Genomic DNA, 55,279 nt, shown 5'->3' with positions numbered 1-55,279 from the left:
CCGACCTGGTCGACGAGCTCGACGGGACGGTCGTCGTCACCGCCGACCACGGGGAGGCCTTCGGCGAGGAGGGCGTCTGGGAGCACCACATCGAGACGCACATCCCGCCGCTGATGGAGGTGCCGTGGCTCGAAGTGCAGTGACCGCCGGACCATGAAGGTCAGCCACTACTTCGAGTTCGAGTCGCGGGTCACCGGGGGGATCCGCGAGTCCGTCGTCCACCAGCGGAAGATGCTCGACCGACTCGGGATCGAGTACACGACCGAGCCGACGCTCGAGGCCGACGTGTTCCACTGTAACCTGCTCGGACCCCGATCGGCGTGGTACGCGCGACGCGCGACCCGCCGAGGGGTGCCGGTCGTCGCGAACACCCACGTCACCGCGGAGGACTTCGGGGACAGCTTCCGCTTTACGAACGCGCTCGCGAAGCCGCTCCGACCGTACCTCGAGCGGGTGTACGGGCTCGCGGACGCGCTGGTCTGCCCCTCCGAGTACAACCGCGGCGTGATCGAGTCGTACACCGACGTGCCGACGACGGTGATATCGAACGGCGTCGACCGCGAGAAGCTCGCGGGCTTCGAGGAGCTGGAGGCGACCTACCGCGATCGGTACGACCTCGAGGAGCCGGTCGTCTTCCTCGTCGGCCACGTGATCAAACGCAAGGGCCTCGAGACGTTCGTCGAGACGGCCCGCCGGATGCCCGACGTCGACTTCGCGTGGTTCGGCCCGCTCGACCTCTCGTTGAAGGGTCGGGAGACGACGGCGCTGATCGAGGAGTCGCCGGAGAACTGTACGTTCACCGGCTACGTCGACGATATTCGGGGGGCATACGCCGCCGGCGACGTCTTCTGTTTCCCGACCCACGAGGAGAACGAGGGGATCGCCCTGCTCGAGGCGATGACGGCCGGGAAGCCCGCCGTCGTCCGCGACATCGAGACGTTCTCGTGGCTCGAGGACGGCCGGGAGTGTCTGAAGACCCCGGCCGACGCCGGCGTCGACGCCTTCGTCGAGGCGATAGAGCGGCTCGCGGACCCCGACCTCCGCGAGCGACTCGGAACGAACGCGGCGGAGCGGAGCGGGGAGTTCGCGCTCGAGACGGTCGCGGAGCGATACCGGTCGCTGTACGAGGAGGTGGTCTGAGTGCGGATCGGCTTCTTCACCGACAGCTACTTCCCCGGGATCGACGGCGTCACCTACACCATCGACCTCTGGCGCGAGGAGCTCGAGGCGCGGGGCCACGAGGTGTACGTGATCTATCCGGACGGCGACTACGAGCCCGACGAGCGGGAGATCCCGGTCAGGTCCCTACCGAACCCGTTCTATAAGGGATACCGCATCCCGACGTACCGCCGCCTCTCGACGCTGCCGGAGCTCGACGTGGTCCACTGTCACGGCCCCGCCCCGGTCGGGATGCTCGGACGGTACTACGCCCGGAAACACGACCTCCCGTCGATATACACCCACCACACGCCGCTCGAGGAGTACTTCCACCAGAGCGTCGGCGTTGCGTCGGTCGCGGCGGCCCTCTCGCGGCTGTACGTCCCGTTCGAGAACGCCTTCCTCCGGACGTTCGACGTCGTGACCGCCTCGACGAAGCGGATCGACCGAGACGTCGAACACGTCCCGCTCCCGGTCGGGATCGACATGGACTTCTTCGAACCGACCGCCGAGGACTGGTATCCCGACCGGACCGTGATCGGCTACAGCGGCCGGCTCAGCATGGAGAAGAACGTCGAGGAGGTACTCCGGGCCGCCCGGAAGCTCCCCGAGTACCGGTTCGTCATCGTCGGCGAGGGACCACGCCGCGAGGCGCTCGAGCGCGACGCGCCGGAGAACGCGGAGCTCCGCGATTTCCTCCCCCGGGAGGACCTCCCGACCTTCTACTCCTCCATCGACGCGTTCGTCACGGCCTCGACCGGCGACACGCTGGGGCTGTCCACGCTCGAGGCGAACGCCTGCGGAACCCCGGTCGCCGCCGCCGACGTTCCGCCGTTCGACCAGACGATCGCCCCCGACAACGGCGAGCGATTCGAACGCGGCGACCTCGCGGGGATGATCGAGGCGATCGAGGCGTGTCTCTCGACCGACCGCGACACGCGCGGCGCGGTCGAGCGGTTCGACGTCGACCGCACGCTGGAGAACCTCGAGCACCTCTACCGGAACGCGCGGACGCCGACCGACCGGGTCGCGGCGGTCGACGACGACTGGCCGCTCTCGGACGACCCCGTCGAATGAATCGACGGGAGCGACGACGCGGGCGGATCGGACGGGTCAGATCCGCCGAAAGTCCCCGAGTCGCGTTCCGTCGAGGAGGTACGCGTCCCCGGCGGCGAGCCCTTTCGGGAGGAACGGCGCGAGGAACGATCCTTCCTCGACGTTGATCCACGTTCCTCCGGAGCGCTCGTTGAACGCCGGGAACACGACGAGTTCGGGGGTCGAATCCACGGATCTCCGTTCGTCGCCGTCCGAGTCTCTTTCGTCGCAGAAGACGGACGGTTTCAACGGGCCGCGAAGCCACGCGCGCTCGGTTCTGGATCCGCCGACGGCGTCCTCGAGTCTGACCTGCGGGTGTTCGTGGCCCATACAGATCACGTCCGCGGACCGGAGCGTCGGGTCGGGCCTGGTGTGACCGTGGAGGACGGCGAGGTCGGACGTGCCGGCGTTCGAACCGGTTCCCTCCCTCAGGAGGCCGCCCTCGGACGCGACCACGTCGATCTCGTCGGCGAACGCCTCCGCGACGCCCGCGTCGTGGTTCCCCTCGACCAGCGTTAGCGGAACGCGGTCCGTGACCGCCGACACGAGCGTCTCCAGCTCCTCGCGCTCGTCGCCCTCCGGCGCGCCGATCCGGTGTGCGAGATCGCCGAGGACCACGAGCCGGTCGGCGTCGGTTCCGTCGATCAGCGAGCACAGCCGGTCGCGGCGCTCGTCGGCGTGGCTCTCGAGTTCCACGCCGCGCTCGTAGCGGAGGCCGGCCTCGATGCCGGCATGGACGTCCGCGACGAGCAGCGCCCGCTCCGTTCCGAGGTCGGCGACGGCCGCCGGCTCGTCGACGACCGGCTCGACCGTGGCCATCAGATCGCCTTGAGCAACCCGTCGCCCGGCTCGTAACACTTGCCGCCCATCAGCGCGTCCTGGACGGCGTCCTCGACTGCCTCGGGGTCGACGCCGTGTTCGGACGCGACCGCCTCGACGACCGCCTCGCGGTCCGCGCCGTCGCCGTCGTCGAGCGCCTCCATCGTCTCGACGGCCGCGGCCTCGAGGTCGACGTCCTCGCTTCCGGCCGCGTCGTCCCCGCTTCCTCCGTCGTCGTCGCCCACGGATCCCGATCCGTCGTCGTCGCTGGTGGCCGCGGTCCCGTCCCCTTCGTCGACTTCGACGCCCTCGGGCGAGTCCTCGGGCCCGGGGACGTCGATGTCGGCCTCCCCCGGATCGTCGACCTCGGATCCGGTCGCGAAGTCGGTCCCGAACTCCGACTCGATCTCCTCGCGCTCCGCATCGTCGAGTTCGTACATCTCGTCTGCGGCATCGGGAGCCGTCGTCTCCGGATCCGCATCGTCGTCGGTTCCGCCGTCGTCGACCTCGCCGCCGTCGACCCCACCGCCGCCGATCCCGTCGTCATCGAAGTCCCCGAGGCCGGTTTCGTCGTCGGTGTCGGCCGGATCGTCGGGATCGTCGAGCGCACCGGACCCGACGGAATCGCCGAGGTCGCCGATCTCGTCGCCGGCATCGCCAGCATCGCCGGCATCGTCAGCGCCGCCAGCACCGACGGCGTCGCCCTCCGTTCCGTCGTCGAGCGGTTCGGTCGCCGTGGATGCGTCGGGTACGGATCCGTCCGATCCTGCGTCGTCGATCGTCGGATCGTCCGATACGTCGACCGAGCCGGCCGGATCGGCAGCCCCCTCGTCCCGCGTTTCCGTCGGTTCCGCGTCGTCGCTCGTCGACTCGGTCGCCGGCTCGCTCGTTTCGTGAGTCGCCGGCGGTTCGATCCGCACGTCGGTGTCCGGCAAGGGACCGATCGTCGCGTCGCCGTCGCCGTCGGGAGCGATCTCGGGCGCGCGGACGTCGTCTCGTTCCCCGGCGATCAGCTCCAGGGCGTCGACCGCGAGCCGCCGGATCGCCTCGACGTACGCGGGGGACGTGTCGTAGTGGGCGATCGCCTTCGGGATCCCCGCCGCCAGCGACGCGGACGCGCCGCCGGCCTCGAGCGCGCGCCGAAGGTCGTCGCCGCGGAGGTCCGACGCGAGCGCCCGCTCGAGGACGGCGAGCCGGTCGAGGGTTCGCTCGGCCGCGGAGACCACCCACCGGTCGCGAACGTCGGCGTCGACCTCGTTGAGGCTCTCGGGGCGGACGGAGGTGAACACCCGGTCGGAGTCCTCCGGCTCGAACGTCCGGGCCTTGCCCGTCAGCGCGACGAACGCGGGGGTCTCGGCGCGCTCGAGGAACGCCTGCGCGTCGGGTTGGTACTGGCCGGCGTACGTCACGAACGCGCCCGACGGGTCGACCACTCGACCGCGGCTCGTCCGGTCGTTGACGCGCTCGACCTCGGTGAGCACGCCCGCGACGAACAGCCGGTTGACCCGCGCGCCCGTCGGCGTCACGACGTAGTTCGGGGCTCGCTCCTCGTCGCTCTCGGAGTACGACAGCGAGGCGTCGTCGAACTCCGCGGCGAACAGCCGGTGGGCGACCTCGCGGGTGCCCGGCCCGTCGTCGCTCATCGGCCCACCTCCGCGAGGGCCGCGCGGGCGGACTCCGCGGGGTCGTCGTCGGCCTCCTCGAAGGCGGTCGCGTCGAGCGTCGCGCCGTACTCGTCGACCGAGAGGCTCCCGCGGATGCGATAGGCACCGCCCACGAGCGTGTCCGCGATCGACTCCGCGACCACGTCCTTGTCCATGGCGTCCTTCGCGGCCGCGAGCGCCTCGTCGAGCCCGCCGCCGTACACCTCGGCCGTGAGATCGTCGTCGAGCACGACCGTGACGGTGTCGGTGCCGTCGTCGAGGATCGCCTTCACGCGGAGGTCGTCCTCGCCGTCGACCTCGCCGTGGCTCCGACACTGGCCGTTCTGGGTCACCCGACCGCACTCCGGGCAGCGCTCGATGAGTCCCGAGCCGTCGCGCACCTCGAGGACGTTCCCGACGAGCTTGACGTCGAACATGCCGCCGGAGGCGACCGCCTCCGCGACCGAGAGCCGCGGCGCGCTCTCGGCGACCGAAACGGGCTCCGAGAGCGGCGTCACCGTCGTGAACTCGGTGAGGTTGATCGACGGAACTCCGCGGAACTCGCGAGCGTACACGTCCTCGATCCGGAGGTCCGCGTCCGGCTCGATCTCCGGGCGCGGGTCCCAGTCGGTGAAGGGGAGCTTCGCGGTCTCGTCGCCGACGATGCCCTCGCGGATCTCCGTCTCGCCGTCGCGTCCGGAGATCGTCTTTTCCTCGACCTCCAGGACGCGGACTTCCACGTTGCGGCCGCGGTCGCCCGCGGCGATCTCGACGAGGTCGCGGTCGCCGCCGACCTCGTGGTCCACCGCGACCGGGTCCTCGGCGATCGCGACCGTCGTCGACTCGTTGAGGTTGAGTTCGGGCTCGCCGTCCCACTCGCGGACGCCCGCGTTGCCGATCGTCAGCGAGTCGCCCGGCTCGAACCCGAAGTCCTGCCAGGCGGTGTAGGAGATCGTTCCGGTTCCGTCGGCGAGCTCGCCCTCCCGTATCGTGAGGTCGTCGCCCTGGTATCGGATCGTTCTGGTGCCGCGAGTGAGCACCCGGACGGTGACCGTGACGTTGCCGTGGTCGGTCGTGATCTCGGCGAGATCGACCGACTCGGGCGTCGGACTCGATCCGCCGCCCCCGCCGCCGTGCTTCCGGCGGACGCTCTGTTTGGCCTCGTCTATCGGGACGCTGTACTCGAGTAGGTTCTCCAGGTCCGCTTTGACCTCCGCCTTGTCTACGCCGAGGTCGGAGGCGAGCTCCTCGGCATGGCTGTTGACGTCCATCGGTCGCGAGTTCGACGCGACCGCACAAAAGGGTTCACCCGGGGGTCCCGATCCGCGATCGAGCGGAGCGTCCGCACGTCCGGCACAGCTAAACCGTTCCCGTCCGCAGGGGGGCACATGGCCGACATCGAGACGAGCGAGGTCGGGATCGACACTCGCGTCACGGCGGAGCGGACCGTCATCGAGGTGACCGGGACGCGTGACGTGGCCGTCGTCGTCCGATCGCCGGGCGGTGAACGGATCTACCTCCCGCCGGAGGACTTCGACGAGCCGGTCTCGGAGTCGTCGTACGCCTCACCGTACACCTCGCCGTACCAGGGCGCGGCGGCCCGCGAGGACGACGGTACCCCGTATCGTGGAGCGGTCGAGAGCACCCGCGGGGTGATCGAGACGGCGGACGGCTTCCGGGTTCGGCATCCGGAGCCGGTGACCGAGATCGACGTGTTCCGGGAGGAGTAGGAGGGTCGCCGGTCGACCCGTTCAGGCCACGTCCTCGTAGACCGCGAGCGTGTCCTCGGCGACCGCCGACCAGTCGCGGCGCTCGTACTCCGGCGGCGACTCCCGGTCGAGCGCGGCCGCCAGCCCGTCGACGATCGACTCCGAGTCCGGGGTGACCTCGATCAGACACCCATCGGGGAGGATCTCCGCCGCGCCACATCGCGTCGAGACGACCTGCGTGCCCGCCTCGAGCGCCTCCGTGATCGTGATCCCGAACGGCTCGGCGAAGGAGGGGGAGACGAACGCGTCGCTCGCGGCGTAGTAGTCGCCCAGTTCCGCCTCGGGGACGTAGCCCACGAACTCCACCTTCTCCTCGATGCCCACCAGCTCGACGAACCGCTTCAGCTGTTCCGTCTGGTGGCCGGAGCCGCCCACGACGAGCGTGACGTCGCGTCCGCGGAGCTTCTTCATCGCGTACAGCAGGTGTGAGATCCCCTTCTGGTCGGTGTGTCGCCCGACGAAGAACAGCATCTCGCCGTCGATCCCGAGGTCCTCGCGGACGTCCTTCCCGGAGAACTTCGGCGTCGAGAAGCCGTTGTAGACGACGCGGGAGTCGGCCCCGTACAGCTCCCGGATGTCCTCGCGGACTATCTCGCTCACGGCGATGTTCGTGTCCGCGGCGTTCGCGAGCCGGCGCTCCGTCTCGACCTCGCGCGTGGGCGGGTCGATGTTCCGGTCGCTCGCCAGCGAGTGGAACGAGGACACCCACGTCGCGTCCGAGGCTCGCGACGCCTCCCGTCCCGGCCCGTACCCGAACCAGTCGTGGGTGTGGATCACGTCGTAGTCCGGCGCGAGTTCGACGAAGCGGTCGCTGAGACGCCCCACTCGGGTCGCGACGTCGCCCTCGCCGGTCTCGACGCCCTCCAGTCCCGGCTCGTCTTCGGGCGCCAGCTCCGCCGGCAACACCAGCTTGGCGTCGACGTCGAACTCGTCTCGCAGTCCGGAGAACAGCTCCCCGACGTGGACGTCCAACCCGCCGGTGACGTTCGGCGGATACCCCCATCCTAACATGAGTACGCTCGGCGGCATACCTCCACGATCGGTGACTCGCTACTTAGCTATGGCCCCTCGGGGCTCGCGGCCGATCGGCCGAAACGAGAGTCGATAGAACGTGGGAGATCGGGGAGAACGGGGCGACCGACGCGTTCAGGCCGCCGTGACGGCGTCGCGAAGCGCGGTCGTCCGGTCCGTGATCGCCGTCGCCGCCTCCTCGACGGCATCGAGGGGGTCTCCGGACTCGGATTTCACCGTGAGTACGGGGTCGGTCTGGCCGCCGGACTGCTCGGGGTTCACGTCGTAGGTCGCGGCGGCGACGTCCTCGGTCTCCAACAGCGCGCCCTTCAGCACGTTCATGAACGTGTGGTCCTCGCCGGCGATCTCGATGCGGAGTTCCGTGTCGGTCTTCTCGATTACCCGCAGTTCCATACCCGTGATTCGCCCGAACGGCGTTTCAACGTTTCGTCTCCCGGATCTCGTCGTTCGCCTCCGATCGCCGTCGAGCGTCGCCGTTCACGACCTCATTAATATAGTAATTCTGATCATATATGCTTACTACCAATATAATTGTATATCCTATGGTCCGTCAATTTCGAACGAATAGGGATATAAACCCGTTAAATGTACGATAGGAACGATATCTAGTCGGCATCAACGATATCTCGAATCTCTGGAAAGCGGACTTCAAAACTGCTTATAGTACTTTAGGTGTACTCTATTCACGCTACTTGAATAATTATATTTCAAATCATATATTTTCTCCATATATAATGTTATTCCGATGTTTCTTCCCCGAGCGTTCCCGCCCGCCGTTCCGGACCGGCAACCCATATATACGCGCCGGTCGGACGGTACGCACATGCACGTTCGCGACGAGGACGCCGTCAGACACGTCACGTTCGATCGCCCCGACTCGAAGAACGCGCTCACCGCCGACGTCGCCCGTGAACTGGCGGGCGTGCTCGAGGATCTCGACCCCGATTCGCTCGACGCCGTCGTGATAACCGGCACGGGCGACGCGTTCAGTGCGGGCGGGGACATTCAGGCGATGGCCGAGCGGGAGGAGAGCGCCCGGGAGGCGTACGATCGGGTCCGAGGGACGCTCGGCCGGGTCGCCGAGGCGATCCTCTCCGCGCCGCTGCCCGTGGTGGCGAAGGTGAACGGCGACGCGGTCGGCGCGGGGCTCTCGCTCGTCGCGGCCGCGGACTTCGCGTACGCCGCCTCCGACGCGCGGTTCGACGCGTCGTTCATCAACGTCGGCCTCGTCCCCGACCTCGGCGGAACCGTGACGCTCCCCCGACTCGTCGGGCTCAGAACCGCCAAGGAGCTCGCCTTTACCGGCGAGCTGATCGACGCCGAACGCGCCGCGGCGCTCGATCTGATAAACGAGGTCGCGCCCGACGGCGAACTCGAGGCGACCGTCGACGACCTACTCGAGACGCTCGCCGCCCGCCCGACCGAGAACCTCGCGTTGGCGAAGGAGGCCATCCACGAGAACCTCGGACGGTCGATCGACGACGGGCTCCGGCGCGAGGCCCACTTTCAGACGCTCGCGTACGACACCGACGCCCACCGCGAGGGCGTCGAGGCGTTCCTCGAGGGACGCCGCCCCGACTTCGACTGACGCGCGGCGGCGACCGGTCCGTCCGTTCTCGGTCCTAGTCGGTCCGACCCTCGATCGGCTTCGGGTCGCCTTCGGCTCGGCTCTCCGCGTGTTCTCGACAGACGTACCCGCGGTCGACGGCCTCGCGGAACGGGGTTCGGACGTGACAGACGGGACAGGTCAACTGGACGTCGACGTCGACCTCGGCGGTCTCGCCGTCCACCAGTTCCCCCTTCGACGCCAGCGACCCGACCGCCTTCTCGGCCTTCTCCGCGGCGCGGTCGGCGGCGATCCGAACGCTCTCGAGTTCCCACTCCGACGTCGCCGTCTCCGTCGGCTTCGCTCCGTCGAGACAGTCCTTCAGGTGGTGTCGCATCGTGCTCCACGAGGGCATGCTCGCGGTCAGCGCCTCGACGTCGATGCCCTCTCCCCGGAGGTCGTCGGCGACCTCCCGGCGGACGAGGTCGTCGTCGGACCGCAACGCCTCGTACTCGCCGTCGAGCCGAACCCCGGTCGCCGCGCGGTTGTGGTCGTCGTACACCCGCTTGAGCAGCCGCTTGTTGAACCAGTCGGTGAGCGTCCGGTAGCCGTCGGCCGGCCGACCGTCGTCGCCCCGCCACCGTCGGAGCAGGTAGTCGTCGACGTCGTCGTATTCCGGCTGGGCGACGTCGACCCCGTACTCCTCGATCGCGGCGTCGATCTTACAACTCATGCGGTGAGCGCTCGTCCCGCCGGGCGTGTCGCTTCGTTTCCGGGAACCGGACGCCCGTCCGCCCGGTCGATCCGCCGTACTCGTGCCATCGCTTGCCCGACCGTCGGGTTCCGGAGTAGTAAAACTTAACGCGACCCCTACGAAGGGCCGCTATGGGTTGGGATCTCACGATCGAGAACGTCGCCGGCATCCGTCGGGGATCCGCGAGGATCGATCCGGGGAACAACGTGGTGCGCGCCACGAACTGGCAGGGGAAATCGAGCTTCCTCCAGGCGATCGAGACGGCCATGGGGACGGCGACCCCCCTTACAGAGGGGGCCGACGCGGGACGGGTCGAACTCGAGACTCCCGACGACGCTTACACGGTCGAACTCGAGCGACGTGACGGAACCGTCGTCACTCGCGGATCCGGACTGCTCGAGGACGAGTACGACCGGATCCGGGCGGACCTGTACGCGTTTCTCGACGAGGACAACGCGATCCGGGACGCGGTCCGGCGCGGCGACGACCTCGCGGACCTCCTGACCAAACCGCTGGAGTTCGAGAACATCGAGGAACGGATCGCGGAGCTCCGGTCCGAGCGCTCGAGCGTCGACGCCGAGCTGTCGAACGCCGAGGACGCAGCGAGCCGGCTTCCGTCGGTTCAAGAGGAGGTGACCCGGCTCGACGACCGGTTCGCGGAGCTGACCGAGCGCCGGAACTCCCTCGCGGATGCCGACGACGGGGACGGCGAGGAGGCCGAACGCGAGGAGCTGAGCCGCCTGCGCGCGGAACGCTCCCGAACCGATCGACGCGTCGACCGCCTGTCCGACGCGGTCGATCGCATCGAGGGGACGCTGTCGGAGCTCCGGGAGGAACGCGAGTCGCTCACCGTCCCAGAGGAGGACGTGAGCGATGAGCTCTCGCGGATCCGCGACCGTCGGGAGTCGATCCGGACCGACGTGGAGCTCCTGCGCGCCGTCTACTCGGCGAACCGGCGCGTGCTGACGGAGGGGCGCGTGGAACTGCTCACCGACCGCGACCGGGGGCTACTCGGCGACGACGTGGCGTGTTGGCTCTGCGGCACCGAGACCGACGAGGAGACCCTCCGCGAGCATCTCGAGGCGCTCAGCGACCGAATCTCCGAGCTCACGGCCGAGCGAGCCGAGTACGACGACCGCGTGGAGGAGCTCGAGTCCCGTCGCGACCGGATCCGGAACGCGACGCAGCGCCGCGACGAGCTCGACCGCCGGATCGGCGATCTCGAGGCCAAACTGGCCGACAGAGCGGAGAGTCTCGAATCCGCGCGCGACCACCGCTCCGAGCTCGACGAGCGGATCGAGTCGCTCGAGGAGACGGTCGCCGAGCGGGACGAGGAGGTCGCCGACGTCGCGAGCGAGCTCGCGCGGGTGGAGACCGAACTCGAGGAGCGCCGCGAGGAGCTGGAGGACCTGGAGCGTCGCGCCGACAAACGCTCCACGCTGGCGGACGAGCGGGAGGCGCTGAGCGAGGAGATCGAGACGTTGCGGAACCGGAAGACGGAGATGAAACGCCGGACGCGGGAGGCGTTCGACGGGGCGATCGCCGACCTCCTCGACCGGTTCGACACGAGCTTCGAGACCGCACGGCTGACGAGCGAGTTCGAACTGGTCGTCGCGCGCGACGGGCGGACCGCCTCGCTCGACGCGCTGAGCGAGGGGGAGCTGGAACTGCTCGGGATCGTCGCCGCGCTGGCCGGTCACGAGGCGTTCGAGGTCGGCGAGGACGTGCCGGTCCTGCTTCTCGACCGGCTCGGCGGCCTCTCCGCGGGGAACCTCTCGACGCTCGTCGAGTACCTCGACGGGCGGGCCGAGTACCTCGTCTTCACGGCGTACCCCGAACACGACGCCCTCGAGGCGTCCGTCGTCGACCCCTCGGAGTGGGACGTCGTCAGCGCCGACGCGTCGACGTGAACGCGTCGACGTGAGGCAGCGGGAGGGCGGGAGCGGTGCCGGACCGTCTCGGTCCGCTGGCCGGGATCGGCGACGCCGGACAGGATAATACTTTACGCGCGGGATTCGAGTAGGGACATATCTCAGCATGCCCGACGAATACGTCACGTCCGAGACCAACCTCCCGCCCGATCCAGAACAGGGGGAGGTCAGCATCCAGGTGACCGACGCCGAGACGAAGGAGATCTTCAGCACGCGAGCGTACGTGAGTCGGGACGCCGATGAGCTGTCCGATCCGGTTCCGTTGACGGTCGTCAGCGGTCCGCACGAGAACACCGAGGAGCGGTGGTACATCGAGGTGTTGGAGACCGACATCGACGCGAAGGGCGTCGACAGGGAGACGCTCGAGCGGGTGATGGAGGAGACGGCCGAGGGGGCGAACGTCATCAACACGCGCTCCGACGAGGTGAAGACGCTTCTGGCGTATCTCGTCGAGGTCGGCGTCTACTCGTCCATCTCGGAGGCCAGCAGGAAGGTGATGTACGAACACCTCTCCGAACGGTACCCGGACCTCGTCAACGAGTACGTCGACCTGAAGGTACAGCGCGAGCAACGCGAGCTGACGGGCGGGAGCGACGGCGGATGACTGTCGACGGCTTCCGCGGGTACCTCCGAGAGGTGGAGGCGCGGGACGACCTCGTCCGGATCGACGACCCGGTGTCGTGGAACCTGGAGGCGAGCGCGCTCACGATGCTCGCGAACGAGAACGACGGCCCGATCCCCCTCTTCGAGTCGGCGGACGGCGCACGCCTCGTCGGCGACCCGTATCGGGGGTCACAGCGCCGGCCCTGGGACCGGATCGCCCTCGGAATGGACATCCCGCCGGACGCCTCGCGCCGGGAGTTCTACGACGAGACGATCCGGCGGCTCAAGGACCAGCGGTCGCCGGAGACGGTCGATCGGCGCGACGCACCGTGTAAGGAGGTGATCGAGACGGGCGAGGACGTGGACCTGCTCGATTACCCGTGGCCCTACATCCACGCGGGCGACGGGGGACGGTACTCGAACCTCCACACCCTCGTGGCGCCGGACCCGGACTCGGCGTGGATCGACTACTCGTATCACCGCGTGATGGTCCACGACAGCCGGACCGCGAGCGTGCTCCTGCTCGCCGGCGAGCAGACGCCGAACCTCTTCTACTACAAGTACGAGCGGCGCGACGAGCCGATGCCGGTCGCGATCGTCGTCGGGGCCGACCCGGCGGTACAGTACAGCTCGGTGATGTGGATCCCGACGGGCCGCAGCGAGGCCGAGTTCGCCGGCGGCCTGAAGGGCGCGCCGATCGACCTCGTCCCCTGCGAGACGAACGACCTCCTCGTCCCGGCCGACGCGGAGATCGTCATCGAGGGCGAGATCCGTCCCGACGTGCGCCGCGACGAGGGGCCCTTCGGCGACTACTTCGGGTACATGCACGGGCCGCGGCGGTCCATGCCCGCCCTCGAGGTGACCGCGATCACCCGACGGACGGACCCGATCATCCCCTTCTGCGTCGAGGGGACGGGCGTGGGTCACACGGAGAACTCCACCAGCTCGATGGAGATCGGCTGTGTCGGGCCGGACGCGACGCTCGGGCTGCGCGCCGGCGGGTTCGACGTGGACCGCTGTGTCCCCTGGCAGTCGACGCCGCGGACCGTCTACGTCATCTCGACGGACGCGACGGCTCCCGGCGAGCTCCACGAGCTGGCGAACTTCATCTTCACCACCTGGGGCATGCTCCACGTCGACTTCTTCGTGTTCGTCGACGGCGACGTCGACCCGCTCGACCAGCGCGCCGTGTTGGAGGCGCTCGCGTTGTACGCGGACCCCGACGAGGACTTCCACCAGTTCGGCGTCGCGTCGATGCCGAAGGTGCCGTTGAACATCTACCAGACGCCGGACGAGAAGGGGAACGCCCAGACGGGCACCTCGAAGGCGAAGACCGCCAAGGCGTACATCGACGCCACCCGCGACCGCGACGACGACGCGGAGGCGGCCGCGGAGGCGGCCGACGAGGAGACGCGGTACTGGGCGCGGACGCTGCTCGCCGGGGCGGGCGCGGACCCCGACGGGCTGCCGGGGATCGACCCGACGGAGGTCGAACCGTGACGACCCTCTCCGATCACCTCGACGACCTCCGCGAGCACGGGGACCTCCTGGAGATAGGCGACCGCGTCCACTGGGACACCGAGGCGGCGGTCGTCGCGACTGAGGCGCTCCGGCACAACTGCGCCGCGCTCCGGTTCGACGAGACGGCCGGCCGGGTCGCGTACGCCAGCGGCGTCTACGCCGGCCCCGACCAGATATCCGGCCGGGAGAACCGCCCGTGGCGGCGGATCGCCGCCGGCCTCGGGCTGGGTCACGACGTCGGCTGCGTCGACCTCCTCGACGTGCTCTCGCGGTGGGAGACGACCCCGCTCTCGGAGGCGGTCCTTCTCGACCCGGCCGCCGACCGCGACGCGGGGGACGACCTCTACGCGCTCGGCCTCCCGGGCGTCGACGACGCCGGACGACAGGGCGTCACGCAGGGCGTGATCGCGGTCGAACGCGACGGGACCACGACGTGGGCGCCGGTTCGGGGGACCGTCCACCGGGGATCGACGCTCAGGGTGGTCGTTCCGGGGGCCGTCGACGAGTGGTTCGAGGGCGGTCGGGCCGCGAGCGTGTCGCTCGGCGTCGAGGCGGCGACGCTCGTCGCCGCGCTCCAGGGATGGACGCAGGACCGGACCGTTCCCGCCGTGCCGGAACGCGCCGCCGGGCTCGCCGACGTCCCGCTCGCGCGGGTCGACGGGCGTGTCGTGCCCGCGAGCGCGGAGGTGCGGATCGACGGCGTCGCCGATCCCACCGACGCCCCGGTCTCCGGCCCGGAGGCGACCTGGGAGCGGGCGACCGAGACCGCCACGCTCTCGTTCGAGGCGGAGGGGATCCGCCTGCGGGAGGACCCGACGGTGCCGTTCGTCCCGCTCGGCGCGCCCCTCGCGGACGACGTTCACCTCATGAGCCTCGTCGAGGCGGCGACGCTGTACCGCCGCGTGAACGGCTACTGGGGGGTCTCGCCCGTCTCCTGGGTACAGCTCCCCGTCGAGAGTCGGCTCGGCCTCTGTCTCGTCTCGAGCGAGATCCTGTACGCCGGCTTCGACTGGCAGCTCGCGAACGCGCTGTTCTCGTTCTCCGACTACTTCGACAAGGTGCTCGTGTTGGACGAGTACGCGCGGCCGACCGACCTCGCCCGCGCGCTCGACGACATGTGGGTGAAGGCGCACCCGGGCAACGACTGGGTGTTCAGCGACCCCAACGCTCCGGCGGCGACCGCGCCGGTCTACCGTCGGGACGGCGAGACCGGGTCGCGGCTGTACATCAGCGCCATCTGGGACCCCCGGTGGGACGAGGACTACATCGCGCCGCGCGTCACGTTCGAGTCGTCGTTCCCGGAGGGGATCCGCGAGTCCGCACTCGAACGATGGGAGGCGCTGACGGCGTCACGGGCCGGGGACGACGGGATCGAGGACCTGCCGCCGCGGTACGACGACGACGCCGCATCGAGGGGTGACGGCGCGTGACGGACGCGGTGCGCGTCGCCGTCGGCACGGGATCGCCGGAGGGCGTCAACGGCGCGTACGTCCTTCCCGACGCCGGCGTCGTCGTCGATCCCGGACCGTCGGGAGACGAGCCGTGGGAGGCCCTGCGTGCGGGGATCGCCGACGCCGACCTCGCGCTCAACGACGTCGAGCACGTCCTCGTGACCCACTGGCACGCCGACCACGCGGGGCTGGCGACCCGGCTCGCGGACGCCGCGGACGCTCGGATCGCCATGCACGCGGCCGACGCGCCGCTCGTGGCGTCGTACGCCGACGAACGCGCCCGCAGACTCGACCGCGACGCCGCCGCGCTCCGACGGTGGGGAGTACCGAGGGACGTGCGAACCGCGCTCGTCGAGGCGGACCGCCCCTCGCCGCTCCCCGACACCTACGAGGTTCGCGAACTCTCCGACGGGGACGTCGTCGCGGGCGTCGAACTCCTCTCTACCCCGGGTCACACCGCGGGTCACGCCTCGTTCGTGTACGACGGACCGCGCGGCGACACGCTGTTCCTCGGCGACCTGCTGTTGCCGACGTACACGCCGAACGTCGGCGGAAGCGACACGCGGACCGACGACCCGCTCGCGGCGTATCTCCGCTCCGTCGACCGCGTCGCCGACGCCTTCGACCGCGGCGAGCCCGGTCACGGGACGACCGTCGACGTGGCGAGCGAGGCGGCGTCGGTTCGCGAACACCACCGCGAGCGCGCACGACGGGTCCTCGACGTGCTTCCCGCGGCGGGCGCGGCCACGCCGTGGACGGTCGCACGGGAGCTGTTCGGCGAGATGCGCGGGATCCACGCGAAGTTCGGCGCGGGCGAGGCGTCCGCACACCTCCGTCGGCTCGCGGCGATCGGCGCGGTCGAACGGTGCGAGGGCGATCCGGTCGCGTATCGGGTTCGCCCGGGCGCTCACTCGGACTCGATCGGCTCGAACTTGACCCCGTAGCGGGGGACGCCCTCCTGCTCGTAGATCCGCCGGACCGTCGCCCGGACCTCGTCGCCGACGTCGACGTCGGCCGGGTCCGCGTCGGTGACCTGTGCGGGGAGCCGGACGCGTCCCGCCGCGGCCTCGAGCTCGACGATCGCCACGGCGTACGCGCCGTCGCGCTGCTGGAGCTCCGCGAACTCCGGCGGCGCGCCGCCCTGCCCGATGACGGTCAGCGCCCGGACCGTCCCGGTCCGGGGGGCCTCGAACTCCTCGAACTCGACCCGCGAGTGACACGACTGGCAGGCACCCTCCGGCGGGAACGAGACGCCGCCGCACTCCGGACAGATCCCCGCGACGAGCCGGTAGCGCTGGTCGAGCGACCGCCGCCAGTTCGGCAGGCTGACGTGAGCCCCGCCGCCGGCGACGTCGCCGCTCACGACGTATCCCCGCTCGCGGAGGTACGAGGCGTAGTCGACCGTCGTTCCGCCCTCGAGGTCGTGGATCCCGACGACGTCGACGTCGCCCTCGACGGCGACCCCGGCCGCGGTGCCGCCGCCGAAGAAGGCCGCGATCGACGTCCCGGCGCTCTCGGCGTCATCCCCGTTGCTCTCCGGGTCGTCCGCGTCGAGGGCGGCGAGCAGTCCGAGCGGGACCGTAGCGGCCCCGGCGTCGCCGATCCGGTCCACGACGGTCCCCGCCGCGACCGCCCCGTTCGAGACCGGGAGGTCCGCGGTCGCCCGGTACGGGAACTGGCCGTCCGGCTGGTGGACCGCCGCGGCGTCGGCGTCCGCGGGGTCGACCGGAAGCGACGAGACGGCCTCCGTGACCGCCTCGCGGATCGCGTTCCGCTGATAGGTCGTGACGTCGAGCGACGCCACCTCCTCCCCGCCGCGCTCGCGGAACCGGATCCCCGGCGTCTCCTCGGTGTACCAGGCGGTGCCGGTCACGGTCGCGGACGCGTCGTCGTCGACGACGAACGCCGCCGCGCCGGCCCCGAGCGGGTGGTCGCCCTCGGCCGGCTCGCCCGCCGGACAGTCGGCGGCGACGACGAGCGCCGGCCCCTCGGCGTCGAGCGCCCGCGAGAGCGCCTCGGCTCCCGCCGCCGTGTGGCCGCCGACCGTCGCCGTCGCCACCGATCGGGGGAGATCGAGCGCCCGTGCGAGCCGCGGGAGCAGCTCGCCCTCCTCGGCCGGCGGCGTCGTCGTCGCCACGGCCGCGAGCGTCAGATCCTCGCGGTCGACCGCGTCGCTCGACAGCGCGCGCTCGGCCGCCTCGACGGCCATCGTCAGGGCGTCCTCGTCGGCGGCGGGCACCGCCTTCCGCTCGATCCCGCTCGCGTGACTCGTCCCCCACGCCTCTGACAGTTCGTCCGTCGTGAGCCGGAACCGGGGCACGTACGCCCCGGCGGCGGCGATCCCCCTCACGCGAACTCACCCCGTTCGAGCACGTGGACGGTAACGCCGCCCCCGCTCCCACCGACGTTGTGTGTCAGCCCGTACTTCGGGTCGTCGACCTGGACGTACGCCTCCCCGCGGAGCTGTTTGAACGCCTCGACGATCTGGCCGGTCCCGGTCGCGCCGATGGGATGTCCCTTCGATTTGAGCCCGCCGGAGGTGTTGACGGGGAGTTCGCCGTCGGGATCGGTGACGCCCTCCCGGAGGAGCCGGCCGGCCTCGCCGCGCTCGCAGAACCCGAGGTCCTCGTACGCGAGCAGCTCGGCGATGGCGAAGCAGTCGTGGACCTCGGCGAAATCGAGGTCGTCGGGGCCGACCCCCGCCTGCTCGTAGGCCGACTCGCCCGCGGTGACGCTCGCGGGGACGCTCGTCAGCGAGTCCCGCTGGAACAGCCCGACCCGCCCGCTCGCCGCGCCCGCGCCGGCGACCCGGACCGCCGCGTCGCTCGCCTCCCGAGCGACCTCCTCGCTCACGACGATGGCCGCGCTCGCGCCGTCGGTCGTCGGACAGCAGTGGTAGAGGTTCAGCGGGTCGGCGACGCTCGGCGCCGACACGGCGTCCTCGAGCGAACACTCGAACCCGAGGTGCGCCTTCGGGTTCTTCGCCCCGTTCGCGTGGTTCTTCACGGCGACGCGGCTCAGGTCCTCGGCCGTCGTCCCGTACTCGTCCATGTGCGCGCTCGCCATCTGGGCGTACACCCCGGCGAACGTCGTGCCGCTCGTGCGCTCCCACTCGGTCTCGCCGCTGACGCCGAGCCACCAGCGGGTGTGATCGGAGCTGGCGTCGGTCATCACCTCGTACCCGCCGGCGAGCGCGACGTCGACCACGCCCGACTTGACGGCGGTGACCGCCTGTCGGAAGGCGAAGCCGCTCGCGGCACACGCGTTCTCGACCCGGGTCGTCGGCACGCCGTGGAGCCCGAGGTGTTCGGTCACCGCGGGGCCGCTCAACCCGATCTGTCGGCCGCCGACGCCGAGGGTGCCGAGGTACGCCTCCTCTATCGCCCCCGGGTCGAACTCGCCGTCGACGCTGTCGAGCGCCGCGTCGAAGGCGTCGTCGAACAGCGTGAGGTACGTCTCCTCCGGAAACGAGCCGAACGACGACTGCCCGGCTCCGAGCACATACACGTCTCGCATGGGTCCCCGTTTCGGTCCTACAGTAAAAATCCATAGGGATCCGGACGCGCGGTTTCGACCTCGCGCCGGTGATCCGGAGTCGACCCCGTGTCGGCGGTCCGGGATCGCCCCGTCTACGGCTCGCTCACGCGAAGGACCGGCTTGATCGCCTCGCCCGCCTCCTGCTCCGCTATCGCCCGCTCGATGTCCTCGAAGTCGTAGTAGGTGACGAGCTCGTCGAACGGGAACTTCCCGGCACGGTAGAGCTCGATCAGGTCGGGGATGAAGAGGTCCGGCATGGAGTTCCCCTCGATGACTCCCTTGACGTTCCGCCCGAACAGGACGTTGTTCACGTCGAGTTCGACCTCGGTTCCGAGCGGCGGCGCGCCGACGACCGCGCAGTCGGCGTTCTGGCGCAGGCAGTCGACCGCCTGTCGGAGGACGTCCGTGTTCGCCGTCGTCTCGACGCTGTAGTCCGCTCCGCCGCCGAGGTGCTCGTGGATCGCGTCGACCGTGTCGTCGACGCTCGTCGGATCGATCGCGTGGGTGGCGCCCAACTCGAGCGCCTTCTCGAGTCTGGACTCCATGAGGTCGACGGCGACGACGTCGGTACAGCCCTTCAGGTCCGCGGCCATGACCGCGCTCAGCCCGACCGACCCGGTCCCGAACACCACGATGGAGGAGGCCGCCTGCGGGTCGAGCGTGTTGATGACCGCGCCAGCACCCGTCTGGATCCCGCAGCCGAGCGGTCCGAGTAGCTCGAGGGGGACGTCGTCGCCGACGGGAACGACGTTCCGCTCGGTGGCGATCGAGTGGGTCGCGAAGGAGGACTGGCCGAAGAACATCCCGCTCACGTCCTCGCCGTCGTCGCGGATCGGCGAGGAGCCGTCCGTGACCCGCCGTCCCGCGAAGTTATGCGCGAAGAAGTCGTCGCAGTACGCCACGTCGCCCTCTCGACAGTTCCGACAGGTCCCGTCGTGATCGAAGGTGAGCACGACCCGATCGCCGGCCGCCACCTTCGTGACGCCCTCCCCGACCGCCTCGACGACGCCCGACCCCTCGTGGCCGAGCACCGCCGGCAGCGGAGTCGGGTAGTACTGGTCCCTGACGGCGAGGTCCGTGTGACACAGCCCCGCACCCACGACGCGAACCAACACCTCCCCGGGTTGGGGATCGTCCAGCTCCAGCGTCTCGATCTCGAACGGCCCGGACTCCTCTCGTACGACCGCGGCGTCTATTTCCATGTCCACAGTCACCATGGGTAGTGTTACTCATAAACGTTCGCTCATCCGCGATCGTTCTCGCGACTCGATCGACTCCGAGTCCCCCGACGTCCGTCGTCTCCGCTCGCCTCCATCTCCGCTCGCTTCCGTCTCCGCTCGCTTCCGTCTCCGCTCGCCTCCGAATCGGCTCGGTTCCGGAACCCCATCTCGATCCCATCGAGTTCCGGCGTCCACAGCGTTTTATCCGCGCGGGAGCGACCCCGAGCCGCATGAGCTACACCGGCCCGACAGAGCTGTATATCGACGGCGAGTGGACCGACGCCGAGGGAGGAACGACGTTCCACACCGAGGACCCCGCGACGGAGGAGCCGTACGCCGAGGTCGCGGAGGCGGCCGAGGTCGACGTGGACCGCGCCGTCGCCGCCGCGGACGACGCGATGGCCCGCGACGGCGAGTGGCGGTCGCTCGCCCCGCGCGAGCGCGGCGCGCGCCTTCACGCGATGGCCGACGCCATCGAGGAGCGGCAAGACGAGATCGTCGCGGTCGAGTCCCACGACAACGGGAAGACCCCGTTCGAGGCGTCGCTCGACGTCGAGATGGTGATCGAGACGTTCCGCTACTACGCCGGCTGGACCGACAAGATCGAGGGCGATCAGGTCCCCGTCCCCGGCGATCGGCTGAACTACACCGTCCGCGAGCCCGTCGGCGTCACCGCCCACGTGATCCCGTGGAACTACCCGTTCCAGCTGGCCGGCCGGAGCCTCGCGCCCGCGCTCGCCTGCGGCAACACCGCGGTTCTCAAACCGTCGAGCACCACGCCCCTCTCGGCGCTCTACTACGCGGTCGCGGCGGAGGAGGCGGGCCTTCCGGACGGCGTCGTGAACGTCGTTCCCGGCCGCGGGAGCGTCGCGGGGAACCGCCTCGCCGAACACCCGGACGTGGCACACGTCGCGTTCACGGGCAGCACCGGCGTCGGGAAGGGCGTGATGGAACGCGCCGCCGCGAACGTGACCGGCGTCACGCTCGAACTCGGGGGGAAGGGGCCGAACCTCGTCTTCCCCGACGCCGACCTCGACGCCGCGGCCGCCGGCTGTCACTACGGGATCTTCATGAACGCCGGACAGATGTGTTGGGCCGGCTCCCGGCTCCTCGTTCACGAGTCGATCCACGACGAGGTCGTCGAGCGCGTCGTCGAGCGCGCCGAGTCCACCCCGCTCGGCAGCGGCATCGACGACGACGGTCGGATGGGACCGACCGTCAGCGAGAGCCAGCAGGCGGAGGTACTCGAGTACATCGAGACCGGTCGTGAGGAGGGTGCGACGGTCGAATGTGGCGGAGGCGTCCCGGCGGACAAGGAGGCCGGCCACTTCGTCGAGCCGACCGTCCTCACCGACGTGACCAACGACATGACGGTCGCCCGCGAGGAGATCTTCGGGCCGGTGCTGTCGGTGATCGAGTTCGCCGACCGCGAGGAGGCGATCGAGATCGCGAACGACTCGCCGTACGGGCTCATGTCGGGGGTCTGGACGAGCGACCTGGAGACGGCTCACACGGTCGCAGACGCGCTGGAGTACGGCATGGTGAGCGTCAACGAGTATCCCGTCACGCAGCCGCAGACGCCCTTCGGCGGGTTCAAGGAGAGCGGACTCGGCCGCGAGCAGGGCACCGAGGCGCTGCGCGAGTACACCCAGACGAAGAACGTCAACGTCAACCTGGAGTAGGCGGTTCCTCGGGGAACCGATCCGTCCCACGGATCTCGAACCTTTATCCGCCCTGCCCGCGCGTGTAGGCCCGTATGAGCCTCATCGAGAGCGCGCTCACCGACGAGCATCGGGAGATACGCGACCGGGCCGCGTCGTTCGCGACGGAGGTCGTGGAGCCGGCGGCCGACCGCATCGAACGCACCGACGAGTTCCCCCGAGAGGTGATCGAGGAGGCGGGCGATCGGGGCCTGCTCGGGATCCTCCTCCCGGAGGCGTACGGCGGCGAGGGGTCCGACTTCCTCTCGTACTGTCTCGCGATCGAGCGGATCGCCGAGGCGTCCGGCGCGGTCGCCGAGACGATCCAGGGTCACACCTTCGCCGCGCTCCCCGTCGCCGAGTTCGGCACGGACGACCAGAAGGAGCGATACCTCGAACCCATGGCGCGCGGCGAGACGGTCGGGTCGATGCTCCTGACCGAGCCCGACGCCGGCAGCTCGCCGAGCGAGCTGTCGACCGTGGCGGCCGCTGACGACGAGGGGTACCTGCTCTCCGGCGAGAAGGCGTTCGGGACGAACGCGGGCGTCGCCGACCTCCACCTCGTCGTCGCACGGAAACGCCCCGCACCCGAGGAGGGCCACGGCGTCAGCGTCTTCCTCGTTCCCGGCACCGACGACCGGGAGGGGTTCGACTTCGAGCGCGTCGAGTACATGGGGATGCGCGGGCACGTCACCGGGGACTCGACGCTGTCGGACGTGCGCGTCGGCGACGACGCGCTGCTCGGCGAGGTCGGACAGGGGTTCCGGATCGCGATGGGCACCATCGACATGGCCCGAACCGGGCTCGGCGCGATCGGCACCGGGATCGCAAGAGCGGCCTTCGACGACGCGATCGCGTACGCGGGCGACCGCGAGCAGGGCGGCCAGCCGGTCGGGAACTACCAGGCGGTCCAGGTGCTCGTCGCGGACATGGACGCCGAACTCGACGGGGCCCGGCACCTGGTGTACGATTCCGCGAAGCGGATCGCCGACGGCGAGGGAGACACGCGGACCTCGAGCAAGGCGAAGTACGTCGCGAGCGAGGCCGCCGAGTTCGTCACGCGAAACGCGATCCAGGTCCACGGCGGGAAGGGGTACCGCACCGACCTCCCCTTGGAGCGCTACTACCGGGACGCGAAGATCCTGAGCATCATCGGCGGCACGACGGAAATACAGAAGACGACGGTCGCGGGCGAGGCGCTCGGCCTCTAGTCGGTCCCCGATCCTCTAGCCGGTCCCCGCTCGTTCCCGGTCGGTCCGATCGACTCTCGCCGGATCGGTCGCCCTACTCCTCGCCGGGCGCGCCCGGTTCCTTGTCGCCGAGTTCGACGCCGAGGAAGTCGGGCTCGTGGTCGCCGAGGAAGGCGTCGACGCCCTCCTTCGCCACGTCGGAGCCGAGCAGGCGGTTCTGGAGCTCCCGTTCGTGTGCGAGCGCGTCCCAGAGCGGAAGCTCGAGACCCTCGTTGACGGCCAGCTTGTTGTGGCCGACGGCCATGTGCGACTTCTCGACGATCTGCGCGGCGAGCTCGCGGGCGGCGTCCTCGACCTCGTCGGGCGGGTGGATCTCGTCGAAGATGTCCCGGTCGGTCGCCTGCTGGGGCGTGAGCGTCTCGCCGGTGATCATCATCTTCAACGCGGTCGACCGGTCGATGTACCGCGGGAGCAGCTGCGTGCCGGCCTCGCCGGCGATGAGTCCGAGGTGGATCTCGGGCATCCCGACGTTGTAGTCGTCGTCGTCGCCGACGAACCGGAAGTCACACGCGAGCGCGAGCTCCAGGCCGCCGCCCATGCAGTGACCGTTCACCATCGCGATGAAGATCGTGTCGGTCGTCCGCATCTTCATGATGATCTCCTTGCTCGTCTGGCTCGCGTAGCCGACCTGCTTGCCGGACTCGGTCTGGAGCTCCTTGATGTCGAACCCGGTCGAGAAGAACTTCTCGCTCGCGCTGCCGAACAGGGCGGCGCGAACCTCCTCGTCGAACCGGACCGTCTCGACCACGCGCTGTAACTCGAGCAGTACGTCGATGTTGTGCGCGTTCGCCGGCGGACGGTCGAGACGGATGGTTCCGATGTGGTCCTCCAAGTCGGTCTGGAAGTACTCTAGATCCAGCTCGCTGAACGATTTCATACGATCCACCGATCGAATTCGTCCTATATGTATGTTCTCATTACGATCGTTCGTGAGGATCCGACGTATCTGCCGATAACGGACGTCTCGGTGGCTCTCCCACCGTCGGCGGTCGTTCGTTCGAGTCCCTCGGCGGCCGCTTCGGCCGCCCGCCACGCCCTACTCGGGCTGTCTTCCGTCGTACTTGATCCGCTCGAAGACGGTGTGACAGCCGTTACAGTAGTACTGCGTCTTCGAGATCTCGCTGCCGAACGCCGACTCCTTGTCGACGTCGGCCGACCCGCAGTGCGGACACTCGACGACGGTGTCTTCGGGCTCGCTCATGGATCACTCGATCGCGAACTCGGCGTTCCGTTCGCCACGGATCTGGACGAGGTCCTCCTCCCGGACCCCGCCGCCGCCGACGCGGCGTCTGGTCTCGTCCCACGCGTCGGCGTCCGGCGCGTCCCAGTCGACGTCCTCGAGCGACACGTCCGTGTCGGCGAAGAGCTCGCGGTAGTGGTCGACGAACCGCTCGCGGATCCCCTCGACCGACTGGCTCGTGAACCCGGCGTCCACGAGCGGGTCGGCGTCGTCGTCGACGTCCGCCGGACCGATCAGCGCGAGCGCCGACGGGAGCGTCTCCGCCAGCGTCGACCGGAGCTTCTCCGGGTTCTCGTCGGCCAGCGTCTCGAGGCGGGCGTCGTGATACTCCAGGTGGAAGTACTCGTCCTCACCCATCTTCGTGATCATCCCGTCCATGTCGTCGCGGTCGATCGCGTCGAGCATGTACCACGCCGCGCGGTCGACCGGGGCGATGGTGGCCATGTACTCCGTCCAGTCGCCGTCGATGGCGTCGAGACACGAGGCGTTGGCGAACTCCTCCGGGTCGCGCTCTCCCCGGAGCCAGTCGCCGTCGCGGCCCTGCGACTCCAGTTTCCGGAAGAGCTGTCGGACGTGGCCGACCTCCTCCTGGGCGGCGCTGGAGCCCCCGATGTCGTCCTCGAGCGAGGGACCGGCGAGGCTCCATTGCGCGTAGCGATGGCCCAACACGAGCTTCGTGTCCGTGATCGCCTGTACGTAGTCGACCGCCGCCGCGGGCCACTCGCTCATTGTGGCACCTCCCGGCGGACGTTGCCGCCCTCGACCTCGAGTAGGTCCTCCTCGCGGACGACCGCGAGGTAGTTCCAGTCCTCCTCGTCGTAGGTGTTGTACGCGTACGTCTTCGCCAGCCGGTCGCTGTGAGCGGAGACGGTGCCGAGGTGGAGCGTGTCGTCCCCCTCGTTTCGCCGCCCGAACACCGCGTACTTGGTGGTTCCCGTCATAGGCTGATCCCCGAGTTCCGCATCTTCTCGCGTACCGGCTCGGTGAGCATGTCCTTCGACCACACCGGGTCCCAGACCACGTCGACGCCGACGGAGTCGACGCCGTCGACCACGCGGAGACAGCTCCGGACGTCGTTCTTGATCATGTCGTAGGCCGGACAGCCCATACACGGGAAGGACATCTCCACGTCGACGTGGCCGTCATCGGCCGTCACGTCGTAGACCATCGCCATCTCGACTAGGCTCACCGGGATGTGCGGGTCCGGGATCTCGTCGAGTTCCGCCCACAACTGGTCCTCGAAGGTCGAGGCGCCGGCTCGACGCCGCTGGACGAACTCGCTCTTCCGAGCGGGTCCCGAGGCGCCGCCGGTTCGTTGTTTCGTCGACATCGTTACACCTGCACGCTCACTTCACCGGACTGGATCATGTTCACGTACTTCTCGTTGGCCGGCCCGCGGTTGCGCCAGCGATCGATCACGTCGTCCCAGGAGATCGGCTCGTCGAAGCGCCACTCCTTGTTCTCCTGGTCGAACGCGACCGGCATGTCGTACTCGAGGACGTACTCGTCCGCCTCCTCGTCGTAGTGGGCCGGCACGTCGAGTTCGAGCTCCTCCATCAGCGGGAGCGTCCGCGAGAGCCAGTCCTGTCTGAGCTCGTCGTTCGATTTGCCCTTGATGCGGTAGTCGAGCTGCTCGGTGTTGCGCTTCTGTTCGTCGGACATGCCGAACCATTCGACGCCCATGGGGAACATCCAGTCGACGGCGTCCTGGAGCCGCCCGCGGGTCTTGTCGCTCTTGTTGGCGAGCCGGCGCATCCACGTCTCGCCGTGCCGGAGGTGGAACTGTTCCTCCTTCTCGACTTTCGTCAGCGCGCGCTTCCAGGGCGCGTACGACGTGTTCTCGTAGATGTCGCCGAGAAGCACCATTCCCGCGCGGTCGAAGATGCCGTGAGCGGTGACGAGCTCCGCGAAGTTCTCGAGGTGCTGGTCGAACCCGTACGTGTTCCGGAACTCGTGGGGCTCGCGCTCGTAGATCAGCTCCTGGCGGTCCTCGCCGAGGTCCTCCAGCAGGCGGTAGGCGATGTGACCGTGGCCGAGCTCGTCCTGGACGACGCTGATACACGACGCGCGGGCGTCGATCGACGGCGCGTTCAGCGACTGGTCGTAGTAGGCGGGGGCGCTCATCAGCTCGGTGTCCCCGGAGACGAGCAGGATCCGTTTGAGGGCCTTCTTGTAGCCCTCGGTCATCTCCGCCTCGCTCTCGATCATCTTCCCGTTTTGAAGCTGCTTTTTCAACTGTTTCTCTGTGGGCATGGTCGGATCGGCTGATTACCCGTTCGGAGGCCAGCATTATAATTGTTTTCTGTATACGATTCGCGTATCGATGACGCCCTCCGACGCCGATCCGCCGGTTCTCACTCGAGAGCCGAGTGACCCCGTCGACACGATCTTTTTTATCAGTCGGGGCCGACGGGGCGCACATGGCATACGAAGTGCGGCACGCGACGAGCGAGGACGCGGAGGAGCTGATCGAGCTCTGGCACGGGTTCACCGATCACCTCTCCGAGTACGACGACCGGTACCGTCACAAGGAGAACGCGGACGAACGCTGGATCCGGTACTTCGAGAACCAACTCGTCGACTCCAAGTACGGCACCGTCGTCGTCGCGGAGGCGGAGTCCTCGGGAGAACTGATCGGCGTCCTCGAGGCCCGCGTGATGGGTGACCACCCGATCTTCCGGCTTCAGGACCACGGCTACATCAACGGCCACTACGTCGAGCCCGACCACCGCGGCCAGGGCGTCGGGAAGGCGCTCCTGGAGGCGGCCGAGGAGTGGTTCGCCGGACCCCCGCACGAGGTGGAGTTCTTCCGTATCGACGTGCTCGAGGGCGACGACGAGGCCGCGGCGCTCTACGACGAGCTCGGCTTCGAGCCGGTCGAGCACGTCTACGAGACGTCCGCGGGGAACCGGTAGAGCGCCATGGTGGAGACGTACACGGTCGAGCTCGCCGACCGCGGGAAGACGATCGAGGTTCCGGCCGACAAGTCCATCCTCGAGGCCGCCGAGGAGGTCGGCATCGACCTCCCCTACCAGTGTCGAATGGGCGTCTGCGGCGTCTGCTCTGCGAAGTGTGAGGGCGACGGCGAGGTCGACCAGACCGAGGGGATGTTCCTCTCGGACGGCGAGAAGGAGGAGGGCTACGTGCTGACCTGTATCGGTCGGCCCCTCTCGGACCTGAAGTTACAGACGGACGAGAGTCCCTGAACGCGCGGATCGATCATCGAACCGTCCCCTCCGGTTTCGGTTCTTCTCCCGCTAGTCGACGACGCTGTAAGAAGTCGACGACGCTACAACCGACGCGACCACGAGCAGAGCGGCCGGCACGTCGGCGATCCGTTCCGCACGGCCGCGATCCGTACCGGGAGGTCGGGGACCGGCAGTGGTTCGCCGCCGATCCCGCTTGGTGGGCCACACGTTCGTATACGGTATTGTATACGAAATTCGAATACGCCCGCGGCCGGAACTAAACACACCCTAAGTCCGTGTTATCTACTCGGACCGCCCGGCAGAATTATAACACACACTAAGCCCGTGTTGTCTTCGACTGGCGGACCACGTGCCGACGGGATCTCTCCTTTGCTCCGGCTCTCGAAGTCATTCGATCACGAATAACTCACCGCCCAGCCATGACGTATACGATCACGTATACGGCGTTTGGGGCGGTATCGGCCGGAAGAGCCGACGGTATCTCAATCGGACGCGGATCGGGATCGACGATCGCTTTCTCCCTCGAGCGAGGTGAACCGGCGGGACGAGCCCGTCGATCCGAGCGGCGGAGATCTCGTATACTGATTCGTATACGCCCCGTCGGCGAACGAAGGATGCCGGACCGGGTCGTCACTCCTCGGCTCCTCGATCGAACGGAAAAGCGACGAAACGGCGGGAGTGCGACTATTCGCGGAGTTCCTTGCGACGGATCTTGCCGGTCTCGGTCCGGGGCAACTCCGACACGAACTCGACCGCACGCGGGTACTTGTACGGTGCGAGCGTGTTCTTCACGTGGTTCTGGATCTCCTCGACGAGTTCGTCGTCGCCGGTCACGCCGTCGGCCGTGACGACGAACGCCTTCACGATCTCGCCGCGCTGTTCGTGGGGAGCGCCCACGACGGCGACCTCGGCGACGTCCTCGTGTTCCTCCACGACCGCTTCGACCTCCGGACCGGGAATGTTGTAGCCGCTGGAGACGATGAGGTCGTCCGCGCGCGACTTGTACTCCAGCCGACCGTCCTCGCGCTGGACGAAGATGTCGCCGGGGAACGACCAACCGTCCTCGACCGCGTCGTCCTGTTTCTCCGGGCGGTTCCAGTACTCGATACCCGTCGGTCCGCGGACCGCGAGCATCCCGGGCTCGCCCCGGTCACACTCCTCCCCGGTGTCCGGGTCGATGATCTTACACTCGTAGCCCGGTACCGGGAACCCCGTCGCCGTCGGGTCGACCTCCCCCTCGTGGTGGTGGCTCACGAAGATGTGGAGCATCTCGGTGGTCCCGATCCCGTCGAGCAGTTTGATCCCGTACTCCTCGCGGAACGACTCGAAGGTGTTCGGCGTCAGCGGCTCGCCGGCGCTCATCCCGACCCGAAGCGAGGAGACGTCGTACTCCTCGGGCCCGTCCGGGAACTTCGCGAGCATCTGGTTGAACGCCGTGGGGATCGAACACAGCACCGTGATCCCGTGCTTTTCGACCGACTCGAGCAGATCGCCCGGGCTCGCGTCCTGCGTCAGGCTCGTGCTCGCGCCGAACCGTAGCGGGAACGTGACGAGGTCGCCGAACCCGTACGCGAACGGGAGCGGCGGGTTGCCGCCGAACACGTCCTCCTCGGTCGGCTCGAGGCAGTACCGCGCGTACGTGTCCGCCGTCGCGAGCATCTGCCGGTGGGTGTGGATCGCGCCCTTCGGCCGACCCGTCGTCCCGCTCGTGTACAGCATCAACGCCAGATCGTCCCGCTCGGTGTCCGCGGCCTCGAGCTCCGGACTCGCCGCGTCCGTCAGCTCGTCGTAACCGTGATGGTCGTGTTCGATCCCGTTCCGTTCCGCGACGACGACGTCCTCGACGGTGTCGAGATCGGGCAGCGCCTCGTCCACCTCGTCGAGGAGGTCGTCGTAGACGACGATCGTGGTCGCCTCGGCGTTGTTGACGATGTACCGCAGCTCCTTGGCGCGGAGCAGCTTCATCGACGGCATGGCGACGGCTCCGATCTTCTGGACCGCGAGACACGTGACCACCGGCTCGGGCCGGTTCGGGAACCGGACCAGGACCCGGTCGCCCGACTCGACGCCGAGGTCCCGAAGGGCGTTACCCATGCGGTTCACCCGCTCTTGAAGCTCCTCGTAGGTTATCGTCTCGTCCTCGAAGTGGACGGCGACGTTGTCGCCCCGCCCCTCGCGGACGTGGCGATCGACGAGCTGGTCGGTCGTGTTGACGTGTTTGGGGTAGTGCGCCTCGGGGATCGGATACACGTAGTCCGGCGAGTCCGATTCGTCTGGCAGGTACTCCGTCGGGACGTTGGACTGCATCTGTGTGTCTATCATCACGATCTTATATGGAACACTTAACGGTTGCTATCGCGTCACATCGTGTTCGAACCGCGTTCCGGGCGACCCCGATTCGCGGGACTTCAGGGCGTCCGGCCGGTCCGGTTCGCCCGGGGTTCGGCCGGCCGCGTTCAGGTCCAGAACCCGTCCGGGTCGAACGTCCGGATCAGTTCGAGCTCCTCGTCGGTCGGCTCCGGCGTCGTCGTCACCGGTCCCTCGCCGATCTCGGGTGCGGTTCGGACGGCCCACGGGAAGTCCGCGAGCATCGCCTCGCGGTCGACGCCGGGATGGACGCTCCGGAGGAACAGCTCGCCGTCGGCGAACCCGAAGGTCGCCTTCGAGGTAACGAGCGCGTCCGGACCCCCGCCCGGTGCCGGGTGGTTCCCGCGTCCCGAGCCGTCGGCGGAGTGGCCCGGACTCGTGACGTAGTTGACCTCCTCGACGAATCGACGGGGCTCGTGTGGCATCAGGAGGACGGTCCGTCCGGCCATGCAGGCGATGTCGCAGGCGCCGCCGCTGCCGGGAAGCCGGATCTCCTCGTCTCCGGCCCGGACTCGCGTCGTGTTCAGGTTGCCGTATCGGTCGACCTCCGCCCCGCCGAGGAACCCAACGTCGACGTCCCCGCGCTGTAGTCGGCTCATGATGTCCAGCATCCCGGTCGTCGAGACAGCGTGGTTCAGGTTCGGAAGGTCACACATCGTGTGGATGAACCCGTCCGCCGGGCCGTCCCGCACCACGCCGCTCTCGTAGACCGCCATCGAGTCGGGAGCGTGCGTGCTGACGGCGAGCTGGAAGGCGATGAGCGGGAGCCGCATCCCCACGAACGCGGTGTCGCCGTCCTCGATCTCGGCGGCCGCCGCGCTCACCATCAGCTCCCGGGGGGTGTACGTCTCACTGGCCATAGCGCACCTCCGCGGCGACGGTCGGCTCGGTTATCGACAGGTCCGCGTCCACCCGCTCCATGTATTCCTCGCGGTCTTCGACCCCGTACACCCACTCGTCGGCCCACTCGTCGAAGGCCGCCTGCGTGTCGGTCGCGCCGTGGTACGCCAAGTAGTACTCGTTGTCGCGGTTGTAGTGGCCGGCGACCGGCGAGGGGTGAGCGCCCCACGGGCACTCCACCACCGCGGACACCTGCTCTCTGGTGATCGCGGTCCGGCTCGGGTCGCTGTGGATCACCGCCGGTTCGACGACCTCCTCGGCGGTCACGAGGACGTTCTCGGCCGCGCCGACCGCCGGGTCGACGATCCCGGTGTTCCCCCACAGGTGAACGTCGCCCTCGGGGCTGGCCCGCTGGGCGTGGACGATCGCCCAGTCCGGTTCGATCGCCGGAACGAGCGCTACCTCCTCGCCGTCGAACGGGTCGGTCCCGCGCTCGAACAGGTCGCTCTCGGCGAAGACGTCGCTTCCGAGGAGCGACCGGGTGGGGAGGTACGGGACGCCGAGCGCGCCGGCTCGGAGCGCGAGCGCGACGCTGAAGTTCGAGTGGTTCTCGACGTCGATCCCGTCGCTCTCGACGGCCTCACGGAACCGGTAGCCGGTGCCCGCGCTGACGTTTCCGACCCACGCCGCCCGGACCCGGGAAACCGCGCCACAGCCGATCAGCTGGTCGAAGAGGAGGTCGCTTATCGGACCGATCAGGGTGAGGTCGTCGGTCCCCTGTCGGGCGAGTTCGTGTCCCGCCGCGAACGGGATCGCGTGTTCGAGCGCGAGACCGGTCGCGACGGAGCTCCCCGACGGGATCCGCGACACCGCGTCGGAGAGCGTCTCCGCGGGTTCTGCTGACATGTGATCCTCCTCTACGATCGTCTCATATAAATCCCGTCAGTATCGACCCGCTCGCGATCGTGATCTGTAACGAAAAATATAAACGTAACTTCCCCGAGGGTGAGGACATGTCTCACGATTCAGAGACCAGTACGGGCAGTCGGAAACCGACGAACCGATCGGCGTCGACGACGTCGCGCCGCCGGTTCCTCGCCGGCAGTGCCGCGGTAGGAGCGACGGCGCTCGCCGGCTGTGCCGGTGACGGCGGCGACGACACCCTCACCGTCGGCCACGTGTTGCCGACGTCGGGGACGTACGCGCTGCTCGGCGAGAGCATCATGAACGGCTTCGACCTCTACCTCGAACAGAACGACGGTCAACTGGGCGGCTACGAGGTCGAGACCGTCCAGCGCGACACGAGCGGTGACACCGACACGGGCGTGTCGATCACCCGCGAGTTCCTCGTCGAGGAGGGCGTCGACGCCCTGGTCGGCCCCGTCTCGAGCGCGGTGGCGATCGCGATGATGCAGACCGTCCAACAGGAGTCGAGCGCCATCTGGCTCAACGCCAACGCCGGCGACTACCGCGTCACCCAGGACGGCTGTATGGACCTCCACTTCCGGACCTCGTTCAACGACTGGCAGACCTCCGCCCCGCTGGCCCAGTGGGTGTACGACAACGTCGCCGACAACGTCGCGTTGTCGTACGCCGACTACGCGTTCGGACAGAACTCGAAGACCTTCTTCCAGGAGGCGTTCGAGGAGGCCGGCGGCGAGGTCGTCGACGAGATAGCCGCCCCGCTCGGGACGGAGGACTACTCGCCGTTCCTCGGCGACATCGAGGACAGCGGCGCGGACGCCGTCTTCTCCTTCTTTGCCGGCGGCGACGCGGTCAACTACATCACCCAGTTCAGCGACTTCGGGCTCGACGAGAACCTCACCCAGACCGGGAGCGGCTTCCTGCTCTCGGAGGACACCCTGCCCGCACAGGGGGAGGCGGCGCTGGGGAAGTACTCGCTTCTCCACTACACCGCGACGAAGGAGACCGACCGCAACCAGACGTTCGTCTCGAACTACAGCGGGGAGTTCGACCGGCAGCCGAACGTGTACGCCTGCCAGGGGTACGACTCGGCCCAGGCGCTCGATATCGCCGCCAGCAACGCGGACTCGACCGATGCGTCGGACCTCGCCGCGGCGCTCTCGGGCGCGGAGCTCGACAGTCCGCGCGGGGAGTTCAGCTTCGACCCCGGCACGAACGAGCCGCTCCAGAGCATGGACGTTCGGGAGGTCGTCGAGGGCGACGACGGGGTGGAAAACGAGGTCGTCGCCACCATCGACGACATCGAACTCCCCGATTGGGGCTGCTCGCTCTAGATCGATGGAGGGACCATGGGACCGGCACGGCGACCCGACCGCGTCCGCACACGGGGGCTATCCCTGATGCTCGCCGAGTTCTCGAGCGTCCTCAGAGCGACCATGCTCGGCATCCAGCTCGGCATGACGCTCGCGCTCGTCGCGGCCGGGCTGACCCTGATCTTCGGCATGCTCGACGTGATCAACTTCGCGCACGGCTCGCTGTACATGATCGGCGGATACCTCGGCGTCACCATCGCCTCGCAGTTCGGGAGCTTCTGGCTGGCGCTTCTGATCGCGCCGCTCGCCGTCGGCGTCGTCGCCGCGGCCATCGAGGTGTTCGGCCTCCGCGCGCTGTACGGCCGGAACCCGCTATATCACATCCTGTTGACGTTCGGGATCGCCATCATGGTCCAGGGGCTGGTCGTCGAGATATGGGGCGGCCAGTCGCTTCGGATCGAGGCCCCGGAGATGCTCTCGGGAACGGTCTCGATCGGTCCGGTCCAGTACCCGGTCTACTGGCTGTTCGTGCTCGCGATCAGCACGGTCCTCATCGCCGCCGTCTGGCTGATGATCGACCGGAGCGACCTCGGGATCCTGATGCGTGCGAGCGCACACGACACCGAGATGGTCGACGCGCTGGGGATCGACGTCTCGAAGGTGTTCACCGGCGTCTTCGTCTTCGGCGCGATACTCGCGGGGATCGCGGGCGTTCTCCTGGGAGCCTCCCGGTCCGTCAGCCCGGGCATGGGATTCGGCGTGATCATCGAGGCGTTCGTGATCGTCGTCATCGGCGGCCTCGGTAGCTTCAAGGGCGCGGTGTACGGCGCGCTGTTGGTCGGACTCGTCACCGCCTACGGGGCGCTCATCGCGCCGTCGGTCACGGACATCTTCCTCTTCGCCATGATGGCCGTCGTCCTGATGGTCAGACCGAACGGACTCTTCGGCGCCACGGAGGCCGCATAATGGGGCTGCTCGATGCCTTCGACCCGCGCGAGGCGTCCCCGACTACCGACGGGATCCTCACGAACCGCGGGCGCTTCGGGGTCCTCGCGCTGATCGCCGCACTCGCGGTTCTCGGACCGATCGCCGCGTCCGTCCGGCCCTTCTGGCTGTACCTACTCGTCCAGATCCTGGCGTTCGCGCTGTTGGCGCTCAGCCTCGACTTCGTGTTCGGCTACGCCGGCCTGCTGTCGTTCGGCCACGCGGCGATGTTCGGCGCGGGCGGCTACGCGGTCGCGCTGTTGGTCACCCACGTCACCCCCAACGCGCTCGTCGTGTTGCCCGCGGCGGTTCTCACCGGCGTGGTCGTGGCCGCCTTCATCGGCTGGTTCAGCGTCCGGGCGCGGGGGATCTACTTCGCCATGTTGACGCTGGCGTTCGCACAGATCTTCTACGTCGCCGCCTTCGCGGACCTGCCGGCGTCGCTTCTCGGCGTCGAGACGGTCACCGGCGGCGACAACGGGCTCGTCGGGCTCGCGGCGCTCGAGGCCTTCGGCGTCGTCGACCTCTCCAGCCGGTTGAACTACTACTTCCTCACGCTCGCGCTGGTCGCGCTCTCGCTTCTGGCGATCGTGCGGATCGCGAACTCCCCGTTCGGCCGCGTGCTCCAGGGGGTCCGCGAGAACGAGGACCGAATGGCGTTCATCGGGTACGACGTCGAGCGCTACAAGGTGATCGGCTTCGCGATAAGCGGAGGGTTCGCCGGGCTTGCCGGCGGGCTGTACGTCCCCTTCCAGAGCCTCGCACAGCCCCAGCTGCTCCACTGGACGCTGAGCGGAGAGCTCGTCGTGATGCTGCTCCTCGGCGGCCTCGGCACGCTGTGGGGGCCGATGCTCGGTGCCGGCGTCGTGATACTGCTCGAAGAACAGCTCAGCGGGTTCACGGCCTGGGAGGTGATCCTCGGGGCCGTCTTCGTCGTCGTCGTCGTCTTCGCCCCGCAGGGGCTCGCGGGCGTGCTGGTCTCCCTGCGGGACGACCCGAAGGACACGCTCGGAAAGGTCCGTGACGCGCTGGCGAACTACCGCGAGAAGGTGCTGAAATGACGGGGAACCCATCACACGGAGGGAACCGGCGATGAGCGAGCCGCTCCTCCGAACGGACTCGGTGACGAAACGGTTCGGCAAACTGACCGCCGTCAGCGACGTGTCGCTGTCGATCCCGGAGGGCGGGATCAGCTCGATCATCGGCCCGAACGGCGCGGGAAAGACCACGCTGTTCAACCTCTTCACCGGCAAGCACGCGCCGACGGAGGGATCGATCGAGTTCCGCGGCGACCCGATCGACGGGCTCGAGCCGCACGAGGTCGTCGCGCGGGGGATCGTCAGGTCCTTCCAGATCACGAACTTCTTCGCGGAGCTGTCGGCGCTCGAGAACGTCCGGCTGGCGACGCAGGCCGACCGGACGGGGTTCGCTCCCGACGACTTCCTCGCACACCACGCCTCGCTCTCGGAGGCGACCGACGAGGCGGAGGCCGTGTTGGAGCGGATCGGCCTGCTCGACGTCGCCGACCGGACGGCGGCGAACCTGGCGTACGGTGAACGCCGGCACCTCGAGATCGGGATCGCGCTCGCGACCGATCCGGACCTCCTGCTCATGGACGAGCCGACCGCCGGGATGGGGCCGGAACAGACGGACGCGACCGTCTCGCTCATCGAAAACATCGCCGAGGACGCGACGGTCGTCCTCATCGAACACGACATGGAGATCGTCATGAACGTCTCGGAACGGATCGCGGTGATGAACAGCGGCGAACTGATCGCCCGCGGAACGCCCGAGGAGATCAGTCGAAACGAGGCGGTGCAGCGCGCCTATCTGGGAGGTGAGTGAGATGTCGGAGCTGCTCTCCGTCGACGGGATAGACACCTACTACGGCGAGAGCCACGTCCTCTTCGACGTGTCGATGTCGGTCGATTCGGGGGAGGTCGTCGCCCTCGTCGGCCGCAACGGGGCCGGGAAGACGACCACGCTTCGGAGCGTGATGTGTCTCACCCCTGCGGCCGAGGGGACGATCGAGATGGACGGCGAGGAGATACAGGACCTGGACCCGCACGACGTGCGACGACGCGGGATCTCGTGGGTCCCCGAGGAGCGACGAGTGTTCGGCGGGCTGACGGTCGCCGAGAACCTCCGACTCGCCGCCCGCGGCGGTGAGGACGACCGAACGACGCAGATCGAACGCGTCTACGAGCGGTTCCCGCGGCTCGACGAGCGCCGCGACCAGCACGCGGGCACGATGAGCGGCGGCGAACAGCAGATGCTCGCCATCGCCCGCGCGCTCGTCGGCCCCGAGACCGATCTGCTGCTTCTCGACGAGCCGAGCGAGGGACTCGCGCCCCAGATCGTCGAGGACGTGGCCGACATCATCAGGGAGCTCAACGACGAGGGGGTCACGGTCCTCCTCGTCGAGCAGAACGCCGAGATGGCGCTCGGACTGGCCGACCGTGCGTACGTCATCGAGACGGGCGAGATGGTTCACGAGTCGCCCGCGGACGAGCTGTTGAACGACCGCGAGGCGATGGAGACCTACCTGGGGGTGCGGTGACGATGTCGCTCGACGACTACGACTTCGAGACGGTCGACGTCGACGTCGAGGACGGCGTCGCCACGATCCGCCTCTCGAATCCGCCGGTGAACGCGATCAGCCAGAAGATGCGCGCGGATCTCGCGGAAGCGGTCGCCGTCCTCGACGAGGAGGCGGTCGACGCCGGGATCGTCGCCGGCGACGGCGACGTGTTCTCGGTCGGGGCCGACGTCGGGCTCTTCGAGACCGCTCGTGAGTGGACCACCGCCGAGTTCCGGACGAACTCCCGCGTGCTCGGCCGCGCGTTCGAGCGGATCGAGACGACGGAGACGCCCGTGCTCGCCGCGGTCGAGGGCACTTGCGTCGGCGGCGGGCTCGAGCTCGCCCTGGCGTGTGACGTCCGGATCGCGGCGCCGGACGCCACGCTCGGCTTTCCTGAGCACAACATCGGACTCATCCCCGGGCTCGGCGGCTGCTCGCGGTTCGTCCAGCTCGTGGGTCCCGGGCGGGCCAAGGACCTGATCTTCAGCGGCGAGCTGATCGACGGCGAGCGCGCCCGCGAGGTCGGGCTCGTCGAGCGCGTCGAGGCGGATCCCGAGGACGCCGCACGCGAGTACGCCGCGGACCTGGCCGACGGTCCCACGCAGGCGATCGGCCTGACGAAACGCGTGATAAACGAGGCCCGAGACAGCGACCTGCGGACAGCGGGGGTCCTGGAGTCGCTCGCCCAGAGCACGCTCCTGCGGACGGCCGACCACGAGGAGGGCGTCGACGCCTTCCGTGCGGACCGCGACCCGGAGTTCTCCGGGGAGTGAGCGGGTTGCGGGGGAACCAGCGGGTCTCGGGAGCTCCACTCGCCGAAGCGTCGCCGGGATAAAGGGAAAGAGGCATGCGATCCCGACGCCATCCGTGTCCCATGAGCCAGGACGCGGATGCCGTCGACGAGGACGCGGACGCCGTCAACGGGGACGCGGACGACGCGATCTACTTCGAGGACGTGGAGCCGGGAACCGTCATCGACTGCGGGAGCACGACCGTCACCGAGTCGGACGTGGTCGAGTTCGCCGAGCGGTTCGACCCGCTCCCGATGCACACCGATCCGGACGCGGCCGCCGAGGGACGGTTCGGAGGACTCGTGGCCAGCGGCTACCACACCCTTTCACTGTCGGTCCGACTGCTCGTCGAGGCGGTTCGACGCGACCGCGCAGTGATCGCGGGACTCGGGATCGACGACGTGCGGTGGCACGCGCCGGTCCGCCCCGGCGACGAGATCCGCGTCGTCGACGAGGTGCTCGACACCCGCCCGTCCGAGAGCGACCCGGAAACCGGGATCATCCACGAGTCGATCACGGTCACGAACGACGCGGACGAGACGGTGTTGACCCTGGAGAACCACGAACTGATCGAACGGCGCGAGCGTAGGGACGGGGGGATCGAGCGTGGAGACGGGAGCACGGAGTCGGCGTAGGGCGCGCGATTTCCGAGCCTACCGACCCTTCCACTCCGGCTCGCGGTCCTCGAGGAACGCGTCTATCCCCTCGTCCTTGTCCGCGGTCGCGAACAGTTGGGCGAACAGCTCGGCCTCGTAGTCGATGCCGGTCTCGAGGTCCATGCGCTCGCTCGCTTTGACCGCGGTCTTCGCGAACTCGAGGGCGACCGGGCTCTTCTCGGCCATCGATCCGGCGAGGTCGTAGACGCGGTCGTCGAGCTCCTCCGCGGGATACGCCTCCTCGACGATCCCGAGGTCGGCGGCCGCCGCCGCGTCGACGAGTTCGCCGGAGCAGATCAGCTTCATCGCCTGTCCCGTCCCCACGAGACGGGGAAGCCGTTGCGTACCGCCGCCGCCGGGGATGATCCCGAGGTTGATCTCGGGCTGGCCGATCTTTCCGCCCTCGGCGGCGATCCGCACGTCGCAGGCCATCGCGAGCTCGAGTCCGCCGCCGAGCGCGTGGCCGTTCACGCGGGCGATGGTCGGCTTCGGGCAGTCCTCGACGTGCTCGAAGACCCGCGGCCGCTCGCTCGCCTCGCGCTGTTCGAGCGCGTCGCGCTCGCGGAGCTCGGTCACGTCCGCGCCGGCGACGAACGCGCCGCTCTCGTCGTCGCCGGTCAACACGACGACCCGGACCGCGTCGTCGTCCCCGATCGCCTCGAACACCGCGACCAGGTCCTCTCGAAGCTCCGCGTTGAGCGCGTTGCGCGCGTCCGGCCGCGAGATCGTCACCGTCGCGACGCTCTCGACGCGATCGCCAACCGAGACCGAGACGGTGTCGCTGTCGGCCGCCGCCGACTCGGTCGCCGTCGACGTCCCCGCCATCACCGCTCACCCCAGTCGCCGCTCACGCCGACGACCTCGCCGTCCTCCCAGACGTAGAAGCCCTCGCCGCTCTTCCTCCCGAGCTTGCCGGCACGGACCTTGCGTTTGAGCAGCTGCGGCGGGCGGAAGCGCTCGCCGAGCTCCTCGCGGAGGTACTCGAGGATGTCGAGCCGCACGTCGAGCCCGACCACGTCACACAGCTCGATCGGCCCCATCGGGTGGTTGTATCCGAGCTCCATCGCGGCGTCGATGTCCTCCGGTCCCGCGACGCCCTCCTCGAGCATCCGGATCGCCTCGACCCCGACCGCGACGCCGAGTCGCGAGGAGGCGAACCCGGCCGAGTCGGTGACCGTCACCGGCTCCTTGTCGATCGCCTCGACGAACTCCGTCGCCGCCGAAAGCGTCTCCTCGTCGGTCTGCTCGGCGACGACGACCTCGACGAGCCCCATGATGTGGACGGGGTTGAAGAAGTGGAGACCGATCGCCCGTCCGGGCCGGTCGAGGACGCTCGCGATCTCGGTTATCGAGAGCGAGGAGGTGTTGGTCGCGATCACCGCCTCCGCCGGTGCGTTGGCGGCCACCTCCTCGAACGTCTCCCGTTTCAGGTCCATCCGCTCGGGGATCGCCTCGACGACGAACTCCGCGTCGCCGACGGCGTCGGGAAGCGAGGTCGTCGTGTCGATCCGCTCCAGGGTCGCCGTCTTCTCCGCTTCGGTCACTTTGTCCCTGTCGACGCCGCCCTGGAGGTTCGACTCGATCGCGTCGACGCCAGACTCGAGGATGGACTCCTCGATGTCGCGGATCGTCACGTCGTATCCCGCCATCGCGGCGACCTGTGCGATACCGTGGCCCATGGTCCCGGCTCCGAGTACGCTTACACGCATCGTTCACATCGTGAGTAACCACGTACATTAGCGTGTCGAGTGACCGCGGATCGTCGCGACCGCTCGACGGTCCTCGGCCGGGAGGAGGCGGCTACGACCCCGATCCGCGTCCGCAGACTAGGACCGGTCGTTCGGTTCCGAGGATCACGTCCTGGGTGACGCTGCCGAAGAGCGCCTTCCCCGTCGGCGACCGCTTTCGCCCGCCGACGCAGATCTGGTCGACGTCCTCCCGCTCGGCGTGTTCGAGGATCCGTGTCGCCGGGTCGCCGCTGGTCTCCTCCGGGTGAACCGTGATGTCGCGCTCTCTCAGCCGTTTGATCGCCTCGCGGGCCGAGTCGACCTGCGTGACCGACGCGCCGGTCGGGTTGTCGGTGAACACGTGAAGGAGGTGGACGACGACCTCGTCGGCTTCGTCCGCTATCTCCCCGATCGCGTCGATCTGAGCGCCGACTCCGTCCGCATCCTCGTCTATCGCGGCCAGGATCTCGTACATACCTCCCGTTTTCGCGCCCGCACAATAATGGTTTCCGGCGATCCCCGATCCGCGGGGTTCCGCGGGCCAGGATCTCCCTCTCCCTCCATGACCGTCCCTGACCGCTCCCTGCTTCCGGACCGAGCACGTGAGGGATCCGGGTGACCGTCTCACAAGTATTTGAAATCTGCTATATTAGTGGAAATATTCGGAAGTTTATCTATATTAGAAATTCGTCGAGGTAAGAATGATGGCCCTATATTCGTTGTTACCGCTTTATATTGGAACTAAATCACGGCCTCGTACCGATCTATTCCGATCTATGCCGCCTTCATCAATCGCTAGATTCCGTCTCGATATTTTATATTTGAATAAATATATGAAACTAATTCTGGTATTTTTGTCGTGTCGATGTCGGATCGGCACCGTCGCTCACCGGGATGATAAACGAAGGAAACGGGTGGTCGTCGACCGCGACTACTCGTCGACCGCCACGTCGTCGGCGTCGACGTCGACGGCGGCCTCCTCCTCGGCGGCGATCTCCTCGGGGCGCGCCTCGAGGGTCAGCTTCTGGACCTCGACGCGGCGCAGCGGGTAGATCGTCTTCGCGTCGGCGTAGACCGCCGACGAGAGGTTTCCGTCGACGATCGCGTCGACGAACGACTCGAAGGTACGCTCCTCGGCGGCGTCGTGGACCTTATCGATCATGACGCGCCGGATCGCCTTCTCCTGGGAGCGGTCCGCCTTCTTGGTCGTCAACGCGACGGGCTGGACGCGGATCCGGTAGTCGTCGGTCGTCACGACCGTGATCGACGCCTCGACCTTCGAGGCGCCGCGGCGGACGAGAGAGCGCAGGTAGTCGCGCGTCAGCTCGTACTTGATGAACTCGGTGTAGGCCGTGTCGCTGCCCACGTCGGTGATCTTGAACGTGAGCTTCGTGTTGTTCGCGCTCGAGTCGCCGGTGAGCTCGCCCAGCGTGGTCGTGATCGTGCGGCCGATGACCTGATCGGGCTCCTCGGCGAGGGTCTCGCCGAGCTCCGCGCGGTCGAACTGTTCGGGTGCCAGTACGTCGTACCAGCGTTTCTGTTCTCTGCTCTTGGAAACTGATCGTTCGCTCATGTGTTGGTGTCGGTGTGTCGGGTGTTCGTGTCTGCGTCTCGTCCCGCCGCCGCGTCGGCGGTCGACTCGTCGGTAGCCGTTGCGTCGGCGGCCGTCCCGTCGGCGGTTCGGTGTTCGCGTGCTCGTTCGATGACCCGCTCCGCGACCCGCAGGTTCACCACGTAGTCGTCGACGGTCGAGCGCAACCCGCCCGTCGTCGGCCGCTCGATCCGGCAGTCGATCGCGTCGCCGTCGACGCGTACCGCCATCGAGTCGGTGTCGTCGGGCGCGAGCGCGTCGGCGACGAGTTCGGCGTCGGCGTGGGTCGTCCGGACCGCCGCGGTCCGGGATCCGGGGCCGGCGGTGCCGGCCTCCGCTTGCTCGTCAGCCGTCATAGCGCCCCCCGGAGCGCGGCCAGCGCGTCCGTCGGGTCCCCGTCGACGGCGATCCCGCCGCGGGTTCCGCCCCCCCAGCCGTCGCCGCCCGCCTCGTTGGCGGCCGACCGGCAGGTGTCGCCGATCCCGCGGTCCTCGGTCGCGGCCGCCGCGATCCGTCCCGACGACTCGTCGAGAACGATCGCGACGGGCTCCGGCGACCGGAAGTCCCGGAGGATTCGGGCGACCGTGGGGAGCGTCTTCGCCGGCGTGTCGACGCGGGCGACGAGACAGCCGTCGTATCGGCCGGTCGTCGCGTCGTCGAGCGCGCGGTGGGCGGCCGTCCCGTGGGACCGCCAGGCGTCGACCGCGGCCGTCCGGAGCCCGTCGCCCGGGTCGGCCGCGAGCGCCAGCGCGACGCCCGTTCCCGGCTCCTCGCGCGCGAGGGCCTCGAGGACGTCGGCGTGGCCGCCGACCGTCTCGAACGGGCCGGCCGACGCGTCGATCGCGTACGGTCGAAGCGCGCGCTCGACGGCCGACGCGCTCCGCGTGCTCGCGTCCTCCGCGCCGGCGACGTCCACGGCGACCAGCGAGGCGAGCCGTCTGTGGGCGTCCTCGTCGAGTTCCGCCGGGAGGTCGAGCGCCGCGATGGCGGTCCGGGTCGCCTCGACGTCGCCGGAGTACGGCGTCCGGAGAAGCGTCGAGGCCGCGATCCCGTCCGCCAGGTCCGCGGTCGGTACCGCCACGCCGGGACGCCGGGTGACGGCTCCGACGCGTTCCGCGGCCTCGAGCGCGTCGCCCGAGCCGTCGGTCCCGGGCACGGAGCCCGCGGCGACGACGCCGGCCAACGCGATCACCGGGTCGGGATCGACGCCCAGCTCGCGGGCGACCGCGAAGGCGGTCGTGCTCGCGGGTCGTCGACCGGCCGGTATCGCGTGTGGACCTCGGTCGGCTCCGAGAGTCACTGCGACGTCGTCGCTGGCGGCGTCGGGGACCGGATCGCGTGCGATCCGGACCTGAAACGGCACCGCACGCTCACGGAGCGCGCGGGCGAGCGTTCCCGCCGCGGCGAGCGCGTCGCCGTCGTCGGTCGCGACGAGCCGAACGAACGGCGCGTCGGCGAGGACGCTGGCGAGCGCGTCGGGGTCGGGCCCGGGTTCTGCGGTGGTCTCGGTCACGGGTGTGTGTCGGGAGTTCGGGTCGGTGTGTTCGGCTCGATGCGGGCCTTACTCCTCGAGGAGTTCGGCGGCGTTCTCGTAGGTGTAGGTGAAGTCCTCGTCGATCTCGTCGCCGCGGTAGTAGTTCGCGAGGCGGCGGATCTTCGACTCCGTGTTCTGGAGCGCGCGCTTGTTCTGGTGGTCCTGTCCGTTCTCGGCCATGTGCTCGCGCAGGCGAACCGCGCGGGCCAGCAGGTGCCGCAGGTCCTCGGGTAGGTCGGACTCGGCGTCGTGTTCCTCGAGGATCTCGGTGATCTTCTTGCCGGTGGCGAGTTTGACGTCGGGCACCGGGACGCCCTTGACGCCCTCGTCGCGAAGCTTGATCCCGATGACGCTCGGGTCCTCGCCCTGTTCCGCCAGTTCGACGACGCGGGACTCGATGTCCTCGGCGTCGACGTCGCTCCACTCCGGGTTCTCGTCCGTCGCCGGCTTGTCCGAACCGGACGAACCGCGACGGCGCGTGTGCATTCGTGCCATTGTCTTGAAATTGGAACGGCACAACCGCGAGTACGTGACCGCGACTCCGCGCGACCCGGATCTCGGAACGCTCGCGAACGCGAGCGGTTCCGGCGAGGGCCCGTGAAACGGGCGTCTCGGTCCCGGTCGTCGGAGGCGGCGGTGCACTGCTACGTTCCCAAGCCGTGGGTGAAGAGGCCCCGGCGAGTCGGATCCGCAGCTGTGCTGTTCCCACCTGGAGGTCGCCGTCGGGGTTCTTAAGCGTGTTCTTGTCCGGCTGCGGTCGAGACCCCGGGACGAGTCGAGCCACCTCGGAACGTGGAGCTACGGGAGGCGGTCGGCGAGGGCGCGTTCCGACCACTCCAACCGGTTCCCTAACCCGATCGTCCACCTTCCCGTCGCTACCGGTCGTCCACCTCCCTGCCGCTACCGGTCGTCCACCTTGCCGTCGCGTCGGTCGCGCTCTCTGGCGGCCGCCTCGCGCTCGGCGGGGTCGCCGTGTCCGCCGCCGCCGGGCGTCAGGATCGAGACGGTCGTCCCGGCCGCTACGTCGAGGGATGCCTTCGCCGGAACGGCTTCACCGTCGACGAGGTTGCGTCCGACCGAGCCGTCCTCGCCACCGTCGAGTCCGGCGGGAGCGGTCCGTCGACGCTCCGTCAGAAGCGACACGGTGGCGTCGGTCTCGACGGTGACGGTCCGTTCGAGTCCCAGGCCGCCGCGGTATCGCCCGTCGCCGCCGCTCGAGGGTCGCAGGGCGTAGCGCTCGACGCGGAGCGGGTACTCCGTCTCCATCGATTCGACGGGCGTGTTGAGCGTGTTGGTCATCCCGACCTGGACGCCGTCCATGCCGTCCTTCGTCGGCCGGCCCCCGAACCCGCCACCGATCGTCTCGTAGTAGGTGAACTCGCCCGAACGGTCGCCGATGATCAGGTTGTTCATCGTTCCCTGGCCGCCGGCGGGGATGGCGTCGGGGATCGCGGGGGCGAGCGCCGCGAGCGTGACGTCGGTGACGCGCTGGCTCGTCTCGACGTTGCCGCCGACGACCGCCGCCGGCGGGTTCGGATCGAGAAGCGATCCCTCGGGTGCCGACACCGACACCGGCTCGTAACAGCCGTGGTTCGGCGGGATGTCCGGATCGGTGATCGCGCGGACGACGAAGTAGACCGCGCTCTTCGCGACCGACAGCGGCGCGTTCAGGTTGCCCGCCACCTGATCTGCGGTGCCGGCGAAGTCGACGTCGATCGACGCGCCGTCGATCGTGACGGCTACCTCCATCGGGACGTCCGCGTCGGTCACGCCGTCGCCTTCGAGCACGTCCCGTGCGCGGTACGTTCCGTCCGGAAGCGTCGCGAGTTCGGCCTCGACGCGGTCGCGGGAGTACTCGATGACGGCGTCGAACGCGTCGAGCAACGTCTCGCCGTGCTCGTCGAGCAATTCGTCGATGCGCTCTTCGGCGCGCGCGTTCGCGGCGCGTTGCGCCCGGAGGTCGGCCTCGCGCTCGTCCGGCGTTCGGACGTTCGCCCGGATGAGGTCGTGAACCGCCTCGTTCGGCTCGCCGCCGTCGACGAGCCGAACCGCCGGAAGCCGGAGTCCCTCCTCGTAGACTTCCCGGGCCCCTGGCGGCATGCTGCCCGGGGCACTCCCGCCCACGTCGGCGTGATGTGCGCGCGATACCGCGAAGCCGAGCACCTCGTCTTCCGGCGCGATCGTCGAGACCAGCGTGATGTCGGGGAGATGCGTTCCGCCCGCGAACGGGTCGTTGACGATGAACACGTCGCCCGGCTTCGGGTCCCGCTGCAGGACGACGTCGACGGCGTCGGGCATCGCGCCGAGGTGAACCGGGATGTGTTCCGCCTGTGCGATCATCCGGCCCGAGGCGTCGAAAAGGGCCGTCGAGCAGTCCTGCCGCTCCTTGATGTTCGGCGAGTACGCCCCGCGGATGAGCACGTGACCCATCTCGGTGGCGACGCTCTCGAGCTGGTTGCGGAGTATCTCGAGCGTCACCGGATCGATGGTCGGCTCGTCGTCGCTCATTCGTCGATCACCTCGGCGACGAGCGCCCCGTCGGGACGCACTCGAACGGTCCACGCGGGCGGGACGACGACGGTGCTCTCGGGACCCTCGATTATCGACGGACCTCCGACCGACTCCGCGGGCGGCAGCCCGTCCCGATCGTACACGGGTGCCTCGTAGGTGCCGCCGTCGAAGACCGCCTCCCGGGACCGGGACAGCCCGCCGCCGCCGTCGTCGTACTCGAGCGACGGCGCGTCCCGAGGAACGATCGCCGTCGCGCGGCAGTTCACGAGCTCGACCGGCTCGTCCGCCCGGTAGCCGTACGCCGACTCGTGAGCCGACGCGAACCGCTCGCCGGCGGCCGTGGCGTCGAACGGTCGATCGATCTCCGCGGTGAGTTCGAAGCTCTGCCCGGCGTACCGGAGGTCGGCGGCGTATCGCACGCTCGCGGCGTCGCGGTCGCTCACCTCGTCGAGCAGCTCCTCCGCCAGCGACGCGTACACCGCGTCGACGTCGTCGGAGTCGACCGCGGAGAGCCGTCGCTGATGCGTCCGGACCGCGTCACGCTTCTCGTCGGCCGCGAGCAGGCCGTACGCCGAGAGGACGCCGGACGCACGCGGGATCACCACCCGGGAGATGTCGAGGCCGTCCGCGATCGCGATCGCGTGCATCGGGCCCGCGCCGCCGAACGCGACGAGGCCGAACCGCCGCGGGTCGTACCCCCGCTCGACGGTCACGGACCGGATCGCCCGGGTCATGTTCGCGTTCGCGATGCGGTAGACTCCGCGGGCCGCCTCCAGCGCGCCATCGAGCCCGGCGTCGTCGGCGAGCGATTCGAGGGCGTCGTGGGCGGCGTCCGCGTCGAGCGACAGCTCGCCGCCGAGGCTCGTGTCCCCGCCGATGTACCCCAGGACCAGGTTCGCGTCGGTGACGGTCGGCTCCGTGCCCCCCTTGCCGTAGCAGGCCGGCCCCGGGTCGGCCCCGGCCGAGCGCGGCCCGATCCGGAGCGCGCCACCGGCGTCGACCCACGCGATCGACCCGCCGCCGGCTCCCACCGTCTCCACGTCGACCATCGGCGTCTTGATCGGTCGGTCGTTGATCACGCCCTCGGTCGTCCGCGCGGCCTCCCCGTCGCGGACGAGGCTCACGTCGCTCGAGGTCCCGCCCATGTCGAAGGTAACCAGGCCCTCCTGCCGGTCGGCGTCGGCGTCGGAAGCGTCCGCCATCGTGCTCGCGCCGACGACGCCGGCGGCGGGTCCGGAGAGGACGGTCGTCACCGCGTTTCGCCTGACGGTGTCCGCGTCCGTGATCCCGCCGTTGGCCTGCATGATTCGCGGGTGCGGGACGTCGAGGTCGCGAGCGCGCTCGGTCAGGTGGCTGACGTATCGGTCGATCGCCGGCCGGACGTAGGCGTCGACGGCCGTCGTCGACGTGCGCTCGTACTCGCGGAACTCGGCGAGGACCTCGTGGGAGGCCGACACCGGGACGTCGAGTTCCGCGCGGAGCAGGTCCGCGACCCGGCGCTCGTTCTCGGGATGTGCGTACGCGTGGAGCAACGAGACGGCGACCGACTCGACGTCGGCCCGACGGATCGCCTCGGCGACGGACCGGACCTCCTCCTCGTCGGCGGGCGTTTCGATCCCGTCGGCCGTCGCCCGCTCGGATACCTCGAACCGGCGGCGTCTCGGAACCAGCGGCGTCGGCTTCTCGGCGTCGAGGTCGTACAGCGACGGTCGGGCCTGTCGACCGATCTCCAGGACGTCGCGGAAGCCCTCGGTCGTCACGAGCGCCGTCTTCGCCCCGTCGTCCTCGAGCAGGGCGTTGACCGAGACGGTCATCGCGTGCGAGAACTCGTCTATGGCTTCCGGATCGATCCCGGCCTCCGCACAGGCCTTCTCGATCCCGGCCATCACCCCCTCGCTCTGGTCGTCGGTGCTCGGTACCTTCGCCGTGACGAGCCGCCCGTCGAGCGCCAGCGCCACGTCCGTGAACGTCCCGCCGACGTCGACGCCGATCCGCGGGGCCGTCATCTCAGAGCACCCCCGCGACGTCGAGGAGCGTCCGAACGCCGAGCCACACGACGATGACCGTCACGATCGCGCCGAGCGCGTTCGCGACGGAGTCGTTCGTGTACGTTCCGAGGAGGTCCTCCTGGTTCATCGCGTAGATCAGGAAGACGGCGACGATCGGTAACAGGATGCCGTTTACCACCTGTGCGAACACGATGATCTCGACGGGACTCCCGCCGAGCAGGACCGAGAGAACGCCGACGCCGAGTATCGTCCCCCAGACGGCGCGAAACTCCGTGCTCCGTAGATCCGAGTCCCAGCCGAGCGCGCCCGTGGTCGCCCACGCACCCGCGAGCGGTGCGGTCGTCGCGCTCGTGAACCCGGCGGCGAACAGCCCGACACTGAAGAACAGCTCCGCGTACGGGCCGGCGATCGGCCGAAGCTGTTCGGCCATCCGGCCGACGTCGCCGATCCGCGTTCCCGGCTCGAACGCCGCCGCAGCGGTCACCATGATCGTGAGCGTGATCACGCCGCCGACGGTGATAGACAGGACCGTGTCGACGCGCGAGCGTCCGATGTCCGCCGGACCGTTCCACCGCTCCTGGACGTTGCTCGCGTGCAAGAACAGGTTGTATCCCACGATGGTCGTCCCGATGAGGCCGGTGATGAGGTAGCGCGATCCGGCGGGGACGCCCGGGACGAACCCGGCCGCGATCGCCCCGAGGTCGGGTCCGATGAGCGCGGCCGACGCCACGAACGAGAGCGCCATCACGGCGACGAGGCCGACGAGCGCCCCCTCGATTAGCTCGTACCGTCCCGTGTACAGCAGGGTACCGGCGACGAGTCCCATCAGGACGCCCCACACGGTCGAGTCGATCCCCGTGATCGTCGCGAGCCCCGCGGCTCCGCCGAGGATGTTCCCCGCCTCGTAGGCGGCGGTCCCGACCCCGATCGCACCCACGACGAGGAAGACGCTCACGTACTCGACGAGCTGGTTGTCGAAGCGCTCGCGGAGCGCTTCGCCCAGTCCCTCACCGGAGACGAGACCGAGCCGTGCGCTCATCTCCTGTAACACGATCGTCGCGACGATCGAGAAGGCGATAGTCCAGAGGAGCGCGTAGCCGAACTCCGCGCCAGTCACGCTCGCGGTCGTCACGGTTCCCGGGCCGATGAACGCCGCGGCGACCATCGCTCCCGGACCGACGGCTTTGAGACGTTGAGTGATCTTCATGATCGATCGTTCTGACACCTGCTGACACGGTTCGAGGGAGTACGGATAAGGACTGTTAAGAACGCCGTGTACGCGGATCATCGGTCGTGTGAGCGCGACGACGAGAACGGAGTCTCCGTGTGATCCGGTACGGTCACGGGTCGCGTTCGGTGATGAACACCTTCGAGACGCTCTCCTCGACCTCGATATCGAACGGGAGTTCCGCGACGCTCTCCGTGATGAATCGGACCATGAATCGACGCAACGGCTCCGAGGGAAACACGACGTGAAAACTTCCTCCCTCGGCACGTCTGACGGTCAGGAAGCCGCAGAGCGACAGCCAATCGAGGATGTCCTCGAGCGAGTCGAACCGCTCCGCGTACTCCTGGGCGTGGTACCGCGCCACCTGATCGACCGTGTCGTGGAACCGCTCGGTATCGGACTCGGGGTCGTCGATCAGGCCCAACAGCGCGTGGAGCAGATCGACGTCCAGGAGCACGTGTTCGCCCGTCGAGAGCATCTCGTAATACGTCTGGAGGTGATCGCTGTCGCTCGCGTTCGCCGAATCGAAGTTCGCCGCGTAGAACGCGACGGCCTGACGGATGAGTTCGCTCCGACTCTCGTCGGTCCGGTCGTTCAGCCGTTTCAACGCCGCGCGCGCGTCGTCGTCGAGAGAGACGGTGACTCGGTCGCTGGCCATGTGACATTCTCACACTCCCCGGGCTTAACATCGTGGCGTTCTGCGGCCACGTCCGGCGGTTCACCCGTCACACCCTCGTGTCATCGACGGCGCGGTGGGGATGACGCGATGGGGACGACGGCGACGACCCGGAGGTCGAACGGATGCAGCCCGATCGCGTGACGTGTGTAGACCGTCCCGGACCGAGGCGCTTTTTATGTAGACGCTCGAAGTCGAGCGCGTGTTATCGGTCGAGCTGCACTCCCACTCGGCGCTGTCCCACGACGGGCGTGACCCGGTCGACCTCCTCCTGGAGCAGGCCGCCGCGGTCGGCCTCGACGCGCTCGCCGTCACGGACCACGACGAGATCGACGCGAGCATCGAGGCGGCCGAGAAGGCCTCCGAGTACGGGCTCGTGGGGATCGTCGGTATGGAGGTGACCTCCGCGGCGGGCCACGTGCTCGCGTTCGGGATCGACGAGCTCGTTCCCAGCGGGCTCCCGTTCGACGAGACGCTCGACCGGATCCACGAGGCCGGCGGGATCGCGGTCGTTCCGCATCCCTTCCAGAAGACGCGCCACGGCGTCGCCGCACATATCTCCGACGAACAGCTCGCGAGCGCCGACGCGATCGAGGTGTACAACTCCCGGCTGTTCACGGGCCGAGCGAACCGCCAGGCGGAGACGTTCGCGGTCCGCCGGGACCTCCCCATGACCGCCGGCAGCGACGCGCACATCTCCGAGATGGTCGGCCAGGCGGTCACCGAGGTCGGCGCGGACGAGCGCTCGGCCGACGCGATCCTCGAAGCCGTCGCCGACGGCCGGACCAGCGTCGTCGGAAAACGCACCCCGTGGCGCGTCTCGCTGCGACAGTTCGCCGGCGGGGCGAAACGCCGGGCGTTCCGGACGATCGCCGAGTTCCGATGACGGCGGGATCGACGCCGCGGACGGCGACGTCGACGCCGCGGACGCCCAGGCGACCGCGATGATTCCCGATCGAGACGGTGAGACCGATGGAAGTCGTCTCCGCGGCGCGTCCGCGAGCCTCGTCGCCGGCGCGGTCCGCGACCGGGACCCGCTTCCCGGGACCCGCGGCTTCGCCGGCCTGCTCGCGAATCCGCCGATCTCGGCGGAAGACCGCGCTCCCGACGCCCGCCCCGCCGATCGCGATCCCGTCGACTGCGGTCCCGTCCTCGTCCGCGACGTGCTCGGCCGTCAACCCCTGTTCGTCGAGGCCGACGCGATGGACGCGACCGAAGCGATCGATCCCGCCGACCCGAACGCGTGGAGCTTCGATCCGGGCGACCTCCGGGACCCGGACTCGATCCCGGCGGGGTCGGTCGTGTCGGCGGCGGGGACCGAGCGTCGCTGGCCGCTTCCCACGCCGTCAGCCAGCGACCCGAAACCCGCACAGGCCGCCGTCGACGACGCGGTCGAGGCGGCGCTGTCGGACCTCGCCGTCGAGGACGCTGCCACCTCGAGCGGTCGGCTCGCCGTGGCCTTCTCCGGGGGCGTCGACTCGGCGCTCGTCGCGAGCGCGGTCCCGGACGCGCCCTGTTACGTCGCGGGATTCGAGGGGTGTCACGACGTCGCGGCCGCCCGCGAGGCCGCGGCGGCGATGGACCGTGACCTGCGGGTCGTCGAGCTCTCGCACGACGACCTCCGGCGGGCGATCCCCGCGATCGCCGCCGCGACCGGCCGGCGGAACCCCATGGACCTCAACATCGCCGTCCCGCTGTACCTGACCGCGGAGGCGGCCGCGGCCGACGGGTTCGACCGACTGGCGGTGGGCCAGGGAGCCGACGAGCTGTTCGGCGGCTACAGCAAGGTCGTCGACCCCGCGAACGACCACCGCGTCGAGGCGGACACCGTCCGGGGCGCGCGAACCGAGACGGTTCGGACCCTGCCCAATCAACTCGAACGCGACGTGCTCGCGCTGCGGGCCGCGGGGGTCGAGCCCGTCGCGCCGCTCCTGGACGACCGCGTCGTCGACGCCGCGCTCCGGCTGCCGGGCGACCTGCTCGCGACGGCCGACGAGCGGAAGGTGGCGCTCCGCCGGGCGGCGACCGGACGCGTTCCCGAGTCGGTGCGCACGGCCGACAAGAAGGCGGTCCAGTACGGCACGTACGTCTCTCGAGAGATCGACCGACTCGCACGGCAGAACGGGTTCAAACGCCGGATGGACGACCACGTCGGGCAGTACGTCGACTCGCTGCTCGAGGAGCACGGCTGACCTCCCATTCCGTCGAAAGACCGGCCCTCACGGACCGGTCTGACCAAGCCGCGCGTTGGAGTACCAGTCCTGCGGCCGACGCCCGATCGATCCGGGCGCCGTCGAAACGGAAGTCGGGTATCGTATAAAATACGCGCAATCGCGTCAAATATAACCGCTCGAATCGTGAGAACTTCATCGATCGTCGAGTAGATCTCCGTATTTTCGGGACGATCGTCGAATATTGTCCCCGTATTCGAGCCGGAATTCGACGCTTCCGCGACGGAGGTCGTTCCCCGCGTGTGGACCGTCCTGCCCTCGACTGTCCCGCCCTCGACTCACCTGACCAGGTACGGGTCGCTGCCGGCCATGAAGCGACCGAGGTCGCTCTCTCGTCGGAAGTCGGTCGACTGGAGCCGTCGGAGGGCCTCGACCAACTCGTCCGCGTCGCCGTCGTCCCACGCCGCGGGGTCCTTGATTGGGAGGACGAGCCAACCCGACCCGAGCAGCTCCTCGCCGTGGAGCGCGTCCATGTCGACCTCGGTCTTCCAGGCGCGGGCGGTGTACTGCCGAAGGACGTGGTCGGTGGCTTTCGCGCCCACCGGAAGGAGGACGTGCGCGGCGATCGCCCGAAGCTCCGCGTCGAAGTACCGCTCCATGTCGTCGTACGACGCGGGCGTCGGCTCCCCGTCCGGGAGACACATGTGGAGGAACGAGAGGAACGTCCGGTTCGACACGACCGGATCGGGACGGTCGTTCCCGTTTTTCTCCCCGCCGCTTTCGCCGTCCTCGTGACCCTCCTCTATCGTCGCCAGGAGTCCACCGTCGGCCAACGCTCCGAGGAACGCCGACGACCAGGGCTCCCCCGTGAACGGGATCCCCTCCTCGAGTCCGCCGTGGACGCCCGGATGGTCGCCGATCACGTGGAAATCGGCGTTGGCGTCCCCGTACCCCGGGACGAACGACGGACAGTCCGGTCGCATCCCGAACGGGTTTCGCGTGCGATCGGTGACGTTCTGCACGCGACCAGCTATGCGGTCGCCCCGTAATAGCCCGTTCGATACCCGGCGGTATCCACCGGTGAGGCGTCCACAGGTAGGCGCATGCGTCCCGGTGGATTCCCATAAGTTATGGAAACGAGCCGCGTTCGCTGGACTTGGGATACGCGTCCATCGCCGATCTCCGGCGGACGTTTCACGGATCGGGAACGTCGACGGAAACCGCATGACTGCGTCGAGGTCGATCCGAACCGTCTGACACAAGGTATATATACATCCCTCGACTGCGGGACATCGAAGACCCATGTTCGACCGCATCCGCACGGCGGCCCTCTTCGGCCTCCACCAGGCGACCGTTGCCATCGGGATCTCCGCGTTCCCCGTGGCCGTCTTCGCCCGCAAGCAGCTCGGCATCAACATCCCGATTCACCGGCTCGTCGAGACCACCGGCGAGGCGATCGAGAGCGTCGAGGAGTAACCCGAACGTTCGGTTTTCCCGCCGTCTTTCCGTCCGTCTCGTCACTCCTCAGCGACCGTCTCGGCCCCACCAGCGACCGCATCGTCGCTCGGCGGCCGTCCGTCCGGGATATGGTCGTCGGAACCGGCGGCGGGTCCCCGAAGGGTTGCCTTTATCAGCGCGAGGGGCCAACGAGGCGGTAATGCGAACACCGACCGACGATCTCTCCGACGGGGCGTCCCTCGAACTCGGCCGCGACCAGCCGGTCTTCGGGCCGGAGCTCGGCGAGTTCGAACACAGCGAACGCCGCGCCGCACAGGCCGACGGCGAGGGCGAGATGAAGACCGGAACGACGACGGTCGGCATCCGCACCGCCGACGGCGTCGTGATGGCGACGGACATGCGCGCCTCCCTCGGCGGGATGGTCTCCTCGAAGGACGTCCAGAAGGTCGAGGAGATCCACCCGCGCGGCGCGCTGACCATCGCCGGCTCCGTCTCCGCCGCCCAGAACCTCATCTCGACGCTCAAGGCGGAGACCAACCTCTACGAGGCCCGTCGCGGCAAGGACATGTCGATGGAGGCGCTCTCGACGCTCACCGGAAACCTCCTCCGTACGGGCGCGTTCTTCATCGTCCAGCCGATCCTGGGCGGCGTCGACGACGAGGGAGCCCACATCTACTCCATCGACGCCCTCGGCGGGACCACCGAGGAGGAGTACACGGTCACCGGCTCCGGTTCGCAGTACGCGCTCGGGGTCCTCGAACAGGAGTACCACGACGACGTCACCGTCGACGAGGCGAGGACCATCGCCGCGAAGGCGATCCAGTCCGCCGTCGAGCGCGACCTCGCGTCCGGCAACGGGATCAACGTCGCCGTCGTCACCGACGAGGGCGTCGACATCACCCGCCACAAGGACTTCGACGGCCTGCTGTAGGCGCTCCGCCCGTTCCCGATCTTCCCGTTATCGCATCTCACTCGTTAGAGGCGTTTACGTCCTCCTCGGGCGGCCGGATGCCGTCGCCCCAGTAGAAGTGCGGGCCCAGGAGGAGGTAGCCACCCGAGAGGAACAACAGCGCGAACGCGAACCCCTCGCCGATCCACGGAGGGAACACGTCCGTGAGCGCGTGCGCGACCGGCGTCAGGACCACCGCCGCCTGGATGAACCCCATCACGAGCGCGTCCTGCGCGTGGAGGTCGGGATACGTCACCGTCGACCCCATGAGAACCGCGAAGACCGCGGTCGCGACGACGATCGGAACCGGGTTGGTGTAGCCCGCGAGCACCGCGGCGGCGAGTACCGTCGCCGCGAGCGTCGTCGGCACCCCGACGGTCTCGCGGCTCCCGCTGTCGTACGCCGTGTACAGCCCGAGACGGGCGACCGCTAGCGCGACGAAGAGGGCGGCGGCTCCGATCCCGGACGCGACGAGGAGGGTTCCGTCTGCGACCGGCCCGGTTTCGAGGACGATCACCGCGACGAGGGTCGCGGGCGCGACGCCGAAGGACGCGACGTCCGCCAGCGAATCGAGGTACGGCCCCGCCGGCGTCGACCCGCGGTGTCTGGCGACCACCCCGTCGACCCCGTCGGCGATGGCGGCCAACAGGATCAGTCGGGCCGCCAACGCGGGATCGACGGTGGCGGCGACGACCGCGAGGAAGCCGACTGCGGCGTTGGCCACGGTGACCGCGTCGGCGAGACCCAACCGACCGACCCGCAGAGACATACCGGATCGGTCGACGACCCCGCTTTTAGGGTTTGTTATCGGCGGTCGGCGGCTGGCGGCGCTCGCTCGTTCCGACGTTCGGTCGCAGGCGAACTATTAAGCCGCCGATGGCCTAATCAACGCCATGGACCCACTTCCCCTCCAAGCCGGTTTCGGACTGGTGAGCGTCGGCCTCCTGTTTCTCATGTTGGTGGTCGTCACGCTCTGGCAGTCCGTCGCGATCGTCGACGCCTACGACAAGGAGGCGTTGACGGTGTTCGGCGAGTACCGGAAGCTGCTCGAGCCCGGAATCAACTTCATCCCGCCGTTCGTGTCGCGGACGTACGCGTTCGACATGCGGACGCAGACGCTGGACGTGCCGCGCCAGGAGGCGATCACGCGGGACAACTCGCCGGTGACCGCGGACGCGGTGGTCTACATCAAGGTGATGGACGCGAAGAAGGCGTTCCTCGAGGTCGACAACTACAAGAACGCCGTCTCGAACCTCGCTCAGACCACGCTCCGGGCCGTCCTCGGCGACATGGAGCTCGACGACACGCTGAACAAGCGCCAGGAGATCAACGCGAAGATCCGCAAGGAACTGGACGAGCCGACGGACGAGTGGGGGATCCGCGTCGAGAGCGTCGAGGTCCGCGAGGTCAACCCCTCGAAAGACGTCCAGCAGGCGATGGAGCAACAGACGTCCGCGGAGCGTCGCCGGCGGGCGATGATCCTCGAGGCGC

The 55,279-nt window shown here is 68.9% G+C and carries 57 protein-coding genes (1 of these 57 cut by a window edge); 26 read left to right on the top strand and 31 right to left on the bottom strand.

The window, feature by feature from the left end; genetic code table 11:
* The 3 genes in view from OKW78_RS13500 to OKW78_RS16930 are tightly spaced (at most 10 nt apart) and all read left to right on the top strand, a layout consistent with a single transcriptional unit that may run on beyond the window.
* Positions 1-143, top strand: the 3' portion of a protein-coding gene (locus tag OKW78_RS13500) for a hypothetical protein (protein ID WP_281195682.1). The gene continues 730 nt to the left of window position 1, outside the view; 143 of the gene's 873 nt are visible here — the last part of the coding sequence; the start codon falls outside the window, past its left edge; it ends in the stop codon at positions 141-143.
* 10 nt (positions 144-153) lie between these two features.
* On the top strand, positions 154-1,140 hold the full coding sequence (locus tag OKW78_RS13495) for a glycosyltransferase family 4 protein (RefSeq protein ID WP_281195681.1): 987 nt from the start codon (positions 154-156) through the stop codon (positions 1,138-1,140).
* Positions 1,141-2,235 (top strand): glycosyltransferase, encoded by a 1,095-nt coding sequence (locus OKW78_RS16930; protein WP_281195680.1) that lies wholly within the window; start codon positions 1,141-1,143, stop codon positions 2,233-2,235. It begins immediately after the preceding gene.
* A 36-nt stretch (positions 2,236-2,271) separates the two neighbouring features.
* On the opposite strand, the gene OKW78_RS13485 is transcribed toward OKW78_RS16930, so the two are convergent.
* The 3 genes from OKW78_RS13485 to OKW78_RS13475 are packed head-to-tail and all read right to left on the bottom strand — an operon-like array spanning position 2,272 to position 5,986.
* Positions 2,272-3,072 (bottom strand): metallophosphoesterase, encoded by an 801-nt coding sequence (locus OKW78_RS13485; RefSeq protein ID WP_281195679.1) that lies wholly within the window; start codon positions 3,070-3,072, stop codon positions 2,272-2,274.
* Complete coding sequence (locus OKW78_RS13480) at positions 3,072-4,715, bottom strand: hypothetical protein (protein WP_281195678.1); 1,644 nt, start codon at positions 4,713-4,715, stop codon at positions 3,072-3,074. The genes OKW78_RS13485 and OKW78_RS13480 overlap by 1 nt, the downstream gene beginning before the upstream one ends.
* Positions 4,712-5,986, bottom strand: coding sequence for a Single-stranded DNA binding protein (locus OKW78_RS13475; RefSeq protein ID WP_281195676.1), 1,275 nt, complete (start codon positions 5,984-5,986; stop codon positions 4,712-4,714). The genes OKW78_RS13480 and OKW78_RS13475 overlap by 4 nt, the downstream gene beginning before the upstream one ends.
* 126 nt (positions 5,987-6,112) lie before the next feature.
* Between OKW78_RS13475 and OKW78_RS13470 the strand changes: the two genes are divergently transcribed.
* Positions 6,113-6,445 (top strand): hypothetical protein, encoded by a 333-nt coding sequence (locus OKW78_RS13470; RefSeq protein WP_203227852.1) that lies wholly within the window; start codon positions 6,113-6,115, stop codon positions 6,443-6,445.
* Positions 6,446-6,466: 21 nt separating this feature from the next.
* On the opposite strand, the gene OKW78_RS13465 is transcribed toward OKW78_RS13470, so the two are convergent.
* Both OKW78_RS13465 and OKW78_RS13460 read right to left on the bottom strand, forming a co-directional pair.
* Complete coding sequence (locus tag OKW78_RS13465; RefSeq protein WP_281195719.1) at positions 6,467-7,495, bottom strand: glycosyltransferase family 4 protein; 1,029 nt, start codon at positions 7,493-7,495, stop codon at positions 6,467-6,469.
* Positions 7,496-7,630: 135 nt separating this feature from the next.
* On the bottom strand, positions 7,631-7,909 hold the full coding sequence (locus OKW78_RS13460; protein WP_281195675.1) for a DNA-directed RNA polymerase subunit L: 279 nt from the start codon (positions 7,907-7,909) through the stop codon (positions 7,631-7,633).
* A 430-nt stretch (positions 7,910-8,339) separates the two neighbouring features.
* Here OKW78_RS13460 and OKW78_RS13455 point away from each other — a divergent pair, with 430 nt between their 5' ends.
* Positions 8,340-9,104, top strand: coding sequence for an enoyl-CoA hydratase/isomerase family protein (locus OKW78_RS13455; protein ID WP_281195674.1), 765 nt, complete (start codon positions 8,340-8,342; stop codon positions 9,102-9,104).
* A 34-nt stretch (positions 9,105-9,138) separates the two neighbouring features.
* Here OKW78_RS13455 and rdfA read toward each other — a convergent pair whose 3' ends face one another.
* Complete coding sequence (gene rdfA / locus OKW78_RS13450; protein WP_281195673.1) at positions 9,139-9,795, bottom strand: rod-determining factor RdfA; 657 nt, start codon at positions 9,793-9,795, stop codon at positions 9,139-9,141.
* A 152-nt stretch (positions 9,796-9,947) separates the two neighbouring features.
* Between rdfA and OKW78_RS13445 the strand changes: the two genes are divergently transcribed.
* The 5 genes from OKW78_RS13445 to OKW78_RS13425 all read left to right on the top strand — a co-directional run bounded on the left by OKW78_RS13445 (position 9,948) and on the right by OKW78_RS13425 (position 16,266).
* Positions 9,948-11,726, top strand: coding sequence for an archaea-specific SMC-related protein (locus OKW78_RS13445; RefSeq protein ID WP_281195672.1), 1,779 nt, complete (start codon positions 9,948-9,950; stop codon positions 11,724-11,726).
* Between the two features lie 127 nt (positions 11,727-11,853).
* The gene (locus tag OKW78_RS13440) at positions 11,854-12,351 is read left to right on the top strand and encodes a hypothetical protein (protein ID WP_281195671.1); all 498 of its coding nucleotides are present in this window, start codon (positions 11,854-11,856) and stop codon (positions 12,349-12,351) included.
* Positions 12,348-13,850: a UbiD family decarboxylase gene (locus OKW78_RS13435; protein ID WP_281195670.1), complete on the top strand. Its 1,503-nt coding sequence runs from the start codon at positions 12,348-12,350 to the stop codon at positions 13,848-13,850. Before OKW78_RS13440 ends, OKW78_RS13435 begins: the two co-directional genes overlap by 4 nt.
* Positions 13,847-15,301 (top strand): UbiD family decarboxylase, encoded by a 1,455-nt coding sequence (locus OKW78_RS13430; protein ID WP_281195669.1) that lies wholly within the window; start codon positions 13,847-13,849, stop codon positions 15,299-15,301. Before OKW78_RS13435 ends, OKW78_RS13430 begins: the two co-directional genes overlap by 4 nt.
* Entirely contained in the window at positions 15,298-16,266 is a 969-nt protein-coding gene (locus OKW78_RS13425) for an MBL fold metallo-hydrolase (RefSeq protein ID WP_281195668.1), read from the top strand. Before OKW78_RS13430 ends, OKW78_RS13425 begins: the two co-directional genes overlap by 4 nt.
* Here the strand turns inward: OKW78_RS13425 and OKW78_RS13420 are convergent.
* The 3 genes from OKW78_RS13420 to OKW78_RS13410 form a co-directional block, all read right to left on the bottom strand.
* Positions 16,230-17,672 carry an OB-fold domain-containing protein gene (locus OKW78_RS13420; RefSeq protein WP_281195667.1) on the bottom strand — a complete coding sequence of 481 codons (1,443 nt, stop codon included), beginning with the start codon at positions 17,670-17,672 and terminating at the stop codon, positions 16,230-16,232. The two genes, OKW78_RS13425 and OKW78_RS13420, sit on opposite strands and share 37 nt — an antisense overlap.
* On the bottom strand, positions 17,669-18,838 hold the full coding sequence (locus tag OKW78_RS13415; protein ID WP_281195666.1) for a thiolase domain-containing protein: 1,170 nt from the start codon (positions 18,836-18,838) through the stop codon (positions 17,669-17,671). The genes OKW78_RS13420 and OKW78_RS13415 overlap by 4 nt, the downstream gene beginning before the upstream one ends.
* A gap of 113 nt (positions 18,839-18,951) precedes the next feature.
* Positions 18,952-20,061 (bottom strand): NAD(P)-dependent alcohol dehydrogenase, encoded by a 1,110-nt coding sequence (locus OKW78_RS13410; RefSeq protein ID WP_281195665.1) that lies wholly within the window; start codon positions 20,059-20,061, stop codon positions 18,952-18,954.
* Between the two features lie 248 nt (positions 20,062-20,309).
* Here OKW78_RS13410 and OKW78_RS13405 point away from each other — a divergent pair, with 248 nt between their 5' ends.
* On the top strand, positions 20,310-21,761 hold the full coding sequence (locus tag OKW78_RS13405) for an aldehyde dehydrogenase (protein ID WP_281195664.1): 1,452 nt from the start codon (positions 20,310-20,312) through the stop codon (positions 21,759-21,761).
* Positions 21,762-21,835: 74 nt separating this feature from the next.
* Positions 21,836-22,990: an acyl-CoA dehydrogenase family protein gene (locus OKW78_RS13400; RefSeq protein ID WP_281195663.1), complete on the top strand. Its 1,155-nt coding sequence runs from the start codon at positions 21,836-21,838 to the stop codon at positions 22,988-22,990.
* A gap of 73 nt (positions 22,991-23,063) precedes the next feature.
* Here OKW78_RS13400 and OKW78_RS13395 read toward each other — a convergent pair whose 3' ends face one another.
* The 6 genes from OKW78_RS13395 to OKW78_RS13370 all read right to left on the bottom strand — a co-directional run bounded on the left by OKW78_RS13395 (position 23,064) and on the right by OKW78_RS13370 (position 26,522).
* A complete protein-coding gene (locus OKW78_RS13395; RefSeq protein ID WP_281195662.1) occupies positions 23,064-23,906 on the bottom strand; it encodes an enoyl-CoA hydratase/isomerase family protein in 843 nt (280 codons plus the stop codon).
* Between the two features lie 159 nt (positions 23,907-24,065).
* Positions 24,066-24,230, bottom strand: coding sequence for a hypothetical protein (locus OKW78_RS13390; protein ID WP_281195661.1), 165 nt, complete (start codon positions 24,228-24,230; stop codon positions 24,066-24,068).
* Between the two features lie 3 nt (positions 24,231-24,233).
* The gene (locus tag OKW78_RS13385) at positions 24,234-24,998 is read right to left on the bottom strand and encodes a Phenylacetic acid catabolic protein (protein WP_281195660.1); all 765 of its coding nucleotides are present in this window, start codon (positions 24,996-24,998) and stop codon (positions 24,234-24,236) included.
* On the bottom strand, positions 24,995-25,210 hold the full coding sequence (locus tag OKW78_RS13380) for a phenylacetic acid degradation PaaB family protein (protein WP_122105148.1): 216 nt from the start codon (positions 25,208-25,210) through the stop codon (positions 24,995-24,997). The genes OKW78_RS13385 and OKW78_RS13380 overlap by 4 nt, the downstream gene beginning before the upstream one ends.
* Positions 25,207-25,599 carry a metal-sulfur cluster assembly factor gene (locus OKW78_RS13375; protein ID WP_281195659.1) on the bottom strand — a complete coding sequence of 131 codons (393 nt, stop codon included), beginning with the start codon at positions 25,597-25,599 and terminating at the stop codon, positions 25,207-25,209. The genes OKW78_RS13380 and OKW78_RS13375 overlap by 4 nt, the downstream gene beginning before the upstream one ends.
* Before the next feature lie 2 nt (positions 25,600-25,601).
* A complete protein-coding gene (locus OKW78_RS13370; RefSeq protein WP_281195658.1) occupies positions 25,602-26,522 on the bottom strand; it encodes a Phenylacetic acid catabolic protein in 921 nt (306 codons plus the stop codon).
* A gap of 167 nt (positions 26,523-26,689) precedes the next feature.
* Between OKW78_RS13370 and OKW78_RS13365 the strand changes: the two genes are divergently transcribed.
* Together OKW78_RS13365 and OKW78_RS13360 are read left to right on the top strand one after the other, a co-directional pair.
* On the top strand, positions 26,690-27,184 hold the full coding sequence (locus tag OKW78_RS13365; protein ID WP_281195657.1) for a GNAT family N-acetyltransferase: 495 nt from the start codon (positions 26,690-26,692) through the stop codon (positions 27,182-27,184).
* A 6-nt stretch (positions 27,185-27,190) separates the two neighbouring features.
* A complete protein-coding gene (locus OKW78_RS13360) occupies positions 27,191-27,475 on the top strand; it encodes a 2Fe-2S iron-sulfur cluster-binding protein (protein WP_281195656.1) in 285 nt (94 codons plus the stop codon).
* Between the two features lie 687 nt (positions 27,476-28,162).
* On the opposite strand, the gene OKW78_RS13355 is transcribed toward OKW78_RS13360, so the two are convergent.
* The 3 genes from OKW78_RS13355 to OKW78_RS13345 form a co-directional block, all read right to left on the bottom strand.
* Positions 28,163-29,785 carry an acyl-CoA synthetase gene (locus OKW78_RS13355; protein WP_369335040.1) on the bottom strand — a complete coding sequence of 541 codons (1,623 nt, stop codon included), beginning with the start codon at positions 29,783-29,785 and terminating at the stop codon, positions 28,163-28,165.
* Between the two features lie 149 nt (positions 29,786-29,934).
* Positions 29,935-30,705, bottom strand: a complete 771-nt coding sequence (locus OKW78_RS13350; RefSeq protein WP_281195654.1) for a CoA-transferase subunit beta — start codon at positions 30,703-30,705, stop codon at positions 29,935-29,937.
* Positions 30,695-31,591, bottom strand: coding sequence for a CoA transferase subunit A (locus OKW78_RS13345; protein ID WP_281195653.1), 897 nt, complete (start codon positions 31,589-31,591; stop codon positions 30,695-30,697). Before OKW78_RS13345 ends, OKW78_RS13350 begins: the two co-directional genes overlap by 11 nt.
* A gap of 107 nt (positions 31,592-31,698) precedes the next feature.
* Here OKW78_RS13345 and OKW78_RS13340 point away from each other — a divergent pair, with 107 nt between their 5' ends.
* From OKW78_RS13340 to OKW78_RS13310, 7 genes are all read left to right on the top strand, one after another.
* Complete coding sequence (locus OKW78_RS13340) at positions 31,699-32,943, top strand: ABC transporter substrate-binding protein (protein WP_281195652.1); 1,245 nt, start codon at positions 31,699-31,701, stop codon at positions 32,941-32,943.
* 15 nt (positions 32,944-32,958) lie between these two features.
* Entirely contained in the window at positions 32,959-33,888 is a 930-nt protein-coding gene (locus tag OKW78_RS13335; RefSeq protein WP_281195651.1) for a branched-chain amino acid ABC transporter permease, read from the top strand.
* A complete protein-coding gene (locus OKW78_RS13330) occupies positions 33,888-34,967 on the top strand; it encodes a branched-chain amino acid ABC transporter permease (protein ID WP_281195650.1) in 1,080 nt (359 codons plus the stop codon). The genes OKW78_RS13335 and OKW78_RS13330 overlap by 1 nt, the downstream gene beginning before the upstream one ends.
* Positions 34,968-34,998: 31 nt before the next feature.
* A complete protein-coding gene (locus tag OKW78_RS13325; protein ID WP_281195649.1) occupies positions 34,999-35,751 on the top strand; it encodes an ABC transporter ATP-binding protein in 753 nt (250 codons plus the stop codon).
* A gap of 1 nt (position 35,752) precedes the next feature.
* Positions 35,753-36,466: an ABC transporter ATP-binding protein gene (locus OKW78_RS13320; protein WP_281195648.1), complete on the top strand. Its 714-nt coding sequence runs from the start codon at positions 35,753-35,755 to the stop codon at positions 36,464-36,466.
* A 2-nt stretch (positions 36,467-36,468) separates the two neighbouring features.
* On the top strand, positions 36,469-37,260 hold the full coding sequence (locus OKW78_RS13315) for an enoyl-CoA hydratase/isomerase family protein (protein WP_281195647.1): 792 nt from the start codon (positions 36,469-36,471) through the stop codon (positions 37,258-37,260).
* 101 nt (positions 37,261-37,361) lie between these two features.
* Complete coding sequence (locus OKW78_RS13310; RefSeq protein WP_281195646.1) at positions 37,362-37,913, top strand: MaoC family dehydratase; 552 nt, start codon at positions 37,362-37,364, stop codon at positions 37,911-37,913.
* Positions 37,914-37,931: 18 nt separating this feature from the next.
* On the opposite strand, the gene OKW78_RS13305 is transcribed toward OKW78_RS13310, so the two are convergent.
* From OKW78_RS13305 to OKW78_RS13255, 11 genes are all read right to left on the bottom strand, one after another.
* Complete coding sequence (locus tag OKW78_RS13305; protein ID WP_281195645.1) at positions 37,932-38,759, bottom strand: enoyl-CoA hydratase/isomerase family protein; 828 nt, start codon at positions 38,757-38,759, stop codon at positions 37,932-37,934.
* Positions 38,759-39,643, bottom strand: coding sequence for a 3-hydroxyacyl-CoA dehydrogenase family protein (locus OKW78_RS13300; protein ID WP_281195644.1), 885 nt, complete (start codon positions 39,641-39,643; stop codon positions 38,759-38,761). The genes OKW78_RS13305 and OKW78_RS13300 overlap by 1 nt, the downstream gene beginning before the upstream one ends.
* Positions 39,644-39,734: 91 nt before the next feature.
* Positions 39,735-40,136: a universal stress protein gene (locus OKW78_RS13295; RefSeq protein WP_281195643.1), complete on the bottom strand. Its 402-nt coding sequence runs from the start codon at positions 40,134-40,136 to the stop codon at positions 39,735-39,737.
* Positions 40,137-40,592: 456 nt separating this feature from the next.
* Positions 40,593-41,234, bottom strand: coding sequence for a 30S ribosomal protein S3ae (locus OKW78_RS13290; protein ID WP_281195642.1), 642 nt, complete (start codon positions 41,232-41,234; stop codon positions 40,593-40,595).
* On the bottom strand, positions 41,231-41,608 hold the full coding sequence (locus tag OKW78_RS13285) for a KEOPS complex subunit Pcc1 (protein ID WP_281195641.1): 378 nt from the start codon (positions 41,606-41,608) through the stop codon (positions 41,231-41,233). Before OKW78_RS13285 ends, OKW78_RS13290 begins: the two co-directional genes overlap by 4 nt.
* Complete coding sequence (locus OKW78_RS13280; protein ID WP_281195640.1) at positions 41,605-42,765, bottom strand: exonuclease RecJ; 1,161 nt, start codon at positions 42,763-42,765, stop codon at positions 41,605-41,607. Before OKW78_RS13280 ends, OKW78_RS13285 begins: the two co-directional genes overlap by 4 nt.
* A 48-nt stretch (positions 42,766-42,813) precedes the next feature.
* Positions 42,814-43,281, bottom strand: a complete 468-nt coding sequence (locus OKW78_RS13275) for a 30S ribosomal protein S15 (protein WP_281195639.1) — start codon at positions 43,279-43,281, stop codon at positions 42,814-42,816.
* Positions 43,282-43,686: 405 nt separating this feature from the next.
* The gene (locus tag OKW78_RS13270) at positions 43,687-45,294 is read right to left on the bottom strand and encodes a hydantoinase B/oxoprolinase family protein (protein WP_281195638.1); all 1,608 of its coding nucleotides are present in this window, start codon (positions 45,292-45,294) and stop codon (positions 43,687-43,689) included.
* A complete protein-coding gene (locus tag OKW78_RS13265) occupies positions 45,291-47,303 on the bottom strand; it encodes a hydantoinase/oxoprolinase family protein (RefSeq protein WP_281195637.1) in 2,013 nt (670 codons plus the stop codon). The genes OKW78_RS13270 and OKW78_RS13265 overlap by 4 nt, the downstream gene beginning before the upstream one ends.
* Position 47,304: 1 nt before the next feature.
* Positions 47,305-48,513, bottom strand: a complete 1,209-nt coding sequence (locus tag OKW78_RS13260) for an Nramp family divalent metal transporter (protein WP_281195636.1) — start codon at positions 48,511-48,513, stop codon at positions 47,305-47,307.
* 133 nt (positions 48,514-48,646) lie between these two features.
* Positions 48,647-49,192: a ribbon-helix-helix protein, CopG family gene (locus OKW78_RS13255; RefSeq protein ID WP_281195635.1), complete on the bottom strand. Its 546-nt coding sequence runs from the start codon at positions 49,190-49,192 to the stop codon at positions 48,647-48,649.
* A gap of 220 nt (positions 49,193-49,412) precedes the next feature.
* Here OKW78_RS13255 and OKW78_RS13250 point away from each other — a divergent pair, with 220 nt between their 5' ends.
* Together OKW78_RS13250 and OKW78_RS13245 are read left to right on the top strand one after the other, a co-directional pair.
* The gene (locus OKW78_RS13250; protein ID WP_281195634.1) at positions 49,413-50,096 is read left to right on the top strand and encodes a PHP domain-containing protein; all 684 of its coding nucleotides are present in this window, start codon (positions 49,413-49,415) and stop codon (positions 50,094-50,096) included.
* A gap of 58 nt (positions 50,097-50,154) precedes the next feature.
* On the top strand, positions 50,155-51,402 hold the full coding sequence (locus tag OKW78_RS13245; RefSeq protein WP_281195633.1) for an asparagine synthase C-terminal domain-containing protein: 1,248 nt from the start codon (positions 50,155-50,157) through the stop codon (positions 51,400-51,402).
* A gap of 317 nt (positions 51,403-51,719) precedes the next feature.
* On the opposite strand, the gene OKW78_RS13240 is transcribed toward OKW78_RS13245, so the two are convergent.
* The gene (locus OKW78_RS13240; RefSeq protein ID WP_281195632.1) at positions 51,720-52,403 is read right to left on the bottom strand and encodes a uracil-DNA glycosylase family protein; all 684 of its coding nucleotides are present in this window, start codon (positions 52,401-52,403) and stop codon (positions 51,720-51,722) included.
* A 280-nt stretch (positions 52,404-52,683) separates the two neighbouring features.
* Between OKW78_RS13240 and OKW78_RS13235 the strand changes: the two genes are divergently transcribed.
* Together OKW78_RS13235 and psmB are read left to right on the top strand one after the other, a co-directional pair.
* On the top strand, positions 52,684-52,857 hold the full coding sequence (locus OKW78_RS13235; RefSeq protein WP_281195631.1) for a hypothetical protein: 174 nt from the start codon (positions 52,684-52,686) through the stop codon (positions 52,855-52,857).
* Positions 52,858-53,038: 181 nt separating this feature from the next.
* On the top strand, positions 53,039-53,770 hold the full coding sequence (gene psmB, locus OKW78_RS13230) for an archaeal proteasome endopeptidase complex subunit beta (RefSeq protein ID WP_122105123.1): 732 nt from the start codon (positions 53,039-53,041) through the stop codon (positions 53,768-53,770).
* 37 nt (positions 53,771-53,807) lie between these two features.
* Here psmB and OKW78_RS13225 read toward each other — a convergent pair whose 3' ends face one another.
* Positions 53,808-54,557, bottom strand: coding sequence for a protein sorting system archaetidylserine synthase (locus OKW78_RS13225; protein WP_281195628.1), 750 nt, complete (start codon positions 54,555-54,557; stop codon positions 53,808-53,810).
* A 124-nt stretch (positions 54,558-54,681) separates the two neighbouring features.
* On the opposite strand from OKW78_RS13225, the gene OKW78_RS13220 reads away from it, so the two are divergent.
* A partial coding sequence (locus OKW78_RS13220) for an SPFH domain-containing protein (protein WP_281195627.1) occupies positions 54,682-55,279 on the top strand: 598 nt, incomplete at its 3' end.

It is taken from the genome of Halorubrum sp. F4 (assembly GCF_027257195.1).
In the GTDB taxonomy this organism is placed as follows: Archaea; Halobacteriota; Halobacteria; order Halobacteriales; family Haloferacaceae; genus Halorubrum.
This window is presented reverse-complemented; position numbering and strand designations above follow the sequence as displayed.

What these genes read in the sequence shown, in the direction of transcription:
- OKW78_RS13495 (WP_281195681.1), top strand. Translation starts at nt 154, where the DNA reads ATGAAGGTCAGCCACTACTTCGAGTTCGAGTCGCGGGTCACCGGGGGG.
- OKW78_RS13485 (WP_281195679.1), bottom strand. Translation starts at nt 3,072, where the DNA reads ATGGCCACGGTCGAGCCGGTCGTCGACGAGCCGGCGGCCGTCGCCGAC.
- OKW78_RS13480 (WP_281195678.1), bottom strand. Translation starts at nt 4,715, where the DNA reads ATGAGCGACGACGGGCCGGGCACCCGCGAGGTCGCCCACCGGCTGTTC.
- OKW78_RS13475 (WP_281195676.1), bottom strand. Translation starts at nt 5,986, where the DNA reads ATGGACGTCAACAGCCATGCCGAGGAGCTCGCCTCCGACCTCGGCGTA.
- OKW78_RS13465 (WP_281195719.1), bottom strand. Translation starts at nt 7,495, where the DNA reads ATGTTAGGATGGGGGTATCCGCCGAACGTCACCGGCGGGTTGGACGTC.
- OKW78_RS13460 (WP_281195675.1), bottom strand. Translation starts at nt 7,909, where the DNA reads ATGGAACTGCGGGTAATCGAGAAGACCGACACGGAACTCCGCATCGAG.
- OKW78_RS13455 (WP_281195674.1), top strand. Translation starts at nt 8,340, where the DNA reads ATGCACGTTCGCGACGAGGACGCCGTCAGACACGTCACGTTCGATCGC.
- rdfA (WP_281195673.1), bottom strand. Translation starts at nt 9,795, where the DNA reads ATGAGTTGTAAGATCGACGCCGCGATCGAGGAGTACGGGGTCGACGTC.
- OKW78_RS13445 (WP_281195672.1), top strand. Translation starts at nt 9,948, where the DNA reads ATGGGTTGGGATCTCACGATCGAGAACGTCGCCGGCATCCGTCGGGGA.
- OKW78_RS13440 (WP_281195671.1), top strand. Translation starts at nt 11,854, where the DNA reads ATGCCCGACGAATACGTCACGTCCGAGACCAACCTCCCGCCCGATCCA.
- OKW78_RS13435 (WP_281195670.1), top strand. Translation starts at nt 12,348, where the DNA reads ATGACTGTCGACGGCTTCCGCGGGTACCTCCGAGAGGTGGAGGCGCGG.
- OKW78_RS13415 (WP_281195666.1), bottom strand. Translation starts at nt 18,838, where the DNA reads ATGCGAGACGTGTATGTGCTCGGAGCCGGGCAGTCGTCGTTCGGCTCG.
- OKW78_RS13410 (WP_281195665.1), bottom strand. Translation starts at nt 20,061, where the DNA reads ATGGAAATAGACGCCGCGGTCGTACGAGAGGAGTCCGGGCCGTTCGAG.
- OKW78_RS13405 (WP_281195664.1), top strand. Translation starts at nt 20,310, where the DNA reads ATGAGCTACACCGGCCCGACAGAGCTGTATATCGACGGCGAGTGGACC.
- OKW78_RS13400 (WP_281195663.1), top strand. Translation starts at nt 21,836, where the DNA reads ATGAGCCTCATCGAGAGCGCGCTCACCGACGAGCATCGGGAGATACGC.
- OKW78_RS13395 (WP_281195662.1), bottom strand. Translation starts at nt 23,906, where the DNA reads ATGAAATCGTTCAGCGAGCTGGATCTAGAGTACTTCCAGACCGACTTG.
- OKW78_RS13390 (WP_281195661.1), bottom strand. Translation starts at nt 24,230, where the DNA reads ATGAGCGAGCCCGAAGACACCGTCGTCGAGTGTCCGCACTGCGGGTCG.
- OKW78_RS13385 (WP_281195660.1), bottom strand. Translation starts at nt 24,998, where the DNA reads ATGAGCGAGTGGCCCGCGGCGGCGGTCGACTACGTACAGGCGATCACG.
- OKW78_RS13380 (WP_122105148.1), bottom strand. Translation starts at nt 25,210, where the DNA reads ATGACGGGAACCACCAAGTACGCGGTGTTCGGGCGGCGAAACGAGGGG.
- OKW78_RS13375 (WP_281195659.1), bottom strand. Translation starts at nt 25,599, where the DNA reads ATGTCGACGAAACAACGAACCGGCGGCGCCTCGGGACCCGCTCGGAAG.
- OKW78_RS13370 (WP_281195658.1), bottom strand. Translation starts at nt 26,522, where the DNA reads ATGCCCACAGAGAAACAGTTGAAAAAGCAGCTTCAAAACGGGAAGATG.
- OKW78_RS13365 (WP_281195657.1), top strand. Translation starts at nt 26,690, where the DNA reads ATGGCATACGAAGTGCGGCACGCGACGAGCGAGGACGCGGAGGAGCTG.
- OKW78_RS13360 (WP_281195656.1), top strand. Translation starts at nt 27,191, where the DNA reads ATGGTGGAGACGTACACGGTCGAGCTCGCCGACCGCGGGAAGACGATC.
- OKW78_RS13355 (WP_369335040.1), bottom strand. Translation starts at nt 29,785, where the DNA reads ATGCAGTCCAACGTCCCGACGGAGTACCTGCCAGACGAATCGGACTCG.
- OKW78_RS13350 (WP_281195654.1), bottom strand. Translation starts at nt 30,705, where the DNA reads ATGGCCAGTGAGACGTACACCCCCCGGGAGCTGATGGTGAGCGCGGCG.
- OKW78_RS13345 (WP_281195653.1), bottom strand. Translation starts at nt 31,591, where the DNA reads ATGTCAGCAGAACCCGCGGAGACGCTCTCCGACGCGGTGTCGCGGATC.
- OKW78_RS13340 (WP_281195652.1), top strand. Translation starts at nt 31,699, where the DNA reads ATGTCTCACGATTCAGAGACCAGTACGGGCAGTCGGAAACCGACGAAC.
- OKW78_RS13335 (WP_281195651.1), top strand. Translation starts at nt 32,959, where the DNA reads ATGGGACCGGCACGGCGACCCGACCGCGTCCGCACACGGGGGCTATCC.
- OKW78_RS13330 (WP_281195650.1), top strand. Translation starts at nt 33,888, where the DNA reads ATGGGGCTGCTCGATGCCTTCGACCCGCGCGAGGCGTCCCCGACTACC.
- OKW78_RS13325 (WP_281195649.1), top strand. Translation starts at nt 34,999, where the DNA reads ATGAGCGAGCCGCTCCTCCGAACGGACTCGGTGACGAAACGGTTCGGC.
- OKW78_RS13320 (WP_281195648.1), top strand. Translation starts at nt 35,753, where the DNA reads ATGTCGGAGCTGCTCTCCGTCGACGGGATAGACACCTACTACGGCGAG.
- OKW78_RS13315 (WP_281195647.1), top strand. Translation starts at nt 36,469, where the DNA reads ATGTCGCTCGACGACTACGACTTCGAGACGGTCGACGTCGACGTCGAG.
- OKW78_RS13310 (WP_281195646.1), top strand. Translation starts at nt 37,362, where the DNA reads ATGAGCCAGGACGCGGATGCCGTCGACGAGGACGCGGACGCCGTCAAC.
- OKW78_RS13305 (WP_281195645.1), bottom strand. Translation starts at nt 38,759, where the DNA reads ATGGCGGGGACGTCGACGGCGACCGAGTCGGCGGCGGCCGACAGCGAC.
- OKW78_RS13300 (WP_281195644.1), bottom strand. Translation starts at nt 39,643, where the DNA reads ATGCGTGTAAGCGTACTCGGAGCCGGGACCATGGGCCACGGTATCGCA.
- OKW78_RS13295 (WP_281195643.1), bottom strand. Translation starts at nt 40,136, where the DNA reads ATGTACGAGATCCTGGCCGCGATAGACGAGGATGCGGACGGAGTCGGC.
- OKW78_RS13290 (WP_281195642.1), bottom strand. Translation starts at nt 41,234, where the DNA reads ATGAGCGAACGATCAGTTTCCAAGAGCAGAGAACAGAAACGCTGGTAC.
- OKW78_RS13285 (WP_281195641.1), bottom strand. Translation starts at nt 41,608, where the DNA reads ATGACGGCTGACGAGCAAGCGGAGGCCGGCACCGCCGGCCCCGGATCC.
- OKW78_RS13275 (WP_281195639.1), bottom strand. Translation starts at nt 43,281, where the DNA reads ATGGCACGAATGCACACGCGCCGTCGCGGTTCGTCCGGTTCGGACAAG.
- OKW78_RS13270 (WP_281195638.1), bottom strand. Translation starts at nt 45,294, where the DNA reads ATGAGCGACGACGAGCCGACCATCGATCCGGTGACGCTCGAGATACTC.
- OKW78_RS13265 (WP_281195637.1), bottom strand. Translation starts at nt 47,303, where the DNA reads ATGACGGCCCCGCGGATCGGCGTCGACGTCGGCGGGACGTTCACGGAC.
- OKW78_RS13260 (WP_281195636.1), bottom strand. Translation starts at nt 48,513, where the DNA reads ATGAAGATCACTCAACGTCTCAAAGCCGTCGGTCCGGGAGCGATGGTC.
- OKW78_RS13255 (WP_281195635.1), bottom strand. Translation starts at nt 49,192, where the DNA reads ATGGCCAGCGACCGAGTCACCGTCTCTCTCGACGACGACGCGCGCGCG.
- OKW78_RS13245 (WP_281195633.1), top strand. Translation starts at nt 50,155, where the DNA reads ATGATTCCCGATCGAGACGGTGAGACCGATGGAAGTCGTCTCCGCGGC.
- OKW78_RS13235 (WP_281195631.1), top strand. Translation starts at nt 52,684, where the DNA reads ATGTTCGACCGCATCCGCACGGCGGCCCTCTTCGGCCTCCACCAGGCG.
- psmB (WP_122105123.1), top strand. Translation starts at nt 53,039, where the DNA reads ATGCGAACACCGACCGACGATCTCTCCGACGGGGCGTCCCTCGAACTC.
- OKW78_RS13225 (WP_281195628.1), bottom strand. Translation starts at nt 54,557, where the DNA reads ATGTCTCTGCGGGTCGGTCGGTTGGGTCTCGCCGACGCGGTCACCGTG.